Here is a 57,671-nt window from a genome sequence, read left to right on the forward strand (position 1 = left end):
TTCCACGCCGTCCAACCGGCGTGGATCGGCGACCAGCACGTCCATGCCTTTCTCCAATACGGCCCGGTTCAACGCACCCCACGAGCAGTGCAGGTCACGGGCGCATGCGAGCACGCTCTTCGATTTGAGCACGACCTCGGCAGCGGCCCACCACACCGCCGCGTCCGTCAAACGTCTGCCCTCGTCGGCTATGCGAGTCAGGTCGTCCGTCCACGAGCACGCGCACGCCACGCACTCATAGCGTCTGACCCGCACCATCAAATGCACGGCGTGCTGGCCGACGGGCGTGTGCGCGAACCGGCGCCGCCACGAGGAACGCACGCGGCCCATAGCACCGCAATCACGGCAGTATCGCACGGTCTCGTCCGCTAGCTCGCAGCCGATCAGCCACACTCCCGCCCGCGAACCTGACACCACGTGCCTCTGCGAGACGGGATTCAACCCCAACCTGTCCAAGCCAAGCAAGACCCGACCATCGAACGCGCTAGACTCAATACCAAGCCGCGCGGTTTCATTCACTTTTTCAATCACACACCGAATCAAACCGCACGGCCCTTACACGCCAAAATGCGAAGAGCCACTGAAGGTCCGGCGGGCAGACTGGCGAGCCGACGACTTGGGGTGGCCCAGACGGTACGGTGGACCAGAGACTCGGCAACACGCCCGGACCTCATGCCAACGAACACGATGATTGTGCATTGCATTGTCCGCTCCTCACAGCCGGCAGTAGCGAATCCCCGCCACAATCAAGTTATCCACATTTATCCACATATCCACAATTTAGAGTTATCCACTGGCGAGACGATGCCGTGTCTCGTACGGTCGGGATATGGTCAACAACAACGAGTCCCTGTCCTTGTCCGCCCTCTCCGAAACCAAACGGAATCGAATGCTCCTCTGCGAAGAGCTGGAAAATCGAACCAAACAGCATCTGGTGTATGCGCGGACCGCAGCGCTAGAACTGCTTGGAGTCGAACTTCCGCACATGCCCCGACGAACCCGACAGAACACTCTGATCTCCGTCATCGTGCCGAATGTCAATCAGCGCAGCCACCTGTCAGGCGTGCAGTACCTCGCGTGGACCGGCGCCATAGAAACGCAGATCATCGCAAGAAAGTTCGAATGCACGACGCCGGTCTGCACATGGGCCCATTTTTCCGCAATCCTGTCATTGGAAGAACTCATTGTGCTGGGCGACTCCATGATGCGTCGGGACAAGCGACTCAAACGGGCCAGACACGTCGATTTCCAACGCTACATAGACCAAGCTCGTCGGTTCGAAGGCATTCGAGCCTGTCGCCTGGCTCTGCGAGCGATGCGGGAAAACACCGACTCCTCAATGGAGACCCGCGTACGCATAGTATTAACGAAATACGGGTTGCCCGTACCAGAAGTCAATTACGAACTGCACATTCCCAACAGCTCACGATCCGTGTTTCTCGATATGGCATATCCGGAACTGCGCATCGCCATCGAATACGATGGCAATCATCATCGGTTCAGCAGCCAGCAGGTGCTTAAAGATGACAAACGACGAGAGGATATCGAGACCGCCGGCTGGACGTATATCAAAGTCACGTTCGTGGATCTGCAGAACGAGGCGAGCGAAGAAGCGTTGGCGCAGCGCGTAGCCGACAAGGTGCAGCAGGCACTCTGTTTTCCGGTGCCTTTGTCCCCGAGGATGAGCATGGAACAGGTCTGCGACGGGCGACGACTCCGCAAACGTCCGATATGGGAGAAAACAACGACTCGGCCGGCAACAAGGCGAGCCCGCAAAAGATGCCAGTAACGATTGCCACGCAGGAATCAAAAAACGACGTGCCACAACAAGGCCCATTTCAATCTGACCGGACAAATCTGGACGAATCGGCCGGTCAGATTAACCGGGTTAGCAGGACCCGTCCAGCCAGATTCTCCCGGACAAGTCTTGACTATAGGCATGGCCGCCACTCAACCCGACAAACAACCAAACACGGTGCGATAGGCACTTTCTACAATCTGTGAGGCAGATTCTGAGCGTTGCACCGTTCTATCTGGGATCTGTGAGGCAATGTTCGACGAACATCGGCATAATTCACTGGAGGAATCAGCCATTTTTCAACGGGGAATTGCCAAAATCGCTGCTTGCGCAAGGAACGTCTGCCTCACAGATCGCGAGTAGACCCATGCACGACAAGAAATCTGCCTCACGGATTGCAGAAAGCCCCTGCAGAAAGCCCCTGCAGAAAGCCTCTGAAGCCACTGAAGCCGAGCAATCCCGAAGCCAGAAAAGCGAAACCGGAATCCGTCACATCCGCCACGACGAACCGCATGTCATATGGAGCCATATGACAAGGGCTCCGGCTCTTCCCACGCGAATCACGCGCAAAGAGCCGGAGCCCTACGCCGATAACGACAGAACCAGCGTCACCGGAATCTTCCTTGGTTCATCAAATGTCATAGCGCCAGGACTTGTCGGTGATGACGCGGGCCATCGCCAGGCCGATCGGCAGGCAGATGATGACCATGAACGCGCGGAACGCCCAGTCGAGCGCGTTCAGCGTTTGGAAGCTGCCGAGGTACCACATGGCGCGGTACATATACATGCCCGGAACCATGATGACGATCGACGGCACGGTCAGGCAGATGCGCGGATAGCCGAGGTGCGGCGGCAGCCAGCCCTTGCGCACCGACGAGCGCCACACAGTGGCCAGGATGCCGGCCAGGAACGCGCCGATGAACGCGCCCGCCTCGGCCGGCACGCCCATGTCCACGATCTCAAGACGCAGCGTGTCGGTGATCATGCCGATCACGGCGGCCGTCAGGCACATGCGCTGCGGCGAGTTGAACATCACGGAGAAGCCCCACACGCCCAGGAACGCGAACAGCGCGCGCAGCAGCATGTTGACCCACGGGTTGAGCCCGAGCGGCTCGAAGCCCTGAGGGTTGAGGTGCACGATCGTGGCGACCATCCACCCTGCGAGCGTGGCCATGAGGATGATGCACAGCACGTAGGTCACGCGCTGTACGCCGGAAGGGAAGTCGATCTTCGCCATGTCGAGCCCGCCCGTGATGAGCGGGAATCCCGGGATGACGAACAGCATCGCGCCGATATATGCCGTGTCGTGCTGCAGCGCGACCGGGTCGAACAGGCCGATGAGTCGCAGCGTGCCGGTGCATGCGAGCGCCGCGAGCGCGACGCACACGAACGTGACGAAGAACTGGTTGAGATGCCGTTTGAACAGGAGTCGACGCAGCCAGTGGCCGAGTCCGGCGCCGACGAACGCGCCGACCATGTCGTACGGGCCGCCGCCGAGCAGGAACACGAAGGATGCGCAGGCGATCGCGGAGGCGAGGCCGGCGAAGGCGGGGGAGTAGAGCGGCTTGCGGCGTTCGATCATGTCGAGCCGCTGGTGGGCCTGCCGCACGGTGATGCCGGGGCGGCCGGTGACGCGCGTTTTGCCGACGTGGTCGAAGTGTTCGGCGTATTTGCCTTTCGGCGGTTTGTGCGCGTGCTTGCGCTGGTCTTCTTCGGTGGGGAGGAAGCCGCTGTCCGGCGCTCGGTGATGTTTGACGTGCTCTTTGACGATGCGGTCGGTGACCGGTCGTTCGCCGTTTGCCGCGGCACGGTCGACGGTCGGCGTTGCCGATGAGCCGGAAGTTTCCGCCGCGACGGAAAAGCCGGCGTTCGAGGCCGAGTCGTTTCCGCGCGCGCTGTCCGAATCGTCCGCATTGCCGAAATCGTCGACGACAGGCCGCGCGTCACCGGAGATCCGGTAATCTTCGGTCTCGTCCCCGGCGGCGTTTTCTTTGGCTGCTTCGGCGCGGGCCGCCAGCGATTGAGTCATGGCGGACTGCGACCAGTCGGTTTCGTGGACGTGCAGCTGGTGCGCGCGAGGATCGCCCGGGTCCGCGTGCTGGCTGGCGATTTCGAGCGCGTCGAGCACGGCGTCCTGCCCGGGTTTGCTGTCGCCGGCAGCTTCGCCCGAGGTCTCGGAAGTCGCATCCTTGCCGTGCTTTTCCTCTTCGCGCAGCTGTTTGGCGAGTTGTGCGGAGACCTGTGAGGCGTCTTTGCTGTCGAGGTGCTGCATGAGCCCGGAGGAGACTTCGGAGCGTGTGTGGTACATGGAATCTTCGCCGAGGTTGACGCTGAACCAGTCGGCGAAGTGTTCGAGTAGCCAGATGCGTTCGGTGTTGACGCCGGTGGATGGCAGGTCGATGACTTCGGTGATGCGGTCCTTGCCGTCGGTGCAGGCGGCTTCGATGTCGGTGAGGTTGACGTCGGCGCGTACGTGCACGCCGAGCGGGTAGGCGATGCGGTGCATCATTTCGCGTACGCGGAACGAGCCGGTGCCGGCGGATAGGTCGAGCAGGCCGACGCGCACGATAACGCTGGCTTTGGCCGCGATGCCCGCTTCGGTGATGGGTTTGTCCCAGTCTCGTTCAATGTCTTCCATGTCGAGCGGGATGGAGTGCGTGTGGAAATGCTGTACTGCCACGGCGCTGGTTTCGCCGTTCTCTCGTTCGTATTGATGCCCTTGACTCACGTTTTCAGGTTTACCGCCCGGCGTGGGCGATTGCGACGACGGCCATATTTACGTCCGCATCGTGGATAGCCGCGTCTCATATTCGCGATCAAAGATGGTTCACACCGACGATTCGGCGGAAAAACCGAACAGGAAAGCCTGTGAGATTCCCAAAACCCGAACCCTGTAACCAAAGTGTCGATAACCCGGTCATACAATAGCCCCACAACCGTTGAACCAACGGCTTTGGGTTCGCAACGACCGACTAACACAACCGCGGAGGAGCCGCGGATGGCCGGCAGACCGAACAACCGGGAGTTCAGCAAAGGAGGTCTGATGACAACTAATGATCAGCAGATCACGCCCGCCGACGCCACGATCGTGACGTCCGGTTTGGGGACCAAGGGCCCCGAAGAGCGTGATCTTCCCGAATCGCTCAAATATGATATGGACTTGTGTCTGCGCATTCTGCGTGACGTCCTGGGCGAATTCGATCCCGAACTGCTTGCCACGTTCGACACCGTGCGCAACTATGCCGTGGAGGCCAGCGCCGAGCATTTCGAAGGCGTTCTGTCCGACCCGGATCCGTCTCATGACGGACTTGCGAAGGCTGTCGAAACCATCGACAACATGCATCTGCACGACGCGCAGCTGCTCGCCCGCGCGTTCGCCACGTACTTCCATCTGGCGAACCTGAGCGAGGAGAACTACCGCGTTTCCGTGCTGCACCAGCGCGAGAACGAGGTCTCCGGCGATCAGGCCGTCGACCCGGTCAACGAGATGACGTGCGCCTATCATCAGCTCATCAACGAGATGGGCCCGGCGAAGGCGAAGGAACTGCTCGACAAGCTCGAGTTCCATCCCGTGTTCACCGCGCATCCGACCGAAGCCCGCCGCAAGGCCGTTGAAGGTAAGATCCGCCGCATCGCGGAGCTGCTGGAGGCGCACCGCACGCTGGGCGGCTCCGACCGCAAGGAGAACTGCCGTCGTCTCTACAACGAGATCGACGCCTTGTTCCGCACGTCGCCGATCGCGCTGAAGAAGCCGACCCCGGTCGAAGAGGCGGACACGATCCTCGACATTTTCGACAACACGCTGTTCCACACGATTCCGGCCGTCTACCGTCGTTTCGACGACTGGGTTCTGGGCGACAAGGCCGGCCTCGTCGAGCCGGTGTGCCCCGCGTTCTTCCATCCGGGCAGCTGGATCGGCTCCGACCGCGACGGCAACCCGAACGTCACCGCCAAGGTGAGCCGTCAGGTGGCCCGTAAGTTCTCCGATCACGTGATCACCGCCCTTGAGGAGGCGACCCGCACCGTCGGCCGCAACCTGACGATGGAATCGGAGACGACGCCGCCGAGCGCCGAGCTGAAGAACCTGTGGAATCATCAGAAGGAAATGAGCGAGCGCTTGACCGACAAGGCCGCGCTGATCTCCACGAAGGAAATGCACCGCGCGGTTATGCTGGTCATGGCCGATCGCCTGCATTACACCGTGGCCCGCGACGCCGATCTGATGTACCACACCTGCGATGATTTCATCGCCGATCTGAAGGTTGTGCAGCGTTCGCTGGCCGAGGCCGGCGCGAAGCGTTCCGCTTATGGCCCGCTGCAGGATCTGATCTGGCAGGCCGAAACGTTCGGCTTCCATATGGTCGAGATGGAGTTCCGTCAGCATTCGGTCGTGCATTCGCGCGCGCTGGAGGACATCCGCGAGCACGGTCTGCACGGCGAGCGCGGCCCGCTGCAGCCGATGACGCACGAGGTGCTCGACACGTTCCGCGCGCTCGGCTCGATCCAGAAGCGCAACGGCATCAAGGCCGCCCGTCGTTACATCATCTCGTTCACCAAGAGCGCGCAGAACGTGCGCGACGTGTACGAGCTGAACCGTCTCGCGTTCGCGCATCCGGAGGACGTGCCGACCATCGACGTGATCCCGCTGTTCGAGCAGCTCGAGGATCTTGAGAACTCGGTGGATGTGCTCGAGGAGATCGTCAAGATCCCCGAAGTGCAGGCTCGTCTGAAGGCCACCGGCGGCAAGATGGAGGTCATGCTCGGCTACTCCGATTCGTCGAAGGACGCCGGTCCGACCACTGCGACGCTGGCTCTGCATTCCGCGGAGCAGCGCATCGTCGCTTGGGCGGAGAAGCACGACATTGACCTGACCCTGTTCCATGGCCGCGGCGGCGCCGTCGGTCGTGGCGGCGGCCCGGCGAACCGTGCGGTGCTGGCCCAGCCGAAGGGTTCCGTGAACTGCCGCTTCAAGCTGACCGAGCAGGGCGAGGTCATTTTCGCCCGTTACGGCAACCCGGTGCTGGCCGTGCGCCACATCGAGTCCGTTGCGGCCGCGACGCTGCTGCAGTCCGCGCCGAGCGTGGAGAAGACGAATACCGAGATGACTGCGAAGTACGCGGACATGACGGCAAAGCTGGACGAGGCCGCGCACAACCGCTTCCTCGATCTGCTGAACACGCCTGATTTCGCGCCGTGGTTCTCGACCGTCACGCCGCTGACCGAGGTCGGCCTGCTGCCGATCGGTTCGCGTCCGGCTAAGCGTGGTCTTGGCGCGAAGTCGCTTGACGATCTGCGTACGATCCCGTGGGTGTTCTCGTGGGCGCAGGCGCGCATCAACCTGGCCGCTTGGTACGGCTTGGGCACGGCGTGTGAGCAGTTCGGCGATCTGGAGACGCTGCGTCAGGCGTACGAGGAGTGGCCGCTGTTCTCGACGTTCATCGACAACATCGAGATGTCGCTGGCCAAGACTGACGAGCGTATCGCGAAGATGTATCTTGCGCTTGGCGATGACGAGGAGCTGTCGAAGAAGGTCCTCGACGAGATGGAGCTGACCACGAAGTGGGTGCTGCGCATCGTCGGCGACCAGTGGCCGCTGCAGCACCGTCACGTGCTCGGTCAGGCGATTCGCGTGCGTTCCCCGTACGTGGATGCGCTGTCCGTCACGCAGGTGCTTGCGCTGCGTTCGCTGCGCAAGAAGGTGGATAAGGAAGAGCTCAGCCAGAGCCAGCAGGCCGGCTTCATCTACCTGATCCTCTGCACCGTTTCGGGCGTCGCCGCCGGCCTCCAGAATACGGGCTGACGTTTGCGTCGTGAATTGCAGCTGGCGCTGCAATTCACGGTTGGGAAGCCCAGTGGGCTTCCCAACACGCAAACGTAGGAGGTTTTTCGCGTTATAGCGAACGCGCACGCGAAAAACCTCCAGCACAGCAAGGCCCCCGCTCATCCAGCGGGGGCCTTTCCATATCCCGAGTTCGGCGCGGCCATCAGCCGCGCTCGAACTCCCCGGGCGGCCCAGCCGCCGCCCGCCAAACAACAGCCTCGCCGCCAGGCGAGTCCATTCCCTTCAACCCACCACCCCCATTCAGCACCACCCACCAACCAACGCTTCGCAACCAACCCTTTCGCCCCTCACCCCGCCGCAACACCCCTAAGATTCCGGTACCTGTCGATGCGCAACGGTTCCCACACCCAACATCAACCCAACCGCAATATCTACCTCAACACCCCCACCCGATACGACACAGGGGACGAATAATCCTTAACCACCGGAACCATCACCGTATCGTCCCCGAGCGCGATGGCCGGCCGTGAATATCCTGCCGCCTCGCCGAGTTTTTTCACTGACCCGTCCGCCAGGTTGAACGCGTACATGCCCGCATGCTTGTCCTGTGATCCCGCGCCCCACACGAACCAGTGCGCGTTCATCGAGCCGACCACCGTGGGCGTGGCCATGTGCAGCCATGCGATCGGCTTGCCGAAGTCGTCGCCCCATATGCCGATGTACGTGTCGGGATTGCCGTGTTCCGCGCCGTCCGTGTTCGTCACGGCCATCGCGCGATAATTGCCGTACGCCCACAGTCCGGCGATACTCCAGTCGTCATCGTCGCCGCAGTCGTTACGCTCGTTGCGATCGCGCCGCGCAACGCCCGACGACGAGCCGCATTCCACCCCTACGGAGAATCGCACGATCGACTTCGTTTTACCGCCAACATCCGTGTATGAGACGACGTCGCGATAGCGGTCGTCGTCGTCCGGGTCGGTGCTCGCGTACAGCACGCCGTTGCCGATCGCAGCGGGGTACGATCCGTTGCCGATGACCCGCGGCTTGCCGCTGCCGTCGAGATTCATCGCGATGATACGCGCCTCCCAGTCGTCGTCGGAGCCGAGTTCGGGCACGTTCGTTGCGAAATATGCGTGCGCGTCGTTGAACGTGGGCACGATTTCCTCGCTCAGTGAGCGCGTGTCTTCGCGCCCGTTGAGATCCTTTGCAGTGGCGAGTGCGATTGTCTTGCCGCTTGCCTTATCCCACGTTTGCACTCGCCAGTTGTCGTAGCCGGTTTGCGCGGATCCGTTGACCGTGGAGGAGCGCCATACGACGCGGTCCGTGGTTCCGGTGCCGTCCTGCGGCTCGTAAAAGCCGCGCTGTCCGGTTTGCGGGGTTTCCAGCGCGGTGACGGCGTTCGCGTCGCCTTGTGTCTGCCCGATGAATGCGGCCGCGTATGAGCTGACGTCGTCGGGGGTGTCCGTCGCCGAGCCAAATACGGTGCCTTGGTCGATCGGGAACGACCCAATGAGCCGATAGTCGCCGCCGAACTGCCATTCGGACGTCGGCGTCGCGTCCGTGGCGCTCTGTTCCGGGTCGACGATGGTTGTCGGCACGCTGATGTTGCTGACTGCGAACGGTAGCTGCGATGCGGCGGAACCGCCGCCTGATCCGCTTGTGGAACCGTTCGCATTGTTGCCGCCAGCCGATCCCGGCTGGTTCGTCCCATTCACTGACGACGAGTCGCCGCGCGCGCCGCCGGCCGACCGAGCGAGATGCATGCCGACGCCGATCCCGACCGAGATCACCAGCACTACCGCCGCAACGGCCGCGATCACGATCGTCGCGGTACGGCGGCCACCGCCGTACCCTGCATGCAAGCCGGAATCTGGACCGGCATCAAAACCGGAATTATCGCCGTCAGCGTTGCCCATTCCCTGCACCATGTCCGCCCCTTCGTCTCACACACGAGTCCGTTCTCACTACGTTCCATTGTAGAAAAACCGAAACGGACATGCAGGGCCCAGCGGGTCGCGCATCTTACCGTCGTGCAGCGCGACGAACGCACCGGAGACCGCAGCGCGATCATCATGCAGAGATCGCGTTTCACGTGAAACACGGCGCGTGCAACGCCGCATACAGTCGGGACAATCAGGCCCGAACCGTCATGCGCAGCCAAGGCAATACCCGGAAACAACGCCGGAAAGAGACCTAACGGCCGCTATCCTAGCAGCGGCGAAGCAACCCATGCGCGCCCGAAGGAGATTCAGCATGATCAACGTACTGTGCTTCGGCGATTCCAACACGAACGGATCAAATCCGGCAGGCGGCCGCCATCCACGCGACGTGCGCTGGCCGGGCCGACTGCAGCGCCTGCTCGGCGACGACTGGTACATCATCGAGGAAGGGCTCGGCGGGCGCACCACCGTGTTCGACAATCCGGTCGAGCCTCATCGCAGCGGCATCGAGGCGCTGCCGGGCGCGCTCATCACGCACCGACCGCTCGACTACGTCATCCTCAGCCTCGGCACCAACGACATGAAGGCCATGTTCCACGCTGACGAGCGCGTGATCGCGGCCGGACTCGACATGCTCGTGCACGAGGTCAAGATCACCGACAATCGCGGTGCTCCGACGCCGCGCATCGTGGTCGTCTCGCCGATATATCTGCGCCCGGACATTTCAGGCAGCGGCTTCATCGGCTTCGAGGAAAGCGCGGTCGAACTGTCGCACAAACTGGCGAGGGAGTACCGTCGCGTGGCCGAGCAGCAGGGCTGCCTGTTCCTCGACGCCGCACAGATCACCGAGGCGAGCGATCTCGACAAGCTGCACATGGACGGCGACAATCACGCCAAGTTCGCCGACGCGATGGCCGCGCTGCTGCGCGACGACTGGGTGGCGCGGCACTGACCACGCATCTCGTGCGGCGTAGAGCCACGACAGCCACAATCATCGTCAACAAGTAGGGACAGAGGTAAGTCACGTGATGGAAAGCCACCGCAAACGATCATCGCCGCGATGTGAACAATATCACGCAATGCACCAGACATGGACGCGCGTCGCACCATAGGAACGTCGGTATAGTGCTGATTGTCGGCGTCGACAGGAGACAGCAACTCCGATGAAACGCACAGTAAGGATGTTCGGTCAGGGGAGAGCGGCCCGCGCGAGATGATCGCGACAAGGCACAGCGAACCACTTTCCGAACAGGTCCGGCGACGTGCGTACGGCGGAAGTCTCTTGCGGCACCGGCAGATATGACACCAATATCGCCAGCCACGAAAGGACCCATCCCGCATGGCACGTCTCGCCGCGAATCGTTGGACCAGCGCCATCCTCCCAGCATTGCTGATTCATATCCCGATCGGCACCGTCTACTGTTGGAGCGTGTTCAAGCAGCTGATCGCAGACCAGCTCAACGCCAGCCCGTCTTCGGTGGAGTGGGCGTTCTCGCTCGCCATTTTCTTCCTCGGCATGTCCGCCGCGTTCGCCGGGCCGATGGTGGAGAAGAACATCAAGCGGTCCGCGCTCGTGTCGATGATCTGTTTCGTGGTCGGTTTCGCCGGCACGGGTGTGAGCATCGCGCTGCACTGCCTACCGGGCGTGTTCGTCTGCTACGGCGCGATCATGGGCGTCGGGCTGGGCGTCGGCTACCTGACGCCGGTCAAAAACCTCATGCTGTGGTTCGCAGACAATAAGGGCCTCGCAACCGGCATCGCGGTGGCCGGATTCGGCTTGGCCAAGGCCATCGCCAGCCCGGTCATGGAATGGCTGATCGGCACGATCGGACTGGTTGCCATGTTTTACGTGCTCGCCGCGGTGTATGCGGTGATGATGCTCGTCGGATTCCTGCTCATCCGCCGCCCGGCCGGTTGGGTGTATGATCCGGCGACCTCGCACGTCAGCCGCCGCACGATCCTGCGCAAGCCCGTGTTCTGGGGCATCTGGATCGCGTTCTATCTCAACATCACCTGCGGTCTCGCGCTCATCAGCCAGGAGAAGGACATCCTGCACGACGTCCTGCAGTCGTTCCCGCAGTACACGGGACTGAACCAGAGCGAACTGGCCACTGCGATCGCAGGCGTCATCGGTCTTGTGCTCGCCGTCGACGCCGTGTTCAATGCGGCCGGCCGCATCGGCTTCTCCACGATCTCCGACCATCTCAAGCGCCGCGAAAGCGTCTACCAGATCATCTTCGTCATGTCGATCGCCGTGTGCCTGCTGCAGGTGGTGCTCAACAGTATCGACAATGCGCTGCTGTGGGCGGTGCTGGCCATGCTGTTCCTCGTCAACGCGGGCTACGGCGGCGGATTCTCCACGCTGCCGGTGCTGCTCGACCAGCATTTCGGTACCAAGACCGTGTCGACCACACACGGCCTGACGCTCAGCGCGTGGGCGTTCGCGGGCCTGAGCGGCAATCAGCTAGCGTCGTTCGTGGTCACGCACGCACCCGATCAGGCGCACCGATATGCGGCGCTTATCCCCGTCATCACGGCGCTGTATGCGGTAGCACTGGCGAGCGTGACCTTGGTGAAGCAGGCGGGGCGGCAGCGCTGAGCCCGCTGCCAGTTCCCGGGATTGGTCGCCGATATCCCGGGAACCAGCAAACGCACATTATGCAACAACCGCACAAACGCGATCGGCGGAATGACGCGGTTTGCGCTTAAAAACAGAACATGGCTGGTTCCCGGGATTTCGGATGAAAAATCCCGGGAACCAGCCACCCCTGAAGAGCCCCAGCCAACCGCCCAATCAGGCACCATCAGCCACAATCAGGCCGGTCGGCTACCCTATGCCCCAATGAGGCTGAGCATCTGCGGCACGCTCTTCTTGCCAAACTCGACCTTCTGCTCACCGCCCTGATTGATGACGATGCACGGAACGCTCATTGCCCCATACTGGTCCTTGAGCTCGGGGAAATGCGAGATGTCGTACGCCTCCGCCCGCACGCCGGGGTTGAGCGAGGCGATGCGCTGCGAGGCGAGCACCGTCTCCGGGCACATCGTGCAGGTCAGCGACACCAGAATCATGATGTCGGTCGGGCTTGCCGCCGTCGCACGCTCGCGCAGATCGTCGTCCAACGGCTGGCCCGGGCCGGCCGCGTTGTATAGGCCGAGCACGAACGAGTTGAACTCGTGACCGCTCGGCACGCCGTGGAACGCAAGTCCGGTGAAGGTCAGGCGGTCGTCGTCTCCCTCGACGCACAGACGCACGCACGGACGCGCGCCCGGCAACCGACCTGCGGGATCAAACTCGGCGCGACCGGAATCGTCGAGCGTGCCGTACACCGGCAATACAGCAACGCCGTCGTCGCCGGCAACAGCATCCCCATCTCCAGCATCGGGCACGGAACCATCTGCGTCGTCCGGCAGGACGATTTCCGCCGGCTCGCCGACGACCAGCGACGTCGGCGCGCTCTCGCCGTCGACGGCCGCAACCAAACCGGCCGCGTCGATCGCCACCGAGTTCAGCTTGCCGCCGGACAGCGCGACTATTTCGCCGATGAATCCCTGCAATTCCGCGGACAGCGGAGTGTCGTCCAGTTCCAGCGCGAGCGTGACCGGCCGGGTCATGCGGCCGAACACGACGCCGAGCTGCTGTTTGATCGCGGCAGAGAACAGTTCGCCCGGCTGCTTTGCAGTCTGCGCGGCGGCCGCGGCGGCATCCGCACTGCGCTTGACCGGCGCGGGGGCGGGCGTCGTGCCAGCGTTTGCAGCGACGCTTGCGTTTGCAGCAGCGCTCGCCTCGGCCTGCTCATACGCGCTCGTGGTCGGACGCGGCGGCACGAGTCCGGTCTTCTCGCTCATCGACTTGGCGTACCGCTCGAGTTCGACGGCCGCGATCGCGCCGTCAGCGGTCGCGGTGACGACCTGACGCAGGTTCTTGACGCGCAGATCGCCGGCCGCGTACACGCCCGGCACCGACGTTTCGAGATAGCCGCGCGTGACCACGTAGCCGTGATCGTCGAGCTCGACAATGCCGCGCACGAGATCGGTCGCGGGCACGTATCCGGCGAACACGAACACGCCGAACGTGCCGTCGTCGGCCGGCTTCCACATTGCAGTCTCGCCGGTGGACACGTTGCGGATCGTCGCCTCGCGCAGGCCGCCCTGACCGGCGGTCACGCCGTCGAGCACCGTGTTGTAGCGCACTTCGATCTTCGGATTGTTCTTCGCTTCCGCCGCGACGGACGCGTCGCACGTGAAGTCCGGCTCGCGCACGAGCACGGTGACTTTGGACGCGTATTTGGTGAGGAACACGGATTCCTCGGCCGCCGCGAACCCGCCGCCGATGACGAGGACCTCGCGACCGGTGAAGAACTCGCCGTCGCAGGTGGCGCAGTAGGCCACACCGCGGCCCGCATACTCGGCCTCGCCTTCGAAACCGAGCTTGCGCGGGGATGCGCCTGTGGCGAGCACGATGCCGAACGTGCGCAGGTCGCCGCGCGAGGTGTGCACGGTTTTGATGTCGCCGTTCACGTCGAGTCCGGTGGCTTCCGCAGAGAGGAACTCTGCGCCGAAATCGCGCGCCTGCTGGCGCATGGTCTGGGTGAGCGCGCGGCCGGTGGTGCGGCCGACGCCCGGGTAGTTCACGACTTCGTTGGTGATGGTGATCTGCCCGCCGAAATCGTCCTTCTCGAGCACGAGCACACGGTAGCGGGCGCGCGCGAGGTACAGGCCCGCGGTGAGTCCCGCCGGTCCGCCGCCGATCACCACCACGTCGTAGAGATTGCTGGTATCAGTCATACGAAAAACTCCTTCACATATAACTTGGCCCCCTCGGCTGAGGGGGCTGTCAGCGATAGCTGACTGGGGGAGCGTCACACTCATCGCGTTCCGTAGTTACGAAGGCCATACCGCGTACGCTCCCTCAGTCACGACCTATCGGCCGCGACAGCTCCCTCCACCGAGGGAGCCGAGATACATAACGATCAGAGCAGGCCGACCAGATCGAGGCTCGGCTCGATGGTGTCCTCGCCCGGCTGCCACTTGGCGGGGCAGACCTGATCGCCGTGCTCGTACACGAACTGCGACGCCTGCACGCGGCGCAGCAGCTCGTCCGCGTTGCGGCCGACGTTGGAGGAAATGACCTCGTACGCCACGACCTTGCCTTCCGGGTTCACAATGAAGTCGCCGCGCTCGGCCATACCATCCGCCTCGTTGTAAGTGTCGAGGTCGCGCGCGAGCAGCGCGGTCGGGTCCGCGAGCATCGGGTACTGGATCTTCGCGATCTTCTCGTTCGCGTCGTGCCACGCCTTGTGCACGAAGTGCGTGTCGCAGGAGACGGAGTAGATCTCGCAGCCAATCTTCTTGAAGTCCTCGTACTTGGCGGCGAGGTCCTCAAGTTCGGTCGGGCACACGAACGTGAAGTCGGCCGGGTAGAAGAAGAACACGGACCAGTGGCCGAGCACGTCCGCCTTGGTCACCTCGTGGAATTCGTTGTTCTGGAACGCCTGAACCTTGAAATCGGTGAGTTCGTGCTGCAGAAGAGTCATCATTGTTCCTTTCTGAAATCGGTGACGACAAACCAATTTTATCCTATCCCGAATCGCGTTCGCCGCGCAGGGCGAACATGCCGCAAGCGGTATGAGGATAATCACAGCAGCGCGCGGGCTCCGCGCGGGCTCCGCGCGTCTCCACTGAACAACAGGCGCAGGGAATCATCTCAGAAAACTACGCAAGCAACTGCCGAAAGCCGCACACCAAAACCACCGTCGGCCGGCCAGTGCGCCGGAAACCCCCGAGCTCGTTCCCGCACTGCACGCTAAGATGGGACCCGAATCAACCTTTGGAGGTACACATATGGCTGAAGAGTCGACGGCGAACGCAACGTGGAGTCGCATGCTGGCCGGTAATCGTCGTTTTGCCGAGGGCAAGCCGGAGCATCCGTGGCAGGACAAGACCACGCGCGAGTCGCTGATCGACCGGCAGAATCCGGACGCGGCTGTGCTGTCGTGCTCGGATTCGCGCGTGCCGCCGGAAATCATCTTCGACGCCGGACTGGGCGACCTGTTCACCGTGCGCACGGCCGGGCAGATCATCGACGACGCCGTGCTTGCCTCGCTGGAATATGCCGTGAGCAAACTGCACGTCAGTCTGCTCGTCGTGCTCGGCCACGAGGGCTGCGGCGCGATCGACATGGCCGCGCGCGAACTCGACGACATGATCGTGGCGACGACCGACGACGCGGCCGGTTCGCTCGAGGCCGCGGACGGCATCGACAGCCTGGACGAGCGCATCGCCGAGGCCGAGTCGATCATGCTGCGCACGGTCGGCATGTCCGTGTGGCAGGCGAGGCAGGCCGAACTGGACGCGCATGAGGACTTCGAGCGCGTGCATATCGCGCACACGATCGAGGAGCTGGTCACGCGTTCCGAAGTGATTCAGGACGCGCTCGCGCACGAGCGGCTCATGATCGTGGGCGCCCGTTACCAGCTCACCACCGGCAAGGTCGAGGTGCTCAGCTTCTGATCTCGCGATCAGCCGTGTCATTTCGAGCGAGGCGCAGCCGAGTCGAGAAATCGTTCAGAACCACTGCGCGGCAAAGATTTCTCCGCTCACTGCGTTCAGTCGAAATGACACGTATCATCACTGCGCCATCGACCACCATCACCAACCAACATCACCAGCCAACATCATCAGGCGCCATCATTCTGATTGACGTGCCGCTCCCCTAGAGTGGAGTGCATGTCACTTGGTATGAACATCCTGCTGATTTTCGTCTTCCTGCTGCTCGGCTCCGTGTTCTCCGGTACCGAGCTCGCGCTGGTTTCGTTGCGCGGTTCGCAGATCGATCAGATGGAACAGGAGGATGCCCGCGGCGCTCGCGTGGCGAAGATCGCCCGCGACCCGAACACGTTCCTGTCCACCGTGCAGATCGGCGTCACGCTGTCCGGCTTCCTGTCGGCATCGTTCGGCGAATCGTCGATTTCCCCGTACATTGTGCCCGTCATCGAAGGCTGGGGCGTGCCCGCGCACATCGCCGCGCCGCTGACCACCATCAGCCTCACGCTCATCATCTCGTACTGCTCGATCGTGATTTCGGAAATGGTCCCGAAGCGCATCGCCATGCAGCGCACCGAGCAGATCGCGCGCGCCGTCGTGCCCGCGATCGATATTTTTGCAACCGTATGCCGTCCGATCATCTGGCTGATCGGCAAGAACACTAACGGCATCGTCCGTCTGCTCGGCTTCGACCCGAACGAGACGGAAAGCGAGGTCTCAGACGACGAGCTGCGCGTGCTGGTCAACACGAACACGTCGCTGAGCAAGGACGAGCGCACGATTCTCGACGATGTGTTCGACGCGTCCGAGACGATCGTGGCCGAGGTCATGCGCCCGCGCGCGGACGTTGTGTTCCTTGACGGCTCGCAGTCGATCGCCGACGCGGCTGCGTACGTTCGCGAAATGCCGTACTCGCGTTATCCGGTCACCGGCAAGGATTTCGACGACGTGATCGGATTCGTGCACGTGCGCGACCTGCTCGACGTGCGCGATCCGAACGCGAAGACGGTCGCCGACGTGACGCGCGAGGGGATTTCGCTGCCGGGCACGTCGAAGCTGCTGCCGAGCCTGTCGCTGCTGCGCAAGCGCGGCATCCACCTGGCCGTGGTGATCGACGAATACGGCGGCACGGACGGCATCGTCACGCTCGAGGACATGACCGAGGAGCTCGTTGGCGATATTCGAGACGAATACGATCTGCCGGATGAGGACAATGCGTCGCGCAACGGCAAAACCGTGTTCAACGAGGGCCGTGCGACCGTGGACGGCGGCATGACGATCGAGGACTTCGACGACCTGACCGGCATCGAACTGGAAGACGGCCCGTACGAGACTGTGGCCGGATACTTCCTCGCGCACACCGGCAAGATGGGCGAGGTCGGCGACGTGCTGCACTCCGACGACGGCTACGACATGGTGATCACCAAGGTCGACGGACGGCGCATCGAAACGATCGAAGTGCGCAAGGCGGGCGCGCCGGATCATGCGCCGGAAGCGGCCAACGCGTAGCACCATCACGGCTGTAATACTGCGGATATCGCCGCGGATATGATGCCCGTTCCCCAGTCGGGGAGCGGGCATCATTGGTTACGAGGACGGCCGGCAGCCGCGTCCCGCGACTTGGACAGCGGTCATGGCAGTATGGGACATGCCACTGTGGGTTACGACACTGCCCAGCCGCGCGTGGCGGCGGACGGCGGCCCGTACAGTGGACATACCCGGCTCCCAGAAGGAGCCACAACCGAAAGGAGCAAGTCATGACGCTTGCATTCGTTGTTCCCGGACTCGACGAGGCCACTTCCGAAAAGGCCATCGCCATCCTGCAGAACCGTCTCAGCCAGGAGCAGGAGGCGGCGCTAGTGCTCAAGCACGCGCACTGGAACGTGACCGGCCCGAACTTCATCGCCGTGCACGAGATGCTCGACCCGGAGGTCGAATCCGTGCTGGCTCAGGCCGACGAGACGGCCGAGCGCATCGCCACGCTGGGCGGCACGCCCGACGGCCGTGCGGACGCGATCGTGCGCAACCGCACGTGGAAGCCGTTCGACGTGGAGGGCCGCGCCGGCACTACCGCGTATCTCGAGGCGCTCATCGAGTACTACGACGCGTTTATCGCCGAAGATCGCCGCGCCGTGGCCGAGCTCGACGAGCTCGACTTCGTCAGCTCCAACATCATCCAGGACCACGTCCAGCAGCTTGAGAAATTCCAGTGGTTCATGCGCTCGCATCTTGCGTAAGTGAATAACCCCGCTGTCATTCCGCAATAACGGCCGCAACCGAGTCCCGATCCAGATAATCGGGCGTGGTTGTGGCCGTTTTCCGTCTCACAAACGACCTGAACCGGCTTCTCGCATTGTGGTGTGCGGGGACGGTGTTTGCAGTACTTGCGTGACATTGAGGAGAGTGGATCGGCGGTGCTGAGGGTATTGTCACGCGGATCGACCCCATAGCGTGACATTGCTGAGAGTAGGTTGGGGGCACTGGGGACAATGTCACGCGAATCAGCCTTATAGCGTGACATTGTGGCTGGTAGGCCGACCGAACTGGGGTCAATGTCACGTTACGCTTTCACCGCACAGTGGCATGCGGAATCAGGAATCAGCTACGGCCGCCGCATCACCGGCCGCTGGTTCAATTCCCGCCGCAACTGCCGCCAATTCGGCTGGTACTGGTCCATCCGCCGTTGGAATTCGGGCCCATGGCCGTGCGTGTTCCACAAATGGGTCATCTCGTGCACGAGCACGGATTCCAAAAACTTGGGGTCCAACAGCCCTAGCTGCAGATTCAGTCGTATCCGCCCGGTTTTCGGCGTGCACGAGCCCCACCGCGAACTCATGATCCGCAGCGTGACGTGCGACGGAGCACGGCCGATGATCGGCGTCCACTTCTCCAGCAGTCCGGGTAACGCCGCGCGGATCGTCGCTTCGGCCCGCCGCGCGAGATCGTCGGTCCAGACCATGCCGTTCTCGCCCGCGGATCGCTGCCATTCGCATATCTCGGCCAGCCGATTCTGCGTCCGTACGATCCAGTCGCGGCGTTCCCGCACAAAATCGACGATCCGGCGCTCGCTCATGCGCGTCGGCGCGGAAATCTCAATCGAACCGTCGGTCGGCCGCACGCGCAGGTACATGTTCTTGATCGGCTTGCGCGTGACCGTCACCGGCAGGCCGTCAACGGTTACGGTCGTCGTGGTGCGGGATGTCTGCGACGTGCGGGAGGCGGCTGATTGGCGAAAAGGCATACGATCATTCTCGCGCGCCCGCAGACAGTCTGTCGCCGACCGATTCTTGGCCTTCCGACCAACTGTCGCCACAAAAACGACACGCCGAACAATCGTTGCAATTCCAACGAAAATAGAGCGTTCAGACATGTCCTTTTGACAAACCGAAGAATGCTGGTAATCTAGTCGATTGTGCGCTTTTGAAAAGCACACGGATCGGGCCCGTAGCTCAGGTGGTTAGAGCGCATCCCTGATAAGGATGAGGTCGGAGGTTCAAGTCCTCCCGGGCCCACAGGAAAAATGAAGCGGCCTTTGAGCCGCTCTTTTTTTCTACCCACAAGGGTTGCAAGACCATTGGGGCATTGGCGCAGCTGGTAGCGCATCTGCTTTGCAAGCAGAGGGTCGCCGGTTCGAACCCGGCATGCTCCACAGACAAGGGTTTCCGGTATTTCCCGGAAGCCCTTTTTTGTTGCCGTTTTGCCCGATTGAGGACTGTTCGCGTGGCCATATCGCCCCCGCTTCCTACTATGTCAGTCGAGTCCGCGACGACTGGGTGCGGGATCGCAACCGACCCCTCGCACAGCCGAACGGCCGAACCGAATAACTGAACCGAATAACACAACAACCAAAACCCTTACCGAGTTGGTCTGCCGAGATTCTTAGTCGACAAGGCAACGGCTCTGGGCCATTGGCGCCCATGACATCCGGTCGGAACGTGCGCGAGCACGCCGCCGATGTCCGCGGTCGAAACGCACCGCGTGACGTTGCTGCAAGAACCCAACCCCCTCGGAAGGCGCGTGCGGGCGGTCGCACACGCCGGACCTACCGTGAGGAGAGCGCATTGTCGGCTTCTGTGTCGCCGTATCGTCGTCTGTTCGCCCTGCCGGGCACCAAATCGTTCTGCATTTCCGCGGCGGTGGCCCGCCTGCCTATGTCCATGCTCGATTTGGGCATTATTCTGGCGTTGAATCACGCGTATGGCGCGTGGACACTCGCCGGCATCATGAATACGGTGTACGTGCTGTCCATGTCGTGCGTCACGCCGTTGTACGCGAAGGCGTTCGACCGTTTCGGCCAGGCCCGCGTGGGCAGGCCGACGCTGGTGCTGCAGGTCGTGTTCATGCTTGCTTTCGCTCTTGCCGTGTGGCTGCGCGCGCCCGTTGCGCTGATGTTTGCCTTGGCCGTGCTGATGGGGGTGACCCAGTTTTCGTTCGGCGCGCTGGTGCGTGCCCGGTGGGCGTATACGTTGCGCGACGTGCGCGACGGCGAGTCGCTGTTGAATACGGCGTATGCCACTGAAGCCGCGATTGATGAGGTCGTGTTCATTCTCGGCCCGATGCTGACCGCCTGGCTTGCCACGTCGGTGCATCCGGTGGCTCAGCTGTTTGTGCCGATAGCCGCTGCGGCGATCGGCGGCACCGTGTTTTTCTCGTTGCGTTCCACGCAGCCGCGTCCGGTTGTGGAGATGGTCGACGTTGCGACTGCGTCCGGTATGCCGCATGCCGATGATGCGGATGGCACCGATGCGGACGGCACTGTCAGGAACGATGCCGGCATGAAGCGCAGCGCGCTGCTGTACCGTGGCATGTTGCCGTTGATCGCGGTGTTCGTCGTGTTCAATATGAGCTTTACGGCCGTGGACGTGTCGATCACCGCGGCCGTGAAGTCGATGGGCGCGGAGCGTTTTCTTGGCTTGCAGCTGGCGATGTATGCGGTTGGTTCGTGCATTGGCGCGCTGATCTTCGGCTCGCGGCGACTCAGGGGCTCGCACTGGGCGCATATGGTGCTGTTTATGAGCTTGCTGACGGTCGGATTCGTACTGTTCCGAGTGACGATGGACAACTTGGTCGTATTGGCGATCGTCGAGGTGCTGACCGGCTTGAACGTTTCTCCGCTGTTCACCACCGGCAGCTTGATCGTGCGCAGTTTGGTCCCGTCCGAATCGTTGACGGAGGGACTGAGTTGGCTGACTACGGCCGGCACTGCGGGAGGTGCGATCGGCTCGTCGGTGGCTGGCATGGTGTTGGACGTGTTCGGCGCGCACGGCGGCATGATGCTGCCCGCACTGTTCACCGCCGCCGCCATTCCCTTGACGCTGTACGGTTGGCTCAGTTCGCGCCGTCGCCGATAAACCGCTTGGCCGCACCGGACAGACTGGCCTGACGGGCCAGTCCAGTCAGGCACTTTCGCGGCGGACCAGCGGGGCGGGGAACAGCACCGCCTTGCATTGCCATTCGCCGGTATTCAGCCGTTCGACCAGCATTTTTGTGGCCGTTTCCGCCATGGTGGCCAATGGTTGGGCGAATGTGGTCAGGCTGGGGGAGACGGCACGGGCCACATGGAAGTCGTCGAATCCGATCAGCGCAACGTCCTGGGGGACCCGTTTGCCGGCGTTCAGCAGCGTGCGTAGCGCTCCGCTGGCGATTTCGTCGGATTCGGCGAATACACCGTCCACTTCGGGGTGTTCCTCCAGTATCCGGCGCATGGTTGTCTCTCCGTGTTCGGCGCCGTATTCGCCGGACACCATTGCAACCGGTTCCAAATCCACGGCCTTCAAACCAGCCAGAACACCTTCGGAGCGTAGCACCGCGGCCTGCATGTCGGTCGGCCCCGCGATCACGGCGATATGGCGGCAGCCGCGCTCGCAGAGCAGCGTGGCGGCGTCGTACCCGCCTGGTAGTTGTCGACGTCGACGTACGGGGTGCGCATGGCCGAATGCGGCGTGCCGATTGACACGACGGGAACGCCGCATTGCCTCAGCGCGTCGGCAAACGCCTTCGAATAGTGGAAGTTGATCACGACCACGCCCGCGGCGCCCGAGCTTTTGAGCACGGTCAGGAACTTCTGCGCGTCGTGGGGCTTGGTGAGCGCCAGGAACGGCAGCAGGTTCATGGCCGTGAACGAGGACGATAGCTGCGCGATCATTCCGGAGACGAACGCGTCGCGGAAAATGAAATCCGGTTCCTCCGGCACCATGATCGCCACGATGTTCGATCTGCCGGTGGTCAGCTGCTTCGCCGCCTGATTCGGCACAAAATGCAGCTGTTCCGCAGCCTGTTGCACCTTGCGCCGCGTCTGCTCCGATGCGGAGCCGCCGCCGAGGGCGCGCGACGCCGTGGACGCCGCCACGCCTGCAAGCTTCGCCACGTCACGAATCGTGACGACTTCAGCACTCATGTCATCCTCCGCAAACCGTCCATCGGAAATGCCGTTCGGGCGAGCGGGCGGCATTCCGACCGTCCGTCCGTGCCCACTCTACACAAGTCCCGCCCAGCTGCCGCAATCCACGTATTTCGGCCGTCGCCTCACTCGTACAGTGCTCGTCATAGTATACGGCATGGCAGTGGAACCGGTTCCATAAATACCGTTTTTCACCGGCATCCAAATACAAACAGATACTTCGAGAACACGTCAATACCACGTCAACGAGAAATCAGAAGGAATCATGAAAAGAAGTCTGCTCGCGCTGGCCGCCGGATCGTTCATCCTCGGCGCGGCCGAATTCGTGATGATGGGCATCCTGCCGCAGGCCGCGGCCGCAACAAACGTCGACATCCCCACCGCCGGACACTACATTTCGTCATACGCGCTCGGCGTGTGCGTCGGCACGCTCATGCTCGTCTTCGGCCGCAAAACGCCGCCGAAAAAGCTCATCATCCTGTTCATGGTCATCGCGTTCGTCGGCAACCTGCTGTCCGCGTTCGCGATCAACGCGCCCATGCTGCTCGCCACACGCTTCATCGCCGGCCTGCCGCACGGCGCGTTCTTCGGCACGGCCACGGTCGTCGCGAAAGAGCTCGCCGAACGCGGCAAGGAGGCCCAGGCCGTGTCGATGATGGTCGCCGGCCAGACGATCGCCAACATGCTCGGCGTTCCCGCCGGCACGCTGCTCGCCGAATTCCTCTCGTGGCGCCTCACGTTCGGCTTCCTTGCCGCGTGGGCCGTGATGACGGTCGTACTGGTCGCCGCCTGGGTGCCGCAGGTCGCGCCGATCAAGGACGCGGGCATTCGCGGCCAGTTCCGCTTCCTCACCAAGCCCGGCCCGTGGTTCATCATCGCCGCCATCTTCACCGGCAACGCGGGCGTGTTCTGCTGGTGGAGCTACGTGTCGCCGTGGCTGCAGAAGACGGGCGGCTGGCCGAGCGCGCTGGTGCCGATGTTCATGATGCTCGCCGGTTTCGGCATGGTCGTCGGCGGCCTGATCGGCGGCTGGGTCACCGATCACTGGCGTCACGCCGGCACGGCCGCGCTCGGCCAGACGATCTCCTGCATCGGCCTGCTCATGGTGCTCGTCGTGCCGGGCAACCACGCCACGACCACGATGCTCACGTTCTGGATCGCGTTCGGCCTGTTCTTCGTCAACGCGCCGCAGCTGCTGCTCATGGCTGAAGCCGGTCAGGGCGGCGGCGAGCTGATCGCCGGCGCTGCCGCGCAGGTCGCATTCAACTTCGGTAACGCGGTCGGATCGGCGGTAGGCGGCGCGACGCTCGACGCGTTCGCTATGGACTACCGGTTCACCGGCTTCGCCGGACTGCCGCTAAGCATTCTCGGCGTCGCGTTGCTCGCGATCTACTCGCTGAAATACGAAACCGACACCGACGCGATCGACCGGCTACGCCCGATCGAAGTCAATACGGCCGTTTCCGCGCACTGAGATTCGCCGGTCTGCCGATGGCCTGCAACGTATGGTTCCGATCATGCGTGCAGGCCTTCGTCGTCATGCGGCGGGACGAATGGTCACTTGCCTGTCCGGCGGTCGGATCAGTCGTCGGACAGGTCGTTGCCGAACCAGCCGGTTTTCTCCGGGGTCAGCTTGAGGTTGATCTGCTTGAGCACGGTGTACTCCTTCAGCCCGTCGAGCCCGCCGTCCACGGTGACGCCGCTCTGCCGGTGCGGGCTGACCGGCAGGCCGCCCGTATCGTCCATGTAGGTGTTCGCCCACATGATGCCCGAGTCCACGCCTCGGCACACCCTCAGCGCCCGGCCCATGTCCGAAGTGAACACGCCGCCGGCAAGCCCGTACCGTGTGGCGTTGGCAAGGCGGATCGCCTCGGTCTCGTCGGCAAAGGTCTGCACGGTGAGTACCGGCCCGAAGATCTCCTCCCGCACGATGCGCATGTCCTCGCGGCAGTCCACGAACACGGTCGGTTCGATGAAATACCCGTCCTTGAATGCGCCTTCGGTGATCCGGTGCCCGCCGACGAGCACGCGCGCACCTTCCTCCCGACCGATGCGAATGTAGTTCAGCACCCGTTCCATCTGCCGCTTGCTCACCATCGGCCCGTATTCCGTCTGCTCGTCCATCGGCATGCCGATGCGGATGTGCGCGATGCGCTCTTGGAGCATGTCCATGACCCGCCCGTACACACCGCGCTGCACCAGCAGTCGCGTTCCGGCGACGCACACCTGCCCTTGGCTGAGGAATACGCCGAACATGAGACGGTCGACCGCCACGTCCAGATCCGCATCATCGAAGATGATGAACGGCGACTTGCCGCCCAGTTCCATCGAAAATCGCTTGACGCTGGTTGAGGAATGCCCAACGATGTCCAGTCCCGTTGCAGTGCCGCCCGTGAACGTGATTTTGGCCACGTCGGTGTCTTCCGCCAACGCCGTGCCGACTTCGTCGCCGGGGCCGAGCACCAGGTTGACGCTGCCGGCAGGGAATCCCGCCTCCTCCATGAATCCGATCATCATCGCCGTGGTGATCGGCGTCAGCGAGGACGGTTTGACCACGACCGTGTTGCCCGCTGCCAATGCGGGGGCCATGCCGGCCGCGGTGGTGCCCATCGAATAATTCCATGGCGAGATCACCGCGCAGACGCCCAACGGCTCACGTATGGTCATGCTGATCATACCGGGGTTGTCCGCCGACGTCGCGCCTTGGAGTTCGTGCACCATTGAAGCGCACTCGCGGAACGCGCCGCTGGCCGCGTACACGTCGTCGTATCGAGTTTCCTTCCACACGCGCCCCATGCTGTTCGTTTCGGCCGTGGCCAGTTCGTCGGCGTGCGCTTCGATGAGGTCGGCCGTTTTGTCCATCAGTTCCGCACGTTCGTCGGCCGTCAGCCGCCGCCATGCGGAGTCTGGCGCAAAGGCACGTTGCGCCGCCGCGACGGCATGATGGACGTCACTGGCCGTGCCGCACGCCGCTTCGGCCACGATGCAGCCGTTGGCCGGATTGATGATTGACGTTGTTTTTCCGGAAACGGATCCAATCCATTGTCCGTCGATATACATGTTGACATGTTCCATGCCGCTCACTCCCGTTTGGCGAATGCAGTCCGTGTACAAAAGGCCATATTACGTGTCGTAGCAGCCGTTTGCCGATTGTTCCGGGTTGTCCGTCAATTCGGTGCAACGGGGAGGCTGCTGGGGCCGCCGTCCCGGCGCAGTTCCGAACGAACGATGCATCAACGGGATTTTGGGAAACGTTTCCATTATCCGATGCCGTCCGTCGACCGTTCCGTCGACCGCAGTCCATGCATTGCCGCGCTGCAAGGCATCGCCGGTCGACACTCGTCCGGCGCTCATCCGGCGACGGTCACACAACGACCACAGGATTCGCACGGAACGTTCAGGAAGCTCATACGCGCCGCCATGATACGGGTGGTTATATGTAGTCAACGGCCGAAAGGCCGGACAACATAACTCAACAAACCTTCTTCCTCTCTTCTCCTTTCTTCTCCCGAAAAGCCCGGCCCAACCGCCGGGCTTTTTGGGTTGCGCCCCGCCACCAGACCCGTCACCAGACCCCGTCACCGACCCCGTCACTGAACCCAGGCCCGTTCCGGTCGACCGAGTCAACCCCTCTGCGTCACCCTGCGTCTCATCGTCCGGGCAACAACACACAATGGTCGGGTCGCCGATCGGGGCGCGGTCATTACCTCACGCATTCAACGTCTCGCTTCAACCATGCGTGCGAGCAATGCGCATCCCGAGCATCCGCGCGAGTCAGGCACACCACCCCGACGAACACGAACAGACAGCCGACACCCGCAGCCAACAAACCGGCAGCCAACAAGCCATACCGCAGAACAACCAGAAGGAACCAGCCCGCATGACATCGCATCTCGCCGAAGCAGGACGCACCATCATTCCGCGCAAGAACGACCGGTACGGGCTGCTCAATCCGGCGCTGGTCGTGCTCACGTTCGTCGCCGGGCTGGTGGACGCGTTGAGCTATCTAGCGCTCGGTCATGTGTTCGTGGCGAACGTGACCGGCAACATCGTGTTCCTCGGCTTCGCGTTCGCGCACGCGCAGGGATTCGTGTGGTGGACGTCGGCGCTGACTCTGGCCGCGTTCATGGTCGGCGCGCTGATCGGCGGGCGCATCATCCGCCGGTTCGGCGGCAATCGCGCGAAGCATCTGCTCGTGTCGACGTGCGTGCAGTTGGCGTTCGTGGTCGCCGCACTGGCCGGCATCTGGCTGCTCAACCGGTTTTCGCCGGAGCCGACGATCGGAGGCATCGGCAGCGGCGCGGCGGCGAGCGCAACGTCGTCGTCATCGGCGCTCGCGTCGGCGTCCGCAACGGCGAGCGCGCAGGCCGCGCAACCAAGCCTGAATTTTCCGACGGCAAGCCATATCGACCTGCACATCATCACGCTGATCGTGCTGCTCGCGCCGGCGATGGGCATTCAGAATTCGACCGCGCGCAAGCTGTCCGTGCCGGACCTGCCAACAACCGTGCTGACGATGACGCTGACTGGCATTGTGGCGGACACGTCGGCGCACGGTCACGAGCAGTCGAAGCTGGGCCGGCGCGCGGTGGTGATGTGCGCGTTGGCGCTCGGCGCGCTGACCGGCGCGATATTGCAGACGCGCGGATACGAGGACGTGATTCTGATGGTGATGATCGCGTGCCTGCTGCTGGTGATCGCGATGATGGTGCCGCATATTCATTCCGACGCCCGCTGGGTTGCCGGCGAGCGCTGATCGCGTCGGCATTGCCGCATACGATCGCCGCACACGATTGCCGCATACGATCTCAGCACAGCGCACGGTTGCGTCAGGTTTGTGTTCAAGTGCACTGCAAGCGGTAGGGTGGAGCCGTTGCCTCACTGCGATCACGGCATGACGATCGCGCAGCGGCAACGCACGAATCGTATCGGCAAAGGAGCGAATATGAAGACTCAGGAAATCGGACAGTCGGGCATGGTCGCGTCGCGTCTTGCGCTCGGTGTGATGCGCATCGACGCGCTGGACGAGACGGCGGCGACGCGCACGGTCGCGGCTGCGGCGGAATCGGGCATCGACTATTTCGACACGGCCGACATCTACGGCTTCAACGCGCACGCGCTGCACGCCAGTTCGCGCGTCTTCGGCCAAGCGTGGAAGAACGCGGGGCTTGAGCGTGACAGGATCTTCATCCAGACCAAGTTCGGCATCGATTTCGGCTACGATGAGCAGGGCCGCGGCGCGGCACACGGCTACGACTTCTCCGCGAAGCACCTGCTGGACGCGCTTGACGGCGAGCTTGAGGCTTTGCAGACCGACTACGTCGACGCCGTGCTGCTGCACCGCATCGACACGCTGTTCGAGTTGGACGAGGTGGCCGAGGCGTTCGACAAGCTGGAGTCGAGTGGCAAGGTGCGTCATTTCGGCGTGAGCAACATGGGTCCGTGGCAGATCGAACTGTTGCAGAGCGGGCTGAAGCAGAAGTTGGAGATCAACCAGCTACAGTTCGGTCTGATGCACACGCAGATGCTCGACGCGGAGATTCATTTCAACATGGCTGACGATGCGGCTGCGGATCGCACGGGCGGTATTCTGCCGTATTCGCGGCTCAAGCACATGACGATTCAGGCGTGGTGCCCGTTCCAGTCGAACACGGAGTTCGGCCCGTTCGTCGGCAATGCGCATTTCCCGGAGCTGAACGCGGAGCTGGAGCGTCTCGCCGCGAAGTACGAGTCAACGCCGAACGGCATCGCGGTGGCGTGGATACTGCGTCATCCGGCCGGCATTCAGCCGCTGCTCGGTTCGATGAATCCCGATCGCATCCGCGACATGGCCGCCGGCGCGGACGTCGAGCTGGATCGCCGCGACTGGTGGTCGCTGTATCAGGCCGCCGGCAACCAGCTCGTGTGACGCGCGCGACGCGACGCCGCGGCGACGAGCTCACGCGGCGTCGCGTTTGGCGAGTTGGTCGCGGATTTCGGTGAGCAGCGCGATGATCTGCTCGTTGGATGATGCGGACGAAGATGACGCCTGTTCGGCCGATGCGGCGGACGCCGACGCGCCCGACGATTCGACGGACGGTGCGTCGGCCTGCACGGCCGGGGAGACGCCGGATTCACCGGCCGTTGCATTGGCCGCCCTGTCGCCGACTGCGTCCGCTGCCGCCTCACCCGCCGACGCCTTGTCGCCGCCGAGAACCGGCGCCGCGACGGCCTGCGCGGCTTGCGCGGCGAGGGCCGCGGCCTTGTCGGCGGCTTCCTTGAGTTTGGTCTTGGCGATCAGCGCTTCGGACATGTCGCGGAACTTATTGATCGGCACGAGGATGCAGAAGTAGACTGCCACGGCGATGACGAGGAAGTTGAGCAGCGCGCCGAGCACCGCGCCGAAGGAGATAGTCGCGCCGTTGAACGTGAACGCGAGCAGGCCGCCCATGTCGGGTTTGCCGAAAATCATCGCGATAAGCGGGTTGATGAGATGGTCGACGATCGAATTGACGACCGCGGTCACGGCTGCGCCCATGACGACACCGACCGCCATGTCAATCATGTTGCCGCGTGAAATGAATTTCTTGAACCCGTCGATCATCGCCGTCTCCCGTCGTCACCGTTGCGATCGTGGTCATGACGATCGTCAGCGTCGCGTTTGTCGTCGCGACTGTCGCCACGAACGGTTCCAGCGTATCGCAGCGACGTGCCGACGCGACGTCAGACGGTCGGAAAACAACGTAGCGCACTCCGGCGAGGCGGGGATCCTGTCAGGATGCGGGGGAGTCGCCCAGTTCGGACGCGTCGACGGCGAACGCCGTCTTCCAGCGTGCGATGCAGCGTTCGATGCGTTTGTAGCCGATGAGTTCGGGGCCGAGTCCGGCCGCGCGGAAGATCTTGACCGGCGATTCGCCGCGACCGTATCGTTCCATGCAGTCACGCTGGAAGTCGGCCGCGTATTCGATCCGGTTCGCCGTCGCGGACTGCACGGCGGGCAGACTGTTCAGGTACGTCACCTGTTCGTCCGTAAACACCACTTTTTTACTCGCCATAGCTTTCACCCGTTTGCCTGTGTCGTTCGCTGATGTATCTCTAAAAACCGCTCCGACCTCTTTACTCAGCCCTACAGCTTACGGGATGTCACCCCCCCCATCAAAATCAACACCAAAATTATATCGATAAAATACACAAAATGAGTATTTTTTACGCCAAAAATTGCCGTCTGGTAATTAAAAGCTCCGGGCGTGTCGCAGATCACATTGACAACACCGTCTCACATGCTGGTCTCACATGTCGATATCGTGCCAGCTGCGGCGGCGACGCGCCGGCCATAGCCGCATCGCGGGAAAACCCTTGTCGCGACGCGGTCCCGCACATACAATGAAGCCGTCTTATTGATAATCCGAACCAAGGGAGATTCATGTTTTCCAACGAGTACATCCAGCGCGTCTATGAGCAGGTCGAGCAGCGCGACGGCGACCAGCCCGAGTTCCTGCAGGCCGTGCGCGAGGTGTTCGAGACGCTCGAACCGGTGATCGCCAAGCACCCCGAGTACGAGAAGGCGGGCGTGCTGGAGCGCATCGTCGAGCCGGAGCGCGTGGTCAAGTTCCGCGTCGCCTGGACCGACGACGAGGGCAAGGTGCAGGTCAACCGCGGCTACCGCGTCCAGTTCAACTCCGCGATCGGCCCGTACAAGGGCGGCCTGCGCTTCCACCCGACCGTGAACGAGGGCGTCATCAAGTTCCTCGGCTTCGAGCAGATCCTCAAGAACTCGCTGACCACGCTGCCGATGGGCGGCGGCAAGGGCGGCTCCGACTTCAACCCGAAGGGCAAGTCCGACGCCGAGGTCATGCGCTTCTGCCAGGCGTTCATGACCGAGCTGTGCCGCCACATCGGCCAGTTCACCGACGTTCCGGCCGGCGACATCAACGTGGGCGGCCGTGAGATCGGCTACCTGTTCGGCCAGTACAAGCGCATCCGTGACGAATACTCCGGCGTGCTGACCGGCAAGGGCCTCGAATTCGGCGGCTCGCTCGCCCGCACCGAGGCGACCGGCTACGGCGTCTGCTACTACACGCAGGAGGCCCTGCGCGTGCTGAAGAACGACTCGTTCGAGGGCAAGACCGTCGTGATCTCCGGTTCCGGCAACGTGGCGATCTACGCCGCGCAGAAGGCCGAGCAGCTGGGCGCGAAGGTCGTCACCGTGTCCGATTCCAACGGCTACGTGTACGATCCGAACGGCATTGACGTGGCCGTCGTCAAGCAGATCAAGGAGGTCGAGCGCGGCCGCATCAAGGAGTACGCGGAGCGCGTGCCGTCCGCCGAGTACCACGAGGGCTGCTCGGGCGTGTGGACCGTGCCGTGCGACATCGCGCTGCCGTGCGCCACTCAGAACGAGATCAACGAGGAGTCCGCGAAGGCGCTCGTGGCCGGCGGCTGCAAGGTCGTGTGCGAGGGCGCGAACATGCCGTCCACGCCGGAGGCCATCGCCGTGTACCAGAACGCCGGCCTGCTGTATGGCCCGGCCAAGGCTGCGAACGCGGGCGGCGTGGCCGTTTCCGGCCTCGAGATGAGCCAGAACAGCTACCGTCTGTCCTGGACCTTCGAGGAGGTCGACGCCAAGCTCAAGAACATCATGGAGACGATCGTGGCTGAGTCGCTCAAGGCGGCGAAGGAGTACGGCCACGAGGGCGATCTGATGCTCGGTGCGAACGCGGCCGGCTTCGTCAAGGTCGCCAACGCGATGGTCGCTCAGGGCATCCTGTAAGCCTTTCGGTCGGCCGATCAGCCAACATCCATCCCATACGGCCGTGCTGAGTCCACGTGACATCATCGTGACTCAGTCACGGCCGTTTTTCGTCCCCGAAGACCGTTGCTGAGTCCCGATAGCGTAACCGGGACCCAGCAACGGCCGTTCCGCGGCATACGGCCGAGCCGCACGCGCGAAGGGCTGTTCATACGACAAGTGGCTCCCCGCCGGATGGTGGGGAGCCACTTGCGTACGTTTGCGAAATGTCGGTCAGTCGTCGCCGAGCGTGACGTGCACGCCGCCGACGAGCGCGGTGACCACGTTGTACAGCAGCGTGAGGATCGTCGCGAGAATCGTGAACACGATGACCTGCACGATGCCGAAGATCGTCACGGCGCTGAGCACGGTGGACCAGTTGAAGATGCTCGTCAGGTCGAAGGAGCCGGCGTCGAGGCCCGTGGAGGAGACGATCGCCGTGATCTTCTTGAACACGCCGATGAAGTCGAGCAGGAAGTAGCAGCCCATCACGGCGACGATCTGGATGATCGCGCCCGCGATCGACAGCAGGAACGACACCTTGGCCATCGACCATGCGCTGATATGCGTGACGGACAGGTTCATGCGGCGGGCACGCGGCGTGCCGCGACGGGCCGGCTTCGACGCGGGCGGCACGGACGCCGGCGCGGCGGAGAGCGGCTCGGACGATCCGGAGACGCCGGACGTGCCGGCGGATGCTGCGGAATCGGCCATGCCGGCCTCACCGACCGCGGAACGGGCCACACGGCCGGCATGGCCGTGGCCGCCGCGATGTCCGACCTCACCCGGCTCGTCGCCTGCATGCTCGGGCGCGAAGGAGACGGGCTGGATCATGCCGTCTTCGTTGGATTCTTCAACATTGTCGCTCATCGTTGCTCCTTGTCCGAGCTCTTGCTTTCTGTGAGACTACCAGTCTTCGCAGACGGCAGGCGTCATGTCTTCCCATGGAAATCTTCCTTTGCAGGCAACCCGGCTGAGGGGCAATCAGCGACTCATGGTTCGATCTTCTGACTACCCCTCGGTCTCGCTGCGCGAGCCAGCCCCCCCCTGACAGGGGGAGCCGAGAAAAGGATCACTGCTCCGCGGGCTGCTCCGCGGCACCGGCATCGCCGGCATCGCCCGCATCCTGACCGTCGTCGGCGTCGTCGTCCTTCTCCTCGTTGCGCGCGATGGAGATGATCTCGTCGCCCTTGTCCGGCTTGGCGAGCGTGACGCCCTGCGTGGTGCGGCCGGTACGCTTGACCTCGGCCACGTCGGAGCGGATCACCTTGCCGGACTTCATGATCGCGAGCACCTGATCGTCTTCAGCCACGATCACCGCGCCGACCAGCGCGCCGCGCTCGTCGGTCAGCTGCACAGCCTTGACACCGTAGCCGTTACGGCCCTGCAGACGGTACTCGGAGATCGCCGTGCGCTTGGCGAAGCCTTCGCTGGTGACCACGAGCAGGTCCTTGTCGGTGTCGGCCGGCACCACGTCCATCGCGAGCAGGCTGTCGCCGTCGCGGAACTTCATGCCCTGCACGCCGGCGGTCTGGCGGCCCATCGGGCGCAGCTGCTCGTCGTCGGCCGCGAACTTGAGGCTCATGCCGAGACGGGAGACGAGGATGATGTCGTCCTCCGCGTTGCACAGCGCGGCTCCGACCAGCTCGTCGGCCGTCTCGCCGTTCTCGTCCTCGATCAGACGCACGGCGATCAGGCCGCCCTGTCGCGGCGAATCGTACTCGGCGAGTGCAGTCTTCTTGACCTTGCCGGAACGGGTCGCGAGCACGAGGTACTTGGCGACCTCGTAGTTCGGGATCGACAGCACGGTCTGGATCGTCTCGTCGGGGCCGAACTGCAGCAGGTTCGCCACGTGCTGGCCCTTGGAGTCGCGCGAACCTTCTGGCAGCTCGTACGCCTTGATGCGGTACACGCGGCCTTTGTTCGTGAAGAACAGCAGCCAGTTGTGCGTGGACGTGAGGAAGAAGTGGTCCACCACGTCGTCCTCGCGCAGCTTGGCGCCCTTGATGCCCTTGCCACCGCGGTGCTGGGCACGGTATTCGTCGGCCTTGGTGCGCTTGATGAAGCCGGAGTGCGTGACCGTGACGACCACGTTCTCCTCGGCGATCAGGTCCTCGACGTTCATCTCGCCGGAGTACGGCAGGATCTTGGTGCGGCGCTCGTCGCCGTACTTGGCGACGATTTCGTCGAGCTCGTCGCCGACGATCTTGCGCTGGCGTTCCGGCTTGGCGAGGATGTCGTTGTAGTCGGCGATCTTGCGCTGCAGTTCCTCGTGCTCGTCGATGATCTTCTGGCGCTCCATGTTGGCGAGGCGCACGAGCTGCATGGAGAGGATCGCGTCGGCCTGCACCTGGTCGATGTCGAGGAACTCCATGAGCTTCGGACGGGCGTCGTCGCGGCCCTGGCTGGAACGAATCAGCCTGATGACCTCGTCAATCGCGTCCATGGCCTTGAGCAGACCCTGCAGGATGTGATCGCGTTCCTCGGCTTCGCGCTTCAAGTAGCGGGTGCGGCGTTCGATGACTTCGAGCTGGTGAGTCACCCAGTGACGAATGAACGCGTCGAGGCTGAGCGTACGCGGCACGCCATCGACCAGCGCGAGCATGTTCGCACCGAACGTCTGCTGCAGCTGCGAGTGCTTGTAGAGGTTGTTGAGCACGACCTTCGGCACAGCGTCGCGCTTGAGCACGAGCACGAGACGCTGGCCGGTACGGCCGGACGTCTCGTCGCGCATGTCGGCGATGCCCTGGATCTTGCCGTCGCGCACGCCTTCGCGGATGGACGCGGCCAAGCGATCCGGGTTGACCTGGTACGGCAGCTCGGTGACCACGAGGCACATGCGGCCCTTGATTTCCTCGGTGTTGACGACCGCGCGCATGGTGATCAGACCACGGCCGGTGCGGTACGCCTGCTCGATGCCCTTATGGCCGAGGATCGTCGCGCCGGTCGGGAAATCCGGTCCCTTGATGATACCGATGAGCGCGTCCAGCAGCTCCTCGCGGGAGGCTTCGGGATGGTCGAGCGTCCAGTGGACGGCGTTCGCCAACTCGCGCATGTTGTGCGGCGGAATGTTGGTCGCCATGCCGACGGCGATGCCGGACGAGCCGTTCGCGAGCAGGTTCGGGAAGCGCGCGGGCAGCACGGTCGGTTCCTGCGTGCGGCCGTCGTAGTTCGGTACGAAGTCGACAGTGTCCTTGTCGATGTCGCGCACCATTTCCATCGCGAGCGGCATCATGCGGCACTCGGTGTAACGCATGGCGGCGGGCGGATCGTCACCGGCCGAACCGAAGTTGCCCTGTCCGTCAACGAGCGTGTAGCGCATCGACCACGGCTGGGCCATGCGCACGAGCGTGTTGTAGATCGCCGCGTCGCCGTGCGGATGGTAGTTGCCCATGACGTCGGCGACCGGTCGCGCGCACTTGGAGTAGCCGCGGTCGGGTCGGTAGCCGCCGTCGTACATCGCGTACACGATGCGGCGGTGGACCGGCTTCATGCCGTCGCGCACGTCCGGCAGGGCGCGTTCGACGATGACGGAGATCGCGTAGTCGAGGTAGGACTGGCGCATCTCCTTCTGGATGTCGGTGTGGGCCACGCGATGCTCGTCGAGGACCAGGTTTTCGCTGGCCTGCGGGCTCGTGGGCTCGAGCGAGCGCTCAGCGCGCTCGTCGTTCTGCTCCGGCAGGTCGTTGCCGCCGGTGCTGTTTTCGTCTGCCACTTATTGGTTCCTTTTGTTTCCCGTTCTTGGCTCCCCTTGTCAGGGGAGCTGGCTCGCGTAGCGAGACTGAGGGGTAGTCAGGCGCCTTGGCGCCTAACCTTCCGACCACCCCTCAGTCAGCTTCGCTGACAGCTCCCCCGACAAGGGGAGCCGAGAAAAATCATCACGCGTCGAGGCTGTGCCGTTTCCTCATCGCCGCCTAGGCGTCGATGAAGCGCACGTCCTTCGCATTCCTCTGGATGAACAAACGACGCGGTTCCACGTCGTCGCCCATGAGCATGGAGAACGTCTCGTCCGCGGCCGCCGCGTCCTCGATGTGGATCTGCTTCAAGATGCGCCGCTCCGGGTCCATGGTGGTCTCCCACAGCTCCTGGTACGTCATCTCGCCCAGACCCTTGTAGCGCTGGATGCCTTCGCCCTTGGGCAGCTGACGGCCGGCCGCCTTGCCCTCGGCGAGCTTTTCGTCGCGCTCGCGGTCGGTGTACACGAAGTCGTGGTCGCCGCGCGTCCACTTGAGGCGGTACAGCGGCGGCATGGCCACGTACACGTAGCCGGCGGTGATCATCGGTCGCATGTAGCGGAAGAACAGCGTGAGGTTCAGCGTGGCGATGTGCGCGCCGTCGACATCGGCATCGGCCATGATGATGACCTTGTGGTAGCGCACCTTGCTCACGTCGAAGTCCTCGCCGTAGCCGCCGCCGACGGCCGTGATGAGCGATTCGATCGTGTCGGACTTCATCATGCGGTCGATGCTCGCACGCTCGGTGTTGAGGATCTTGCCTCGCAACGGCAGGATCGCCTGCGTCTCCGGATTGCGGCCCTGGATCGCGGAGCCGCCTGCCGAATCGCCCTCGACGATGAACAGCTCGCACTCTTCGGGGTTGTTGGACTGGCAGTCCTTGAGCTTGTCAGGCATGCCGGCCGATTCGAAGATCGACTTGCGGCGCGTGTTCTCGCGCGCCTTCTTGGCGGCGATGCGCGCACGGGACGCCTCGATGGCCTTCTGGATGATGTTCTTGGCCTCGCTCGGATGCGCGTCGAACCAGTCGCCGAGCTTGTCGGTCATGACGCGCTGCACGAAGGTCTTCGCCTCGGAGTTGCCGAGCTTAGTCTTGGTCTGGCCTTCGAACTGCGGGGTGGTGAGCTTGACGGACACCACGGCCGTGAGTCCCTCGCGCACGTCGTCGCCGGAGAGGTTGTCGTCCTTGTCCTTGAGGATGTTCTTTTCGCGCGCGTAGCGGTTCACGAGGCTGGTGAGCGCGGCGCGGAAGCCTTCCTCGTGGGTACCGCCCTCGGTGGTGGAGATCGTGTTCGCGAACGTGTGCACGGCCTCGGAGTACGCGGTCGTCCACTGCATCGCGATCTCGGCGGAGATGCCGATCTTGAGGTCCTCGGCCTCGAAGTCGATCACGTCCTCTTCGACCGGCGTCGCCTTGCGGGACTTGACGAGGTAGTCGACGTAGTCCTTGATGCCGTTCGCGTACTGGTACGTGACGGTCTGGTGCTTCGGCTCGTCGCCGTCGTCCTGGCCCGCGACCTCGTCGCCGGCCATATCGGGCTCGCGCAGGTCCGTGAGGCTGATCTTGAGGCCCTTGTTGAGGAACGCCATCTGCTGGAAGCGGGCGCGCAGCGTTTCGAAGTCGTAGACGGTCGTCTCGAAGATCTTGCCGTCCGGCCAGAACGTGACCGACGTGCCGGTGGACTCGTTCTCGTCCATCGGGCAACCCTTGGCCAGGCGGGCGGTCGGATGCTGGTTGATGTACGTCTGCGTCCAGTGGAAGCCCTGACGGCGCACTTCGATGTCGACGCGCGTGGACAGCGCGTTGACGACGGAGATGCCGACGCCGTGCAGGCCGCCGGAGACCGCGTATCCGCCGCCGCCGAACTTGCCGCCGGCGTGCAGCTTGGTCATGACCGTCTCGACGCCGGAGACGCCTTCGCCGGGCACTTCGTCGACCGGGATGCCTCGGCCGTCGTCGACGACGCGGATGCCGTTGTCCGGCAGGATCGTGACTTCGATGTGCGTCGCGTAGCCGGCGAGCGCCTCGTCGACGGAGTTGTCGACGATCTCGTAGACGAGGTGGTGCAGGCCGCGCGGGCCGGTGGAGCCGATGTACATGCCCGGGCGGATGCGCACGGCCTCGAGGCCTTCGAGGACCTTCAGATCGCTCGCGTCGTAGTGGTCGGGGGACATGCTGTCGTCGAGCTGCGCGTCGACGAGCTCGTCGTTGTTGATCTGCTCGGCCGCTGCGTCGAGTTCGGCTTGCTTGTCGGTGATGGGTTTGGTGATGTTCTGATCAGTGGAACCGTCGAGCGAATCTGCTTCGTCTGCCACAAGATTCCTTTCTGCGTATTTGCCGCGTCCGAGCGGCTACTCGCAAGGGCGATATGCCCTAAAACGCGAATAACGGCCCCTTCCAGCCATTTACCTATACTGCACGTAAGTCTAGTCGCGTACGCCGACACCGCCCTTAGCAGCGAAATTAGCGGCTTTACGCGGTTTTGCAGGGTTCCGCGCGGCCTAATGCAACCTAATAGCGACGCCGGTACCCGCGATATCCGCCGCCCCGCCGCGCCATGGGCCCGCTCACGCGTATTTCGCGGATGTCGAGTCCGGCGAGGCGTTCGCGGATCGTAGCGGTGAGCTGGGGAATCATATAGGTGAGCGTGGTCGCCCAGTTGGGCGATTCGGTGCGGATGACGAGCACGCCGTCACGCAGGTCGGCCACGGTGGAGTGCTGTGCGATGCCGGGGCCGACGACCTGGTCCCAGTGGTCGCGCAGCTGCGCCATTTTGAGCTGGGGCGTCCAGTTTCCGGCGCCGGCGATCACGCCGAGCACGCTGTCGAGGCTGCTCGGGTCGCGTCCGGGCTTACCGAAGTTCTCCCACGCCTTTTCGCTGTTTTCTTCGCGCGCCTTGCGGTCGCGCATGATGTATCCACCGCGTTCGGCGAGTCGGTCGAACACCTGCGCCGGCAGTTTGCGCTCGTCCAGTTTGAGCGTCTTCGCGATCGGCGGCGTCATGCCGTGACCGTCTTCCCGCCGCGCGCGGCGTCCGCTCCCAGCAGCGCGGACAGGTCGGGGTGCAGGTACTCATCTTGCGTACGTTTGAGCGCGCCCACGTCGATCACGTTCGTGTCCGCGCGTCCGGCGAGGTCGGGGATGTCGCTGGCCGCGGCGACAGTGATGAGCACCTGGTCCTGCCGCGAGGCGAAGCCGAGGATCTGGCTGCGGCGCGACTCGTCGAGCTGCGCGAACACGTCGTCGAGGATGACGATCGGCCGCGTGCCGCGTTCGCGCGCAACCACGTCAAACAGCGCCATTTTGAGCGCGAGCGCCATCGTCCACATTTCGCCGTTCGACGCGAATTCGCGCGCCGGCATGCCGGCCAGCAGCAGCGACAGGTCGTCGCGGTGGGGGCCGATCAGGTTCTGCCCGCGCGCGACTTCGCCGGGGTAGATGCGCTGGAAGTGTTCGCTGATGCGCGGTAGGGGATCGTCGGTCAGGAAGATCTCGTCGAACGACGGTTCGTACGCGAGCTGCGCGCGCTGGTCGTCACCGGCGAGGCTGCGGTAGATCGCGGCGAATGGTTCGGCGATCATGTCGACGATGCGCCGGCGGTCGCGCGTGACGGCGACGCCGAGTTCGATGAACTGTCCGGTCCAGATTTCCAGCCCGCTCAGGGCTGCGTCGGCGGCCGCAGGGACGACGTCGCGCGCGCCGAGCTGTTTGAGTAGAGCGGCGCGCTGCTTGGCGATTTTCGCGATGGTTTGCAGCCGATCCGTGTAGCCGGGGATAAGCAGCGCGCCGGCCTGGTTGAGGAAAGTACGTCGCGAGGCCGGGTCGCCGGCGACGAGCCGCTGGTCTTCCGGTGTGAAGGAGACGCTGGGGATGCGGCCGATCACGTCGCGCATGTACAGCGAGTTGCCGCCGTTGACGCGGGCACGGTTCGCACCGCGTGCCGCGACGGTGAGCTCGTAGGTGGTGACGGTCGTCTCGCCGTCCGCGTTTGCCGGCGTCGCGGCCGATTCGTTCGCGCCTGACTGTCCGTGAACCGCGCCGGACGCCCCGTAGGCGCCCGTTTCGCCCATGTTGGCATTGGATGTCATGTCCGGCGCCGAGAGGCCCGCAGACGGCCCGCTGACGACGTTGGCGCGGATGACGGCGGAGGACTGTCCGCGTTCGACGAGCGGCAGAGAGGACGACGTGCGGTGGCTGGAGCCAGTGGAGAGGACTTCGACGGCTTCGACGATATTGGTCTTGCCCATGCCGTTCGCGCCCTGCAGAATGTTCACACCGGGCGTGAAGTCGACCACGCAGTGCTCCCATGAGCGGTAGCGGTCGAGCGCCAGACGCGAGACATGCACCGGTGATCCTCCCCAAAAATGATTGTTGGCTGTTCGGTTTTTCTCGACCCTTCTTGTTCTCGGCAGTGGAGTCGCCACTCAGCTACCGAGGGGGCGGTCAGGAAACCCGTCACGTCAAATCCAGTAAAACGCCAGTGAAATGACGTCCGTTGATGCGTGGTGTACGGCAGTCAGTTTGGTAAGCGCTTTCCGTATGGTCTTCCCGCAATCCGGAAAGCGCTTACCGTGGCTTGTTTCCTAGGATCCTCGAATCAGGCAGTGATGCGCATCGGCACGAGCAGATAGCGGTAGTCCATCGACTCATCGGAATCCGCCTCCTGCTGACCATTGAACTCGACCGGCTTGACGGCGGTCGTCATCTTCATGCGCACGTACGGTTCGGTGATCGCGGACAGGCCCTCGATCAGATACGACGGGTTGAACGCGACGGTGATGTCGTCGCCATCCATATCGATGTCAAGAATTTCCTGGGCCTGGGCCTCGTCGACCGCGCCGGCAGACATCGTGATCTCCTGCCCGGAGAACACCATGCGGATTGGGGCGTTGCGCTCGGCGACCAGCGCGACTCGCTTGATCGCGCCGATCAGCTTCTGGCGATCGACCACCGCCTGAATCGGGTAGTCGTCGGCGAACAAACGATCGACCGCAGGGAACTCGCCGTCGATCAGCTGCGACGTCGAGACTCGGCCGGCGTTCTCGAATCCCAGCAACGACGCGGAATCCTCGTCGAAATCGACGATCACGTTCTGATGTTCGTCGAGCGAACGCGCAATGTCGCGCAGCAACGAGCCGCGCACCAGCGTCGTCGTGTTCACATCGAGATTCTGCGGGGTCCACGAGAACGTCGCACGTGCCAAACGGAAACGGTCGGTCGACGTCATGACGACCTTGTCCCCGTTGAACTGGACGCGAACGCCGGTGAGCACCGGTCGATTCTCCTCGCGGGAAACCGCAACGCACGCTTGGGAGACCGCCTGCACGAACGTCGGCGCGTCGACCTGGCCGAGTTTTGCCGGAACGACGGGCAAATCTGGGTATTCCGTATCGGGCATGAGCTGCATGGTGAACGTCGACTTACCCGACGTGATCGTCATGGTCGACTCGTTCGTCGAAAGATACGTTTTTTCGGCGGGAAGCGACTTGGTGATGTCGGCGAGCAGCTTGCCGAGCACCAGCGCGGTACCGGGTTCGTCGATGCCAGCTTCGATGTGGTGACGCGCCGAGATTTCGTAATTGAACGCGGAAAGCTGCAGCGTGCCGTCGATCGCCTCGAGTTTGATGCCGGCGAGGATCGGGTTGGCCGGGCGCGCGTCGATGACGCGCGTGGTCCAGGCCACCGCGTCGGCGAGAGCCGCGGAATCGATTTCGACTTTCATGGGTTCCTACTTTCACTTCGGTGTACTGCGGTTCATTGTATCCGGGCTGGGACCGAAACGTCGCGAGACGGAGGCGAGCCGTGATGATGGTGACGACGAGCTACGCAAGTGAGTAAAGTAGTCGTAGTAATAAGCACGGTGGAAACTGTGGATAAGTGGAGTTTTCCCAATGTGGAGAACGGCTGACCGGATGCGGTCCGCTGTGGATAACTTCTGGAAAATGTGTGGACAAGTAGGCGACTTATCCACAGTGGTGACGTCGAGTTTGAGTTGTCCACATTCGAAGGCAAGTAATCCACGAGTTATCCACAGTGAGTGACGGTGTTATCCACGGGTTATCCGCAGGATTTACCCACATTTGTGGAAAAGGGTGTGGATAACTTTTCTCGCAGATGATGCTCAACCCGGGCGTGTCGCGACGTTTCCCGAGCTGTTTCACGACCGCTCGTCCACCAGAATCGCGCCCACACACCAAAATCGGCGCTTTTTTCGAGCACTCCGAAAAACGCCCAAAATCGTTCGCTCAGCGCCATCCTCTCGGACAACGCTTTCCAGGTGGCTCGTCTCATGTGCTATTCGTTTTCGTATCTCGGTCACTTTGGTGACCTCGATGCCGCTGCTTGAAGAGGCACCCGACCGGACATCAGCTCGCTGCAGTCGCCCGCGGTGACCCGTTTCGTCATGGCATGCATCATCCGCGCATGATTCTTCGCCGACCGTGAGGTTCTGCGCCATCCACCACAATCGTTCCTGATGAACGTTTTCGCCCATTTTCCGCGCCGCTCCCCAAAACCCGCAAAATCGTTCGTCACGCGCGATTCTGGGAGTCGGACGGGATCGGCTGCTCCGTGGCATCTCAAACCGGGAGAATCGCGCGTGGAGACGAAAAACGGCGGTTTTTCCGGGACGCCGGAAAAACCGCCGAAAACGTTCGCTGAAAACGATTGTGGTGGACAGGGGAGTCCGCCCGATCGTCAGTCGTCGTTGGAGTGTTGCTTCAGACGAAGGGTCAGTTCCATCACGTAGTTATAAATTTCTTGCTTTTGCTGCATCTTCGCGTTGATCTGCTCGACCGCGTGCATCACCGTGGTGTGGTCGCGTCCGCCGAACACCTCGCCGATGTCCACCAGCGACATGCCGGTGTTCTCGCGCGACAGGTACATGGCGATCTGGCGCGCGATCGACACGTTCTTGGTGCGGCCTCGGCCGACCAGGTCGTCGAACGTGAGATGGAAGTACTTGGCGACCTGCCCGATGATGTCGGTCGGCTTGATCTCCACGTCAGTGGTGAAGAAGTCCTGCAGCGTCTGCTCGGCCAAAGCCGGCGTAACCGGCTGGTTGCTGAGCGATGCGACGGCCGTCACTCGGGTGAGCGCGCCTTCCAGCTCGCGGATGTTCTCGGTGAACCGCTCGGCGATCAGGTCGAGCACGTCGTTGGGGATGTTCGTGTGGTTCATCGACGCCATCATGCGCAGAATCGCGATGCGCGTCTCCAGATCCGGCGGCTTCACGTCGACCGGCAAGCCGGATTCGAAGCGGGAAATGAGTCGCGCCTCGAACCCTTTGAGGTTCTTCGGCGCCACGTCGGACGCGATGACGATACGCTTGTTCGCCTGGTACAACGCATTAAACGTATGGAAAAATTGCTCGAGCGTTGCTTCCTTGCCGCCAAGGAACTGGATGTCGTCGATGAGCAGCACGTCGACCTCTCGGTAGCGGCGGTTGAACTCGGCGATCTGGCCCTGACTCTTGTTGGTGTCGCTCAGCGCCTCAATGAATTCGTTGGTGAACTCCTCGGACGTCACGTAGCGGACCTTCAGGGTCGGGTCCTTGACCAGCGCGTAGTTGCCGATCGCGTTCAGCAGGTGGGTTTTGCCCAGGCCCGACCCGCCGTAGATACACAGCGGATTGAAGTCGCGCCCCGATCCCTCGGCCACGGCCAATGCCACAGTTCGCGCGAAACGGTTGGAATCGCCGGGAACGAACGTGTCGAACGTCGCGTTTTTGTTCAGATGCGTCTGCGGATCGCGCGCGACCTGCGTGCGGCTCGCCGTGAACGTGCCTTCCGGAATCGCCGACGGCATGGACTGCTGCGACGGCATGGACGCGGGCATCGTGCCGGCTGGCGCGGGCCTGACCGACGGCGTGGCGACGGTCGGCAGCGGACGGTTGATGCGCGGCGCGGATTCGTCCGCCCGGTACGCGTCCTGGCTCAGGTCGGAGACGGTCGGCGCCGACCGCGCGTCGAACTCCTTGGCGAACGTGTTCTGCTTGGCCTGCTGCGCGGAGACCGGTTCCGGCTCGGGTTCAGCGGGCTGCTCCTGACGCGGCTCGACCTTGAACGCGGGGAACATCGACGTTCCCGACGCGATGCTCAGCGCGTGCAGCAGCGGCTGGTTCAGTTCCTTCTGCAGCGCCTGCTGCGTGGCGAGGTTCTCCACGCTCAGTACGATGGTCGTACCGAACACGGCCTCGGGCACCACGCCTTCGAGCCAGCCCTTGTCGCGGGCGGTCAGCTTTGAATTATGTTTGAGCAGAGCCAGCGCGTCGGCCCAGATGCGGGCCGCCTGCGCGGCGGGGTCCTGCGGCGTGTGCGCCATGCGGGCCTCCTCCACTCGAACGAATAATTACGACAACAGACCATTTTTACTCCGAAAGCTGGAAGTTATCCACAGGCTTGCGTGTTGCAAATACTGGAATGTGAATAACATCCGTGTAATTTGTGGATAACTTTGCGCCGCATCCGCCTGATTTTTCAACGTTTCCGCGTGTCGTGCCGCGCCCACGCCGCTGTTCGGAATGTGAAAACCCGCTCGGCGTTTTGACTTGTGGGCAGGGGTAAGAGTACTTTGGTATAGCTTGACTCATGAGGAGCCGTGCTTTGGCGCGGCTAAAAACACCGGGAGCTACAACTATGAAGAGGACATTCCAGCCGAACAACCGCCGTCGTCACATGAAGCACGGTTTCCGCGTGCGCATGCGCACCCGCTCTGGCCGCGCGCTCATCAACCGTCGCCGCGCCAAGGGCCGCGCTTCCCTGTCCGCCTGATCGACGGCAACGGCAGTAACCGACGTGGAGCGGCTCAGGAGCCATCGTGATTTCGTCACCGTGCTCAAGCGCCGCCGTAAAGTCAGCGACAAGGATATCGTCGTGCACTATCTAGTGCGCGACGATTCCTCAGTTTTGGGCGATACGGCGACGTCCGCGCGGCGCGTCGGTCTTGCCGTATCCAAAGCGGTGGGTCACGCGGTGACCCGCAACGCGGTGAAGCGACGTTTCCGCGTGCTCGCGCGACGGTACGAATCCAGCCTGCCCGAGCGCTGCGACGTCGTCATGCGCGCCAAACCGAGCGCCGCGACGGCCGACTTCCAATCGCTGGACGAGCAGGTGTCGTCGCTGTTCGCCGCGGTGTCGCGTAAATGCGCGAACGCGGCCGCGAAGCGTGACGGCCGATGACCGTCGCCGACGGCATGATTCGCGCGATTCGCTGGTATCAGCGCGCCATTTCCGCGAATCGTCCCGCTTGCTGCAAGTACTATCCCAGCTGTTCGCGATACGCGATCGAAGCGCTGGAACGATACGGCGCGCTGCGCGGGGGACTGTTGGCCGCATTGCGATTGCTGCGCTGCCGGCCGTGGAGCCGCGGCGGCATCGATGACGTTCCGCAGCGATATTCCGTGTTTTACCGATTTTCGTGGTCGAAGGCCCATGAGGAGCCCCGACTGACACCACTGGCCTGGCAAGACGGTCCCGGACCGCGGTCCGATGACGGCCATGCGCAACATAAGGAGACGGCCTAAGCGATGATCAATTACGACAAATTCCTGCTGGACAGCGGCTTCTGGGGCTGGCTGTACAAGCTGCTGACCCCGGTCGAATGGCTGATGACCCAGATCATGGCCGTCTTCCATAAGTTCCTGACTCTGCTCGGCATGTCGCCCATCGGCTTCTCGTGGGTGCTGTCGATCATCTTCCTCGTGCTTGTCGTGCACGCGTGCGTGTTCCCGCTGTACTACAAGACGATGAAGTCGATGCGCAAGATGCAGGAAATCCAGCCCAAGATGCAGCGCATCCAGAACAAGTACAAGGGCAAGAACGACCAGGCCAGCAAAGAGGCCATGCAGCGCGAGATGATGAAGCTGTATCAGGACAACGACGCGAACCCGGCCGGCTCGTGCCTCCCGATGCTCATCCAGTCGCCGGTGTTCATGTGCATGTTCTACGTACTCTCGGCTATCCCGTACATCGCCCGCGAAAAGCGCGCGCCGCTCGGCGCGTTCGACGTGGCCACCGCGCAGCAGTTCTCGCAGACCACCGTGTTCGGCGTGAACGTGACCGACGTGTTCTCCACCGCGGCCACGCATGGCAAGATCATCATCGGCGTCTTCGTCCTGCTCATGTGCGGCTGCCTGTGGTTCACCACGTACTTCAGCCAGAAGCGCAACATGAACCCGGAGGCGATGGTCGGTCAGGCGGCCACCATGCAGAAGGGCATGCTGTGGGTCTTCCCGATCATGTACATCTTCTCCGGCGTGACCATGCCGTTCGCTGTGCTCGTCTACTGGCTCACCAACAACATCTGCAACCTCGCCCGCACCATGTGGCAGGCGTACGCCTTCCCGACGCCGGGCTCCCCGGCCGCCAAGGACAAGGAAATCCGCGACCACAAGCGCGAGAACGAACGCCGCGCCAAGGCCGGCGAGCCGAGCCTCGAGGAGGAGAAGCTCATCAAGGCCAAGGAAGCCGCCGAACTCAGGGAGAAGCAGGGCTATCAGCGCGAGCAGCCGCAGCGCAAGAACCGCGGCAAGAAGAAGTAACGACGTCGCGCTGACGCGACGGGCGTGACCTGCGCGACATGCGCGACATGATGGTCTCGCGGGAAACGGACATGATAACGGACATGATTCGTTTCCCGCGAGACCTTTGGTTTAGACTGGTTTGCAGACTTTGACAATCGACCCTTCGCTGGACAAGGAGTAGTGGACATGGCGGAAGACGAAAGGACGATCGATCAGCTCAATGAGGAAGCTGACATCGCTGCCGACTATCTGGAGGGCCTGCTCGACATCGCCGACTACGACGGCGACATCGAGATGGGCGTGCGCAACAATCGTCCGATGGTGCAGATCGTCGCCGACGACGACACCGACATCAAGCATCTCATCGGCCGCAATGGGGAAGTGGTCGATGCGCTGCAGCAGCTGACGCGTCTCGCCGTCCAGCAGAAGACCGGTGAGCGTTCGCATCTGATCGTGGACGTCGACGGGTTCCTCAAGCACAAGCGCCAGCGTCTGCGCGACATCGCGCTCGACGCGATCGACGAGGTGCGCGAGACCGGCGAGCCGGTGAACCTTAAGCCGATGAATTCGTTCGAGCGCAAGGTCGTGCATGACGTCGTGCGCGAGGAAGGCCTGAAGTCGCGTTCGCACGGCGAGGAGCCGCGCCGTTACGTGACGGTGTACCTGCGCGCGAACGCGGAGGACGCAGCCGACGTCGACGAGACGGAGGAGTGATCCGTGCCGGATCATGTTTCACATGAAACCGTTCGCGGCAGTGACGTTGCGGACGGCGCGCAGGATGATGCCGCCGTGCGTGCGGCTGCGAACGATGTCGTGACGGACGCTGTGTCGGTCGAGTCATCCGTATCGGCCGAACCGTCCGTTCCCGCGACGGACGAACTCGACGGATCGCCGATCCTCGCCCAAGTGCTCGGCGACGCGCTGCCCAAGCTGGAGATCTTCCATGACAAGCTCATGCGCGAGGGCGAACCGCGCGGCCTGATCGGCCCGCGCGACGTGGCTATCGTATGGGAGCGTCATATTCTCAACTCCGCGGCCGTGGTGCCGTTCATCCGCGAAACGACGCGGGGCGAGCGGTACAAGACCGTTGCGGATATCGGTTCCGGCGGCGGTTTTCCCGGCATCGTCGCGGCCGCATGCCTGCCGGACCACCGGTTCACGCTGATCGAACCGATGGAGCGTCGCGTCGAATGGCTTGACGAATGCGTGCATGAGATGGGGCTGAAGAATGTCGAGATCGTGCGCGCGCGGTCCGAGGAAATCATCGCGCGCATCCGCAAACGCGACGGGCTGTATCCGTTTGCCGTGGCGACGTGCCGCGCGGTCGCGCCCATGACCAAGCTGTCCGGCTGGACGCTGCCGCTGCTCAAATCGCACGGCCGTCTGGTCGCGCTCAAAGGCCGTTCCGCACAGGCCGAAATCGACAAGGCCGCCAAGGAAATCGCCAAGCGTGGGGGAGTGCGCCCGCGCGTGGTCGAGGCGGAAGTCGGCCCCGGACTCGAGCCCACGCACGTGGTGCTGGTGGACAAGCGCTGACCGAGTTATCCACATTATCCACAGTGAGAAAAAGTTATCCACAATGATGAGCAGTTCACGTCGCGTTCAGGAATAAACGCCGGAGTTCCGGCGATTGAAGCGGGATTAGGCGCCGCTCCGGACCGCCCGGCACGCACAGGTTATCCACAGTTATCCACAATAGTGTGCACAACTATGTGGAAAGTTGTGGACAGCCGGCCGGACGGGTTCCCGACGCCTTTCCATGGCGTCCGAACAGCGTCTGAAAACGGCCCAAACAGCCGGTTTGAACCCGTTTTCATGTCCATGCGAACGATGAAACTGGAACGTACTGTCTGGTGAAGGAGGAGCAGTGTCCACCACGAACGGCGCACCTGAATTCGAAACGGTAGAGCAGACCATTGGCCGCATTTTCGGCAATGGGGCCTCCGATTCCTCGGTGGGCATGCAGATCGCGCAGGAAAAGCAGCGCTACGCCGCCATCGAAGCGCAGGTCTTCCCCAAGCCCAAGGAAACCCGCATCATCGCGGTCGCCAACCAGAAGGGCGGTGTCGGCAAGACGACCACGGCCGTCAACATCGCCGCCGCACTGGCCAAGGGCGGTGCGAACGTGCTCGTCATCGACATGGACCCGCAGGGCAACGCGTCGACCGCGCTCGGCATTGAACACAACTCCGGCATGGACTCCGTGTACGACGTGCTCGAAGGCCGCCGCACCATCGCCGACGTCAAGCAGGTCTGCCCGGACTTCCCGACGCTCGACGTCGTGCCCGCGTCCATCGACCTGTCCGGCGCGGAACTCGAGATCGCTGACTCGCCGAACCGCAATAATCTTATGCGCGATGCGCTGACCAAGTATCTGGCCGAAGCTGACAAGCACTACGACTACGTGTTCGTCGACTGCCCGCCGAGCCTCGGCCTGCTCGTCATCAACGCGATGTGCGCCGTCAACGAAATGCTCATCCCGATCCAGGCCGAATACTATGCGCTTGAGGGCCTCGGGCAACTTATCAACACCATCGGCCTCGTGCAGAAGCACTTCAACCCGACGCTGCTCGTCTCCACCATGCTGGTTACCATGTACGACCGCCGTACGCTGCTCAGTCGCGAGGTATACGCGGAGGTCAAGAACCACTACCCGTCCATCGTGCTCGACACCACAATTCCCCGCACCGTGAAGATCTCCGAGGCGCCGAGCTTCGGGCAGACCGTGATCGCCTATGACAAGTCGAGCATGGGCGCCACGGCGTATCGCGAGGCGGCTCTGGAGATGGCGCGCCGTTCGGATCAGGCGTTGGAAGCGATTGCAATCAAGCGAGGAGAACACTGATTATGGCTACGAAGTCGCGTTTAGGCAAGGGACTTGGCGCGCTGTTCCCGGACCTTCCCGGCGATGCCCAGCATGAGCTCGACGAACTGTCGGCGATGACGCCCGCTCAGCGGGAGAAGACGGTCGCCGAGGCATTGGCGAAGCCGGCTGCGGCGCCGTCTGCTGCGCCCGCTGCAAAGGATGGCAGCGTTGCCCACGCTGTCAGCGCCGACGATGAGCCGGCAGCATCTGCCACACCGATCAGCCGCACGTCCATTCCACAGGTCATCAGCACCGCGTCCACGCAGGCACAGCCGGTGACCGCGCCCGCGGTTGACCGATCCAAGCCGTCGCAGTCGGCGAACGGTTCCGCGCACGCCGGCAAGGGTGGCAAGTCCAAGTCCAAGCGCGCGGCCATGCCGGGCATCGGCGACGCCGGCGCACATCCGAGCGACCTGTTCTTCGGCGACACGACCACGGCCGTACCGGTCACGGGCAAGTCCGCGTCCGACGAGTCATCCTCTGCTGCACACAATCGCAAGCAGGCTGCGACCAAGGCGTCGTCCCGTGCGGCCAAGCCGGCCGATGTTTCACGTGAAACCAAGGACAACGCGGACGAACCGGAACTCAAGCCGGTGTTCGGCGGCTATCTCGCGGAACTGAACACCACCGACATCGGGCCGAACCTGCACCAGCCGCGTACCGTCTTCGACGAGGAGGAGCTCAACGAGCTTGCCGCGTCCATCAAGGAAGTCGGCGTGCTGCAGCCGATCGTCGTGCGCAAGCGTCCCGCCGCACAGATCGAACAGGCCCGCCGTGACGTCGCCGAACGCGTCGCGAACGGCGACACGGAAGCGGCCGACGAGCGACTCGACAGCCCGTACGAGCTCATCATGGGCGAACGCCGCTGGCGCGCGACCCAGCTCGCCGGCCTGACGACGATCCCGGCGATCGTCAAGACCACGGCCGACGACGACATGCTGCGCGACGCACTGCTCGAAAACCTGCACCGGGTCGCGCTCAACCCGCTCGAAGAGGCGGCCGCGTACCAGCAGATGATCGAGGAATTCGGCCTCACACAGGCTCAGCTGTCGAAGTCCGTGTCCAAGTCGCGCCCGCAGATCGCGAACACGCTGCGACTGCTCAACCTGCCCGCCAGCGTGCAGAAGCGCGTCGCCGCAGGCGTGCTCTCGGCCGGCCACGCGCGTGCGCTGCTGGGTCTGACCGACGAATCGGAGATGGACAAGCTGGCCGACCGCATCATCGCGGAGGGCCTGTCCGTGCGTTCCACTGAAGAGATCGTCGCGATGAAGATCGCCTCCGGCGAGCAGCCGCGCAAGGCCCGCGCCAACAAGAACAATCCGTGGGCCAACTCGCCGATTCAGCAGCATCTCGAAAACCGCTTCGACACCAAGGTGTCCATCAAGGGCTCCAAGCAGCACGGCCGCATCGAAATCGTCTTCTCCTCGCCCGAGGACATGGACCGCATCCTCGGCCTCCTCGCCCCGCAAGGCGACGCCGCCGCCGATCCGAACGCCGGCTGGCGCTGATCGGATAGACATTCAATACGCTTGTGCCCGCATGCCTTTCTCTGTGAAAGAGGAAAGGCATGCGGGGCACAAGCGTATCTAACGATTATTCGGTCGAACTATTCGCCCGGCGCGTTGAGGTAGGACTGGGCGTCGAGGGCGGCGCAGCAATTGTCACGGATGCGTGTCAGTCGTTGCTGAGCAGGCCGGCCATGTACACGGGCAGATAGAGTATGCGGTTTTCGACGGCGATGTTGCACGGGCCGAAAACGTATCCGGTGGAAAGATGGTATTCGCTGTGAGCCAGCACCGCATCCATTGCATGATGTCTTTTGTATGATTTGCCGGACTTGACTTCAATGGGCAGTACTGCATCATTGCGATCCTGAACAAGAAAATCAAGCTCGCCGAGTTTTTTGCTGTTGTAGTAATACAAGTCGAAGCCGTGCGCGGCCAGTTCCTGTGCGACGGCATTCTCATAGATGGATCCATAGTTGATGTCAGGATTCCCGTTCAGCACATCAAGCGCGGTTTTTTTTAGGAACGAGCCGGTGAGCAGACCGACGTCGTTATAGAAGAGTTTGAACAGATTACGTTCCTTGCTCATCTCCAACGGCGTGCACGGCTCATCCACGTTGTAGGCCGCTATGGCCACGTCGGCGCCCACCAGCCAGTCAAAATCGGATGCCACCGCCTGGAAACGTAAACCTTTTTCGACTTTGGAGAACGTGAATCGCTTATTCGGGTTGTTCAGTTCGCTGGGTACCAGATCGTAGATGGACCTGATGTGAAGCCGATCCTCTTTCCGGGCATACTGTCCGATATCGCGACGATATTCCCTTTTGATATTTTCCTGTATCGTTCGCACGTTCCTGACGCTGCCATCGGACACGAACGAACTAACCGCCGCCGGCATGCCTCCGATAACCAGATACTTGGCATACAGTTCCATTAACCGATCATGGGCGAAACCATCAACTTCCTTGCGATCGCGCAGGCAATCGCGCAGCATGTCGAATACGTCGCTCCCCGCCCCCTGCGACCAGCAGAATTCTTCGAAATCCAGAGGATGCATCTTCAATTCACTCATGTATCCCACCGGTATAGATCGAATGTCCTCCAATTCGACGCCAAGCAGCGAACCGGACATGATGTAGTCGAACCGGCCGTCGTCCACAAGGAATTTGATCGCCGTGACGATTTCCTTGCACTGTTGGACTTCGTCGAAGAACACTAGGGTCTTTCCGGGCACCATAGGGCTGTTCGTGGCCAATTCGAGCCGCATAAGCAGGTTCCTGGCGTCGCGCGGAGTGCTGAACAGTGTTGCCATTTCAGGATTTTCGATGAAATTCAGTTCGACGACGTGCTCGTAATGCGTTTTTGCGAAATGACGGATGATGTACGTTTTGCCGATTTGCCGTGCGCCGGTAATCAGCAGGGCCGTACGATTGGGAGACGTCCTCCACGCCTCAAGATCAGCTTCGATCTTTCTTGCCAGCAAGATGGCCCCCTCGGATGTGAGTTGCATTTTCAAACCATTTTATCTTTCTTTGATTGCATTTTCAAACCAGAAAGGGGGTATTTTATTGCATTTTCCAACCATTCTGCGGGGATGGCAGGGCGTACGCGGTAACTGTTGCAGAGACTGTCCGCGCACAAGAGAGGATGGCGAGCCAGAATATGAAAAACGTGTTCGCCGACTGCATGATGCCGATTGAACGGCATATGAGCCGGCGAGCACGCTTGACTGAGATATTCGTCCGGAGCGCCGGGTCGCTATTCGCCCAAAGCGTTGAGGTAGGACTGGGCGTCGAGGGCGGCGCGGCAGCCCATGCCGGCGGCGGAGATGGCCTGGCGGTAGGTGCGGTCCACCACGTCGCCCGCGGCGAAGACGCCCGGGACGGACGTGCGCGTGGACGCGCCGTCGACCGTGATGTAGCCGTCGGCGTCCAGCGCGATCGCGTCGCCGAGGAAGCCGGTGGACGGCGTGTGGCCGATCGCCACGAACACGCCGTTCGCGGGCACCTCGCTCGTCTCGCCGGACACCACGTTGCGCACGGTCAGTGACGTCGCGCCCGAATCGTCGCCGTTCACGCGGTCGACCACGGAGTTCGTGAGCAGCGTGATCTTCTCGTTCTCACGCGCGCGGTCCACCATGATCTTCGACGCGCGGAACTCGTCGCGGCGGTGGATCAGCGTGACCGACGAGCCGAAGCGGGTCAGGAACAGCGCTTCCTCGAACGCGGAATCGCCGCCGCCGACCACGACGATCGGCTTGCCGCGGAAGAAGAATCCGTCGCAGGTCGCGCAGTACGAGACGCCGCGGCCTGAGAACTCCTCTTCGCCCGGCACGCCCAGCTTGCGGTAGCTCGAACCGGTGGTGACCACCACCGCGCGGGCGCGGATCACGTCGCCGCCGTCGAGCGTGAGGGTTTTCACATCACTGGAGAAGTCGACCGAAACCACGTCGTCGTAGACGAGCTCGGCGCCGAACTTCTCGGCCTGCTTCTGCATCGCGTCCATCAGGTCCGGGCCGAGAATGCCGTCCGGGAAGCCAGGGAAGTTCTCGACCTCGGTGGTGTTCACCAGCTGGCCGCCGGGCGTGAGCGCGCCGGCGATCACCAGCGGCTGGTAGCCTGCGCGGCCGAGGTAGATGGCGGCGGTGTAGCCGGCGGGGCCGGAACCGACGATGACTGCATCATGAATCGCGTTGTTCGCGTTGTCGTTGCTCATGCGCTCCACTGTAGCAATGCGGGGCGCACGAAACCCAGCCAGTCCGCGCACGGCGTTAGAGACAAAAGTTATGGCCCGCGCGATCGGAATTGCGCTCGTGGGCATAGACCGTTCATTTACCCGTCCACTGACAAGATCGTGGGCATAGACCGACCACGTACAGGTCAACAACCTCCTCTGTATGGTCGGTCTATACCCACAATCACCTATATGTCCCGTTCATACCCACGAATCGGACTCCATAATGTCCCGTTCATGCCCACAGCCATATGACAAAACAAAAAAAGCGGCGGCCATCGGCCGCCGCTTGGGCATTGGCTAGAAGAGTTCGACCTTCTGGATATAGAGCTGGTTGCCGGGCAGGCTGTCCATCGGCACCCACAGGATCAGATCCTGCGCGGTGACGACCTTGTCGAACTTGACCTCCGTGGTGCCGCCCTCGGCGAACGAGAACTTCGCGACCTGCTCACCCTGCGTGGGGTCGCCGGTCGTGTTCGCGCGCACGTAGCCCGTGCCGCCGGACGAGTTGATCGTGATCGTCATGCGGTACACCTTGCTCGGCTGGCTCAGGTGTAGCGCGAACGCGAAGCCGCTCTGGCCGCCCGGGTTCGTCACGAAGTTCTGACTCGTGATGGTCAACGGCGTGGTGTTCTCGTACTTCGGCTCAGGCACCTTCTTCGCGTTCTTGTCGGCTGTGTTCTTGGTTGTGGACGAGCCGGACGACTTGTTGGAGGAAGACGACTTGTCCGAAGACGACGAGCCGGAAGACGAACCGGAAGACGAACCGGAAGACTTGTCCGAAGACCCAGAGCCAGACGAACCCGACCCGGAGGAATTCTCATCCGAGGATCCGGACTGCCCGTTGGTCGAGTTGCCGAACGGCACCTCGTCGATGTTCTGCTGCGACCACGGATCGGCCGAATTGGAGCTGCCGTTCGTGATGTTGCCCGTGCTGTCGTTGTTGAGCGCCTGCACGGCGAAATAGCCAGCCGCCGCAACCACGGCGATGCCGACCACGATGGCCACGATCTTGGTCGGCAGGCTGCCGAGCAGCGCCTCGTCGGACACGTCGTTGTCCTGCGATTCGATCTTGTAGATCTGATTCACGTACGGCACCTTGGCGGCCGCCGGCGGCAGGCTCGGCGGCTTGGGCGCGTTCACGGGCGGGATGATCATCGTCTTCTCGCCCTCTTCCTCGGCGCCCGCGTTCGGCACCGGCGCGACCGGGGTTGCGACCGGCTCGGCGTGCGGATGCGTCTGGATCGGCACGGTGGGCATTGACTGCGCGGCAGCGGCCGCGATCGGGTCGACGACCGGCGGCTGCACGGTGGTCGCCGCGTCGGCGACGGCGCCGGAACCCACGCCGCCCGCAATGCCAGCCGCGGAGCCGGACGCGCCCGCAACGCCGGCATCGTCGTGATGCAGCTCGTGGCGGATGCTCGACACGTCCAGCGACATGGTCGTGTTGTTCACCGTCGACGACGACTGCGATCCGTCGAACGCGCGGAAGAAATCGCCGGCCAGCGGCGTCACGTCGACCACGTCGTCGGACGTGAGTGCGGACGCGTACTGCGGCATTTCCATAGCCAGCGGCGGCAGCGCCATGCGGCTGACCACGCTCGACGGCACGTCCATGATGTCGGCCGGGTCGACGTCGCGCAGCGGCGTGGTCGTGATCGTCTCCGCGCCTGCCACGCCGGGCAGCGCGATGTCGCGCTCGTGCAGCTTGCTGAGCGGCGTCCACGGGCCGAGCAGCGCGTCGATTTCGGCCAGCGACGACATCGGCAGGTCGCGGTCCTCGCTGCCATAGCGCAGGCCGAGGCCGCGCTTGCAGATCAGCTTGAACTCGCCCGGCACGTCGTCGCCGATGCGGTTCAGGTCGAACACGGTGTCGGCCGAGGACGGCGTGCGCGTGAGCAGCGCGTACAGGACGGCCGCGAGCTGGCGTACGGCAAGACTTTCCTCGCCGAGTTTCAGCCCGTCTGCGCCGGACAGGTCGGCGATCATCGAGCTGACCGGAATGTCGGCGAGTTGGATGCCGGTTGCGCTGATGCGCACGGTGTCGGTCGAGATGGCGTCGTGGCCGAGTCCCTGCGACAGCAGCATGCCGATGGCGCTCGCCAGTTCGCCCATGATCGAGCGGATCGCGTCGTAGCTGAGGATGTGTCCGGCCGGGCCGCGCAGGTATTCGGTGAGCGACAGGCCGGCGTCGAGCTGGGTGATCACGATGGCGATGTGCTCGTCGTGCTGCAGCTGGAGCACCTGCGTAAAGCGCGGGTCGCGCATGAGCGCGAGGGACGCCGCGGACGCGTTGACCTGGGAGAGCACGCTCGAATCGGTGACGATGAACAGCTGGCAGTCGCGCGTGAGCACGCGGTCGCTGGCCCGCCATGCCAGCAGGCCCGGGGCCTCGCGCAGCTGCGACACCAGCGTGTAGCGGTTGATGATGGTATCTCCCAGCTGAGGCTTCATGTTTGCTCCGTTTGTTCCGTGTGCGTTGTGACGCGACGGTTGATGTAACGATGGTGATTGCGCCGATCGCGGCCGTACGGCCGCCGGCGTCGGTGCCATTCTAGTCGTCGGTGTAGTCGAGGGTGAAGGGATGGCTGCAGCTTCCGGCCGGGCCGCGGACGTCGCGTTTCGCGCCGATCGCACGGGATTCTGTGCGCGATTCCGCGCGTGGTCCTGTGCGGGCGGCGCCGGCGGTTCGGATGGTACGTGCGGGACGCCGGTAGCGGCCTTGGCGGGGTTATCCGTGCTGCTGCCCGCGCCGTTCGCGACCGCAGTGGCCGCAGTGGTCGCGTCGGCCGCGCCGCGACGCGTCACACGCGCGAGCAGCGGGCGGACCAGATCGATGAGTTCGCGCGAACGCAGCAGCCACAGCACGATCAGATACGTGGCCGTGATCGTGATCGTCAGCAGCACGCACGCGCCCACCGCCTGCAGCCAGTTCATGCTCATGGCGTCCGCCATCGTGGGCGTATGGCCGCCGTTCGCCGCTGCCGCGTCGCGCGACCGCGCTTCGGCCGCGTCCGAGCTCGTCCAAATACCCAGCAGCGCGTACACCGGACCGCGCGCGAACAGGCCGAGCACGGTCGCCGCGCCGCCGGCAAGAATCGCCTTGCCGTATGCGGCGGCGATGCGACGCCCGTCCAGCCGGCCCTCGAACCTGCGCCGCAATGACGGGATCAGGAACGGGAACGCGAGCAGATGGCCGGCCGCCGAACCGATGCCGACCATCGTGATCCAGTCGGTCGGCGACGTGAACGCCGCGCCGCCAAGCACCAGCGCGACGAAAATCACGTTGAACAGCAGCATGAACATGAACGGCGTGCGGCCGTCCTCGAACGCGTAGAACGTGCGCTGGATGATCAGATACGCGCTGGAAACCGGCAGGCCGAGGCCGAGCATCGTCAGCGGCGTGGCGATCAGCATCGCCTCCTTCACGCTCACCGACGGCAGCAGCGCGACAATGATCGGCACCGGCAGCACGATGAACGCAACCGTGAAGAACACCATGAGCACGCCCACGCTGCGCAGCGACTGGCTGAGCGTTTCGCGCGCGTCCGCGATGTCGTGTTCGGCGATTGCGCGCGAGATCTTCGGGAACAGGGCAGTCGCCACGGACACGGCGATCAGCGAATACGGCAGCATGTACAGCGTGAGCGCGTTCTGATACGTCGCGTTGCCGGCCACGTCGAGCATGTTCATGCCGAGTTCCGTGCGCGCGCGATCCGGCGCGGACGTGGTGATGTTCGTTGTGATGATGTTGACCAACTGGTCGAGTACGACGATGCCGACGCTCCAGCCGGCCACCGAACCCATCGACTTCAGGCCGATGCCGGACAGGCCCCAGCGCGGCCGGTAGCAGATGCCGCAGCGCGTGAGCGGCAGGAACAGGATCAGCGCCTGAAACGCGACGCCGAGCGTCCACGTGCCGGCCGTGAGCGCCAGCTTGCCGCCCGTCCAGAAACCGACCGGCTGTTCGGTGGAACGGCCGAACAGCACGATGAACGCGGTGAAGCCCGCGCAGCTGATCAGGTTCGCGCCCACCGACGACCATGCGTACGTGCCGAAATGGTCCTTGGCGGCGAGGATCTGGCCGAGCACCGTATATAGCCCGTAGAAGAAGATCTGCGGCATGCACCACAGCGTGAACGCGTTCGTGAGCGCCAGCATCTCCGGTGTGCCGCGCACGTACAGCATGGTCAGCAGCGGGGTTGCGGCGGCCATGAGCAGCGTGATGCCGCCCAGCAGCGCGATCGCTAGCGTGATGAGCTTGTTGAGCCGCTCTTCGGCGTCCTTCTGCTGCAGCGTGCGCACGATCTGCGGCACGAGCACCGCGTTGAAAATGCCGCCCGACACGAGCGTGAACACGGCCTGCGGGATCATCGCGCCGGCCTGATAGGCGTTCGCCGCCATGCCGGTCGTGCCGAGCGCTGCGGCGAGCAGGATCGTGCGGACCTGCCCGGTTACGCGCGAGGCCGCCGTGCCGGCGGCCATGATCATCGAATTGCGGCCGAGGGAGGAACTGCTGGAACTCATTCGTCGGGATCTTTCTTGCGATGGAATTGACGCCACAGGCCAAGCAGGCCGAGCACGACTGCAAAGCCGATGATCACAAAGCCGCTCATGTCGTTGATCTGTAGCACGCTGGTGATCCGCTTCGTCTGCGGCTCGCCAAACGCCTGGCCGTTGCGGTCCTGCAGCGCGATCGTCGCGTTCGCCGAACCGGACGTGGACACGCGGATCGAGAACGTGACCTGCGCTTCGGAACGCGCCGGAATCTCGGTTTCCGCATTGCGTGACGTGACGATCTCCATCGAATCGGTGATCGACGAGATCTTCACGCGCACCGCGTACGGCAGCGCATTACTCAGCGTGACCGGCATCTTCGCCGTCTCACTCACCACCGTCAACGACTCGGACGGGGTGATCGTCACGCCGCCGAGCAGGCGCGCGGCCAGCTTTGCTGCGCCATCCGTCATGCGCTTCACCACCGCCTTGTCGCCGGACATCGCGTGCAGTGCGAGCGTCGACTGTGCGGCCAGCAGCTGGTTGCTCCACTGCGTCGACTTGCCGTCGGCGACCAGCA

At 63.2% G+C, this 57,671-nt stretch carries 40 protein-coding genes, 2 tRNA genes and 2 pseudogenes (1 of these 44 running past the window's edge); 22 read left to right on the forward strand and 22 right to left on the reverse strand.

Annotation, left to right across the window (positions count from 1 at the left end):
* Window positions 1-414: pseudogene (locus BBIA_RS14270) on the reverse strand (transposase family protein); the annotation flags it as partial.
* 415 nt (window positions 415-829) lie between these two features.
* Here BBIA_RS14270 and BBIA_RS08275 point away from each other — a divergent pair.
* A complete protein-coding gene (locus BBIA_RS08275) occupies window positions 830-1,789 on the forward strand; it encodes a hypothetical protein (protein ID WP_152600601.1) in 960 nt (319 codons plus the stop codon).
* A gap of 640 nt (window positions 1,790-2,429) precedes the next feature.
* Here BBIA_RS08275 and BBIA_RS08280 read toward each other — a convergent pair.
* Complete coding sequence (locus tag BBIA_RS08280) at window positions 2,430-4,436, reverse strand: threonine/serine exporter family protein (protein ID WP_152600606.1); 2,007 nt, start codon at window positions 4,434-4,436, stop codon at window positions 2,430-2,432.
* 405 nt (window positions 4,437-4,841) lie between these two features.
* Between BBIA_RS08280 and BBIA_RS08285 the strand changes: the two genes are divergently transcribed.
* Window positions 4,842-7,598 (forward strand): phosphoenolpyruvate carboxylase, encoded by a 2,757-nt coding sequence (locus BBIA_RS08285; RefSeq protein WP_033494943.1) that lies wholly within the window; start codon window positions 4,842-4,844, stop codon window positions 7,596-7,598.
* A 413-nt stretch (window positions 7,599-8,011) separates the two neighbouring features.
* On the opposite strand, the gene BBIA_RS08290 is transcribed toward BBIA_RS08285, so the two are convergent.
* Window positions 8,012-9,508: a hypothetical protein gene (locus BBIA_RS08290; RefSeq protein WP_033494946.1), complete on the reverse strand. Its 1,497-nt coding sequence runs from the start codon at window positions 9,506-9,508 to the stop codon at window positions 8,012-8,014.
* Between the two features lie 325 nt (window positions 9,509-9,833).
* On the opposite strand from BBIA_RS08290, the gene BBIA_RS08295 reads away from it, so the two are divergent.
* Window positions 9,834-10,472: an SGNH/GDSL hydrolase family protein gene (locus BBIA_RS08295; RefSeq protein ID WP_033494948.1), complete on the forward strand. Its 639-nt coding sequence runs from the start codon at window positions 9,834-9,836 to the stop codon at window positions 10,470-10,472.
* A 387-nt stretch (window positions 10,473-10,859) separates the two neighbouring features.
* Entirely contained in the window at window positions 10,860-12,119 is a 1,260-nt protein-coding gene (locus BBIA_RS08300; RefSeq protein WP_033494950.1) for an OFA family MFS transporter, read from the forward strand.
* A gap of 233 nt (window positions 12,120-12,352) precedes the next feature.
* Here BBIA_RS08300 and BBIA_RS08305 read toward each other — a convergent pair whose 3' ends face one another.
* Window positions 12,353-14,308 (reverse strand): FAD-dependent oxidoreductase, encoded by a 1,956-nt coding sequence (locus BBIA_RS08305; RefSeq protein ID WP_033494952.1) that lies wholly within the window; start codon window positions 14,306-14,308, stop codon window positions 12,353-12,355.
* A gap of 185 nt (window positions 14,309-14,493) precedes the next feature.
* Window positions 14,494-15,057 carry an alkyl hydroperoxide reductase subunit C gene (gene ahpC, locus BBIA_RS08310; protein WP_033494954.1) on the reverse strand — a complete coding sequence of 188 codons (564 nt, stop codon included), beginning with the start codon at window positions 15,055-15,057 and terminating at the stop codon, window positions 14,494-14,496.
* Between the two features lie 307 nt (window positions 15,058-15,364).
* Here ahpC and BBIA_RS08315 point away from each other — a divergent pair, with 307 nt between their 5' ends.
* From BBIA_RS08315 to BBIA_RS08325, 3 genes are all read left to right on the forward strand, one after another.
* Window positions 15,365-16,033 carry a carbonic anhydrase gene (locus BBIA_RS08315; protein WP_033494956.1) on the forward strand — a complete coding sequence of 223 codons (669 nt, stop codon included), beginning with the start codon at window positions 15,365-15,367 and terminating at the stop codon, window positions 16,031-16,033.
* A 216-nt stretch (window positions 16,034-16,249) separates the two neighbouring features.
* The gene (locus BBIA_RS08320; protein ID WP_033494958.1) at window positions 16,250-17,575 is read left to right on the forward strand and encodes a hemolysin family protein; all 1,326 of its coding nucleotides are present in this window, start codon (window positions 16,250-16,252) and stop codon (window positions 17,573-17,575) included.
* 248 nt (window positions 17,576-17,823) lie between these two features.
* Window positions 17,824-18,303: a Dps family protein gene (locus tag BBIA_RS08325; protein ID WP_033494960.1), complete on the forward strand. Its 480-nt coding sequence runs from the start codon at window positions 17,824-17,826 to the stop codon at window positions 18,301-18,303.
* Window positions 18,304-18,668: 365 nt separating this feature from the next.
* Here the strand turns inward: BBIA_RS08325 and BBIA_RS08330 are convergent, their stop codons facing one another.
* Window positions 18,669-19,307 (reverse strand): M48 family metallopeptidase, encoded by a 639-nt coding sequence (locus BBIA_RS08330; RefSeq protein ID WP_033494962.1) that lies wholly within the window; start codon window positions 19,305-19,307, stop codon window positions 18,669-18,671.
* A gap of 197 nt (window positions 19,308-19,504) precedes the next feature.
* On the opposite strand from BBIA_RS08330, the gene BBIA_RS08335 reads away from it, so the two are divergent.
* The 3 genes from BBIA_RS08335 to BBIA_RS08345 all read left to right on the forward strand — a co-directional run bounded on the left by BBIA_RS08335 (window position 19,505) and on the right by BBIA_RS08345 (window position 21,417).
* Window positions 19,505-19,578 (forward strand) — tRNA-Ile (locus tag BBIA_RS08335).
* A gap of 64 nt (window positions 19,579-19,642) precedes the next feature.
* A tRNA-Ala gene (locus BBIA_RS08340) sits at window positions 19,643-19,715 on the forward strand.
* Window positions 19,716-20,223: 508 nt separating this feature from the next.
* Complete coding sequence (locus BBIA_RS08345) at window positions 20,224-21,417, forward strand: MFS transporter (protein WP_238548477.1); 1,194 nt, start codon at window positions 20,224-20,226, stop codon at window positions 21,415-21,417.
* A 45-nt stretch (window positions 21,418-21,462) separates the two neighbouring features.
* On the opposite strand, the gene BBIA_RS14910 is transcribed toward BBIA_RS08345, so the two are convergent.
* Window positions 21,463-21,906, reverse strand: coding sequence for a LacI family DNA-binding transcriptional regulator (locus BBIA_RS14910; protein WP_238548474.1), 444 nt, complete (start codon window positions 21,904-21,906; stop codon window positions 21,463-21,465).
* Window positions 21,903-22,463 (reverse strand): LacI family DNA-binding transcriptional regulator, encoded by a 561-nt coding sequence (locus tag BBIA_RS14915; protein ID WP_238548475.1) that lies wholly within the window; start codon window positions 22,461-22,463, stop codon window positions 21,903-21,905. Before BBIA_RS14915 ends, BBIA_RS14910 begins: the two co-directional genes overlap by 4 nt.
* 268 nt (window positions 22,464-22,731) lie before the next feature.
* On the opposite strand from BBIA_RS14915, the gene BBIA_RS08355 reads away from it, so the two are divergent.
* Window positions 22,732-23,940 carry an MFS transporter gene (locus tag BBIA_RS08355; RefSeq protein WP_033494966.1) on the forward strand — a complete coding sequence of 403 codons (1,209 nt, stop codon included), beginning with the start codon at window positions 22,732-22,734 and terminating at the stop codon, window positions 23,938-23,940.
* Window positions 23,941-24,047: 107 nt separating this feature from the next.
* On the opposite strand, the gene BBIA_RS08360 is transcribed toward BBIA_RS08355, so the two are convergent.
* Window positions 24,048-25,526: an aldehyde dehydrogenase family protein gene (locus BBIA_RS08360; protein WP_051923920.1), complete on the reverse strand. Its 1,479-nt coding sequence runs from the start codon at window positions 25,524-25,526 to the stop codon at window positions 24,048-24,050.
* Between the two features lie 820 nt (window positions 25,527-26,346).
* On the opposite strand from BBIA_RS08360, the gene BBIA_RS08365 reads away from it, so the two are divergent.
* Window positions 26,347-27,222: a YoaK family protein gene (locus BBIA_RS08365; RefSeq protein ID WP_033495018.1), complete on the forward strand. Its 876-nt coding sequence runs from the start codon at window positions 26,347-26,349 to the stop codon at window positions 27,220-27,222.
* Between the two features lie 189 nt (window positions 27,223-27,411).
* Window positions 27,412-28,374 carry an aldo/keto reductase gene (locus BBIA_RS08370; RefSeq protein ID WP_033494969.1) on the forward strand — a complete coding sequence of 321 codons (963 nt, stop codon included), beginning with the start codon at window positions 27,412-27,414 and terminating at the stop codon, window positions 28,372-28,374.
* A gap of 342 nt (window positions 28,375-28,716) precedes the next feature.
* Here the strand turns inward: BBIA_RS08370 and mscL are convergent.
* Both mscL and BBIA_RS08380 read right to left on the reverse strand, forming a co-directional pair.
* Window positions 28,717-29,049 (reverse strand): annotated as a pseudogene (gene mscL / locus BBIA_RS08375) (large conductance mechanosensitive channel protein MscL); the annotation flags it as partial.
* Between the two features lie 169 nt (window positions 29,050-29,218).
* The gene (locus tag BBIA_RS08380; RefSeq protein ID WP_033494971.1) at window positions 29,219-29,500 is read right to left on the reverse strand and encodes a hypothetical protein; all 282 of its coding nucleotides are present in this window, start codon (window positions 29,498-29,500) and stop codon (window positions 29,219-29,221) included.
* Window positions 29,501-29,868: 368 nt separating this feature from the next.
* Between BBIA_RS08380 and gdhA the strand changes: the two genes are divergently transcribed.
* On the forward strand, window positions 29,869-31,215 hold the full coding sequence (gene gdhA, locus BBIA_RS08385; protein ID WP_033494973.1) for an NADP-specific glutamate dehydrogenase: 1,347 nt from the start codon (window positions 29,869-29,871) through the stop codon (window positions 31,213-31,215).
* A 252-nt stretch (window positions 31,216-31,467) separates the two neighbouring features.
* Here the strand turns inward: gdhA and BBIA_RS08390 are convergent, their stop codons facing one another.
* The 7 genes from BBIA_RS08390 to dnaA form a co-directional block, all read right to left on the reverse strand.
* The gene (locus BBIA_RS08390; RefSeq protein ID WP_033494975.1) at window positions 31,468-32,103 is read right to left on the reverse strand and encodes a DUF3566 domain-containing protein; all 636 of its coding nucleotides are present in this window, start codon (window positions 32,101-32,103) and stop codon (window positions 31,468-31,470) included.
* A 202-nt stretch (window positions 32,104-32,305) separates the two neighbouring features.
* Window positions 32,306-34,948, reverse strand: a complete 2,643-nt coding sequence (gyrA, locus tag BBIA_RS08395) for a DNA gyrase subunit A (protein WP_051923921.1) — start codon at window positions 34,946-34,948, stop codon at window positions 32,306-32,308.
* A 199-nt stretch (window positions 34,949-35,147) separates the two neighbouring features.
* Window positions 35,148-37,226, reverse strand: coding sequence for a DNA topoisomerase (ATP-hydrolyzing) subunit B (gene gyrB, locus BBIA_RS08400; RefSeq protein ID WP_152600607.1), 2,079 nt, complete (start codon window positions 37,224-37,226; stop codon window positions 35,148-35,150).
* Between the two features lie 253 nt (window positions 37,227-37,479).
* Window positions 37,480-37,971, reverse strand: a complete 492-nt coding sequence (locus BBIA_RS08405) for a DciA family protein (RefSeq protein WP_033494979.1) — start codon at window positions 37,969-37,971, stop codon at window positions 37,480-37,482.
* A complete protein-coding gene (recF, locus tag BBIA_RS08410; RefSeq protein WP_035138269.1) occupies window positions 37,968-39,314 on the reverse strand; it encodes a DNA replication/repair protein RecF in 1,347 nt (448 codons plus the stop codon). Before recF ends, BBIA_RS08405 begins: the two co-directional genes overlap by 4 nt.
* A gap of 251 nt (window positions 39,315-39,565) precedes the next feature.
* Window positions 39,566-40,690, reverse strand: a complete 1,125-nt coding sequence (gene dnaN / locus BBIA_RS08415; protein WP_033494981.1) for a DNA polymerase III subunit beta — start codon at window positions 40,688-40,690, stop codon at window positions 39,566-39,568.
* A gap of 974 nt (window positions 40,691-41,664) precedes the next feature.
* Window positions 41,665-43,248 carry a chromosomal replication initiator protein DnaA gene (gene dnaA / locus BBIA_RS08425; protein WP_420796696.1) on the reverse strand — a complete coding sequence of 528 codons (1,584 nt, stop codon included), beginning with the start codon at window positions 43,246-43,248 and terminating at the stop codon, window positions 41,665-41,667.
* A gap of 356 nt (window positions 43,249-43,604) precedes the next feature.
* On the opposite strand from dnaA, the gene rpmH reads away from it, so the two are divergent.
* The 8 genes from rpmH (at window position 43,605) to BBIA_RS08465 (ending at window position 49,864) form a co-directional block, all read left to right on the forward strand.
* On the forward strand, window positions 43,605-43,739 hold the full coding sequence (rpmH, locus tag BBIA_RS08430) for a 50S ribosomal protein L34 (RefSeq protein ID WP_033494987.1): 135 nt from the start codon (window positions 43,605-43,607) through the stop codon (window positions 43,737-43,739).
* 24 nt (window positions 43,740-43,763) lie between these two features.
* The gene (gene rnpA, locus BBIA_RS08435) at window positions 43,764-44,147 is read left to right on the forward strand and encodes a ribonuclease P protein component (protein ID WP_033494989.1); all 384 of its coding nucleotides are present in this window, start codon (window positions 43,764-43,766) and stop codon (window positions 44,145-44,147) included.
* 14 nt (window positions 44,148-44,161) lie between these two features.
* A complete protein-coding gene (gene yidD / locus BBIA_RS08440) occupies window positions 44,162-44,491 on the forward strand; it encodes a membrane protein insertion efficiency factor YidD (RefSeq protein ID WP_051923928.1) in 330 nt (109 codons plus the stop codon).
* 6 nt (window positions 44,492-44,497) lie between these two features.
* Window positions 44,498-45,508 (forward strand): membrane protein insertase YidC, encoded by a 1,011-nt coding sequence (gene yidC / locus BBIA_RS08445; protein WP_033495026.1) that lies wholly within the window; start codon window positions 44,498-44,500, stop codon window positions 45,506-45,508.
* A gap of 168 nt (window positions 45,509-45,676) precedes the next feature.
* A complete protein-coding gene (locus BBIA_RS08450; RefSeq protein ID WP_033494991.1) occupies window positions 45,677-46,204 on the forward strand; it encodes a Jag family protein in 528 nt (175 codons plus the stop codon).
* 99 nt (window positions 46,205-46,303) lie between these two features.
* A complete protein-coding gene (gene rsmG / locus BBIA_RS08455; RefSeq protein WP_033495028.1) occupies window positions 46,304-47,026 on the forward strand; it encodes a 16S rRNA (guanine(527)-N(7))-methyltransferase RsmG in 723 nt (240 codons plus the stop codon).
* A 331-nt stretch (window positions 47,027-47,357) separates the two neighbouring features.
* The gene (locus tag BBIA_RS08460; protein WP_033494993.1) at window positions 47,358-48,335 is read left to right on the forward strand and encodes a ParA family protein; all 978 of its coding nucleotides are present in this window, start codon (window positions 47,358-47,360) and stop codon (window positions 48,333-48,335) included.
* Window positions 48,336-48,337: 2 nt separating this feature from the next.
* Entirely contained in the window at window positions 48,338-49,864 is a 1,527-nt protein-coding gene (locus BBIA_RS08465; RefSeq protein ID WP_033494996.1) for a ParB/RepB/Spo0J family partition protein, read from the forward strand.
* A 166-nt stretch (window positions 49,865-50,030) separates the two neighbouring features.
* On the opposite strand, the gene BBIA_RS08470 is transcribed toward BBIA_RS08465, so the two are convergent.
* The 4 genes from BBIA_RS08470 to BBIA_RS08485 form a co-directional block, all read right to left on the reverse strand.
* A complete protein-coding gene (locus BBIA_RS08470; protein ID WP_033495030.1) occupies window positions 50,031-51,344 on the reverse strand; it encodes an ATP-binding protein in 1,314 nt (437 codons plus the stop codon).
* Window positions 51,345-51,619: 275 nt separating this feature from the next.
* The gene (trxB, locus tag BBIA_RS08475) at window positions 51,620-52,576 is read right to left on the reverse strand and encodes a thioredoxin-disulfide reductase (RefSeq protein WP_033494998.1); all 957 of its coding nucleotides are present in this window, start codon (window positions 52,574-52,576) and stop codon (window positions 51,620-51,622) included.
* A 318-nt stretch (window positions 52,577-52,894) separates the two neighbouring features.
* A complete protein-coding gene (locus tag BBIA_RS14680; RefSeq protein ID WP_051923922.1) occupies window positions 52,895-57,121 on the reverse strand; it encodes a murein biosynthesis integral membrane protein MurJ in 4,227 nt (1,408 codons plus the stop codon).
* Window positions 57,118-57,671 carry the 3' end of a DUF6049 family protein gene (locus BBIA_RS08485; protein WP_033495001.1) on the reverse strand. It continues 1,540 nt past the right edge of the window, so the window shows 554 of its 2,094 coding nt (coding positions 1,541-2,094); its start codon lies beyond the right edge, outside the window; the stop codon is at window positions 57,118-57,120. Before BBIA_RS08485 ends, BBIA_RS14680 begins: the two co-directional genes overlap by 4 nt.

Origin of the sequence: Bifidobacterium biavatii DSM 23969 (assembly GCF_000741165.1) — a bacterium.
GTDB lineage: Bacteria > Actinomycetota > Actinomycetes > Actinomycetales > Bifidobacteriaceae > Bifidobacterium > Bifidobacterium biavatii.

Coding starts and splice junctions, on each gene's coding strand:
- dnaN (WP_033494981.1), bottom strand. CDS start 40,690: ATGAAAGTCGAAATCGATTCCGCGGCTCTCGCCGACGCGGTGGCCTGG.
- BBIA_RS08380 (WP_033494971.1), bottom strand. CDS start 29,500: ATGGCGAGTAAAAAAGTGGTGTTTACGGACGAACAGGTGACGTACCTG.
- BBIA_RS08465 (WP_033494996.1), top strand. CDS start 48,338: ATGGCTACGAAGTCGCGTTTAGGCAAGGGACTTGGCGCGCTGTTCCCG.
- gdhA (WP_033494973.1), top strand. CDS start 29,869: ATGTTTTCCAACGAGTACATCCAGCGCGTCTATGAGCAGGTCGAGCAG.
- ahpC (WP_033494954.1), bottom strand. CDS start 15,057: ATGACTCTTCTGCAGCACGAACTCACCGATTTCAAGGTTCAGGCGTTC.
- yidD (WP_051923928.1), top strand. CDS start 44,162: ATGATTCGCGCGATTCGCTGGTATCAGCGCGCCATTTCCGCGAATCGT.
- BBIA_RS08360 (WP_051923920.1), bottom strand. CDS start 25,526: ATGTATATCGACGGACAATGGATTGGATCCGTTTCCGGAAAAACAACG.
- BBIA_RS08345 (WP_238548477.1), top strand. CDS start 20,224: ATGCTCGATTTGGGCATTATTCTGGCGTTGAATCACGCGTATGGCGCG.
- BBIA_RS08275 (WP_152600601.1), top strand. CDS start 830: ATGGTCAACAACAACGAGTCCCTGTCCTTGTCCGCCCTCTCCGAAACC.
- BBIA_RS08315 (WP_033494956.1), top strand. CDS start 15,365: ATGGCTGAAGAGTCGACGGCGAACGCAACGTGGAGTCGCATGCTGGCC.
- rpmH (WP_033494987.1), top strand. CDS start 43,605: ATGAAGAGGACATTCCAGCCGAACAACCGCCGTCGTCACATGAAGCAC.
- BBIA_RS08285 (WP_033494943.1), top strand. CDS start 4,842: ATGACAACTAATGATCAGCAGATCACGCCCGCCGACGCCACGATCGTG.
- trxB (WP_033494998.1), bottom strand. CDS start 52,576: ATGAGCAACGACAACGCGAACAACGCGATTCATGATGCAGTCATCGTC.
- BBIA_RS08280 (WP_152600606.1), bottom strand. CDS start 4,436: ATGGAAGACATTGAACGAGACTGGGACAAACCCATCACCGAAGCGGGC.
- BBIA_RS08330 (WP_033494962.1), bottom strand. CDS start 19,307: ATGCCTTTTCGCCAATCAGCCGCCTCCCGCACGTCGCAGACATCCCGC.
- BBIA_RS08300 (WP_033494950.1), top strand. CDS start 10,860: ATGGCACGTCTCGCCGCGAATCGTTGGACCAGCGCCATCCTCCCAGCA.
- BBIA_RS08325 (WP_033494960.1), top strand. CDS start 17,824: ATGACGCTTGCATTCGTTGTTCCCGGACTCGACGAGGCCACTTCCGAA.
- BBIA_RS08290 (WP_033494946.1), bottom strand. CDS start 9,508: ATGGTGCAGGGAATGGGCAACGCTGACGGCGATAATTCCGGTTTTGAT.
- BBIA_RS08370 (WP_033494969.1), top strand. CDS start 27,412: ATGAAGACTCAGGAAATCGGACAGTCGGGCATGGTCGCGTCGCGTCTT.
- BBIA_RS08365 (WP_033495018.1), top strand. CDS start 26,347: ATGACATCGCATCTCGCCGAAGCAGGACGCACCATCATTCCGCGCAAG.
- BBIA_RS08450 (WP_033494991.1), top strand. CDS start 45,677: ATGGCGGAAGACGAAAGGACGATCGATCAGCTCAATGAGGAAGCTGAC.
- BBIA_RS08405 (WP_033494979.1), bottom strand. CDS start 37,971: ATGACGCCGCCGATCGCGAAGACGCTCAAACTGGACGAGCGCAAACTG.
- BBIA_RS14915 (WP_238548475.1), bottom strand. CDS start 22,463: ATGAGTGCTGAAGTCGTCACGATTCGTGACGTGGCGAAGCTTGCAGGC.
- BBIA_RS14680 (WP_051923922.1), bottom strand. CDS start 57,121: ATGAGTTCCAGCAGTTCCTCCCTCGGCCGCAATTCGATGATCATGGCC.
- BBIA_RS08390 (WP_033494975.1), bottom strand. CDS start 32,103: ATGAGCGACAATGTTGAAGAATCCAACGAAGACGGCATGATCCAGCCC.
- BBIA_RS08320 (WP_033494958.1), top strand. CDS start 16,250: ATGTCACTTGGTATGAACATCCTGCTGATTTTCGTCTTCCTGCTGCTC.
- BBIA_RS08355 (WP_033494966.1), top strand. CDS start 22,732: ATGAAAAGAAGTCTGCTCGCGCTGGCCGCCGGATCGTTCATCCTCGGC.
- BBIA_RS08295 (WP_033494948.1), top strand. CDS start 9,834: ATGATCAACGTACTGTGCTTCGGCGATTCCAACACGAACGGATCAAAT.
- BBIA_RS08305 (WP_033494952.1), bottom strand. CDS start 14,308: ATGACTGATACCAGCAATCTCTACGACGTGGTGGTGATCGGCGGCGGA.